This window comes from Christiangramia sp. (assembly GCF_029937855.1).
In the GTDB taxonomy this organism is placed as follows: Bacteria; Bacteroidota; Bacteroidia; order Flavobacteriales; family Flavobacteriaceae; genus Christiangramia.
Genome location: NZ_JAPYPC010000018.1, coordinates 1 through 57,671, shown reverse-complemented (window position 1 = coordinate 57,671; position 57,671 = coordinate 1). Strand labels below are relative to the sequence as shown.

The window sequence follows — 57,671 nt, the reverse complement described above, 5'->3', positions numbered from 1 at the left end:
CTTCCTATTCTGCGGTAATTGCAGCCATCATCCATACCATTACCAAACAAATGAGTGTACGTAATTCTAATCCGTCATTTCTATTGATGGAAGAAGCACCTACCTTACGATTACTGAATATGCACCGCATTCCGGCTACTTTAAGAAGTTATGATATTGCCACTGTATATGTGATGCAGGATAAGATCCAGAATGACATGATGTATGGGGATAAAGCCAGTAAGGCTATTCTAAGCAATCTATCTTACCAGTTCTTTGGGAAGGTAAATGATCCTGATACCGCGAAATATTATGAACGTTTCTTTGAGATAATAAAAGATCCGACTAAGAGTGTGAGTAGTGGCCATAACCTGAATTTCGATACACGAGTGATTACCGGGGAAAATGAAATTCCGAAAATTAGAGCAGATGTTTTCTTTCGATTGAAACAGGGAGAGTTTATCACATACGCTGATGGGAAGGATAAAAAAGTACAGTTTAAATTACAAAGGATTGTAAGAGAGCTCCCTGTAAAAGCTCAGGAGTTTTCTTCAACTGATTTGGAAAGGAATTTTGAAAGAATTTATCAGGAAGCTAAATCCATTTTTAAATAATTACAATAACAGTATATTTAGTCAAGTAAAAACCAGAAAAAACTTGACATAATTCAGTTTAAAGATTATCTTTGCTGTACTATGAATATTGCAGCATCCATCAAAAGTAAAATTAATAAGTTAGATTCAGGAGAGGTTTTTACCTATGATACCCTTGGAATTCCTCCAAATGAATTCCTTGCTGCTGCAAAGGCATTAAGCCGATTAGTTGAGGATGATGTAATCAGGAGATATAAAAATGGGGTATATTACAAACCTAAACAAACTGCTTTTGGGGAATTAAAGCCCAGAGAAACTACACTTCTTGACTTGTATCTCTTTGAAAAGGACAAACAGATTGCTTACGTTACCGGATTGAGACTATACAATGAACTGGGATTGACCACTCAAATCTCGAATGTGGTAAGGGTAGCAGGTAATAAAGAGATCAAAGCCAAAATAGGTAATCTTGTCATTAAACCTGCAAAAGCGTATGTGCCGGTTGAAGAAAACAATGTATCGTTACTTCAATTATTAGACGTTATAAAAGATTTTAAAAATATTCCGGATATGGATAAAAAAAGAGGAATCACCTTTTTAAGGAAAAAAATTCAGGAGCTTACTGATGTAGAGAAAAATAAACTGATTGCTATTGCCAAAGCATATCCTCCAAAGGTGAGAGCACTGTTAGGTGCCATCCTTGAAGCTCTTTCTTTAAATTCCCTCAGTACATCACTAAAAGACAGTATCAATTATCTGAGTACTTATAAATTTGGCTTATCCAAAAGCATCTTACCTACAATCTCAAACTGGAATATTTCTTAATGAAATTACATCACTATAAAGCCGCTTTTGAAGGTGCCATCGTGGCCACTGCCCAACATTTCGGAATTTCTGAAATCTATGTAGAAAAAGATTATTGGGTGACCTTTGCCCTTAAAATCATCTTTACGGATCCCAACTCCAAAGATATTACCGTTTTCAAGGGAGGAACTTCGCTATCTAAATGCTATGGTATCATTCAACGGTTTTCCGAGGATATTGATCTCGTTGTCATAAAAGAAAATGGAGAAACAGATAACTCTTTAAAAAGAAAACTTAAGAAGGTCACAAGTGTGTTGGAATCAGAAATGAAGCTTGTTCCTGATCACCCCCTGGAAAATAAAAAAGGCAAAATTAGAAAGTTGGTGTACGGTTATGATAAAGTAGGGGTAAAAGGTATATATGGGCAGGTTCGGGACCAGATTGTTTTGGAAGTTTCCAGCTTAGGCAGATCTTACCCGTCACAAAAAGTCAGCGTGCACTCAATGATCACACAGTTTATTGCGACCACAAACAATCAGGACCTTATAAAAGAATATCAACTTGAACCTTTTAATTTAACGGCAATAAGCATCGAACGAACCTTTTGCGAAAAAATCATTAGCCTGGTAAGATTTTCATATACGGAGAATCCTTTAGAGGATTTAAAAAATAAGATCCGACATACCTACGATTTACACCAGTTACTGCAGGAGTATAAAATTTCGTTATTCCTAAAATCAGATGATTTTGAAGTAATGCTTTTGCAGGTAGGGAAAGATGATGATAAAGCTATTCCCACAGATAAAGAATGGTTGTCCAAACACCCGTTAGAATCCTTGTTTTTTAAAAATACCGAGAAGGTTTGGGAAAGTTTAAGCCCAACTTATAATGGTCAATTCAGGGAATTACTAACCGGAGAACTACCAGACGAAAAAGAAGTATTGCAATCTTTGATGAATATCGGATCCAGACTAAAAGATATAAAGTGGTCTATCTTAAAACCTTGATTTCGGATAGTCAGTTGGTTTTCAATTGGGATTATTTATAAACCGATGAGAGATTTTTAAAACCACATCCCTTTCACCCTTTGCTTCGTTAAGCTCCAGTAATACCTGCCGGTCGTTACTCAGAGAAAACTTAGGAAATACATACACCATTCGAGCAGTGTGGCCTTCTTTAATTTTCATAGGAGCTTTATAGGCGAATACAGGGTCCTTTTTAAGGGATTGCATCGATTTTTTCTTTCCCTTTTGCCTGGTAGTCACAGATAGATTCAGAAAATTAACATCATAATCCAGGCTGGATTGGTTCTCAATCTGAATTACAAAATACAGTTCGTTCTGGTTAAAAACTATATTTTCAACACTTAATATGATGCCCTGGTTTCTTTTCTTTATCCTACCAATCCGCTCCTTTTTACGTAAGAGATAGGAACCAAAACTTTGATAATGAGTATCTCTATCGAACTGATTTCTTTTTGGTTCTACTTTCTTAGCAGGGCCTGGTCGATCAGGCTTTGCATTGCCTATACGTTCTGTACCCTGGATAAAATAGTTTAATCTGGAGAGGTCCTTCCTATACTTAAGGATATAAGAGTACACCGAACCTCCGGCATCTATTACCAGAAGATTACTCTCTTTACCTGGTTTGGCCTGTAATAAGCCGAAATATTGTTGTCTTTCCCTGTTATGGGTAAAAACAAAATGGCTGGCACCTGTAATACCCTGGCTGATAGGCTGCGGAAAAAATAAAGCCACGTTTTTGTGCTCATTGGCAAAAATCGTGTCCAATCGTTCTGCCTTTTGAGAATAAAGTTGGATGCCTGTTAAGAGCATCGCGGAAATAAGAAGATATGTTTTCATGACATAGAATTTAATTTACACCAGGTGTTTATAAGCCTGGTTTTAATATGAGTTTATAGTTATTGAGGACCGTAACTTTTACATTACGATTTTTGGTTTTTAGTAGTTTGCCTAAACCACTTACCTGTGGCACACTGGGAATATTGATCTCTCCTAATAGATCATCCAGGACTTCGGTAGTCGCTTCCTCACGAAAATTATTTTCCACATAAATACCTTCACTTCCATCCTGTAGATCAAAAGCTTTTAATGCGGTTGGTTGATGTTTTAAATTCTCTATTTCGATAAGCACCCGGTTAGGCTGAAAGCTTACAAAACCAAAAATGGTGGTATTCTTTGGGATCGGCTTATTGCCGATAGTAGCATCCTGGTATAGCCGTAAACGGAGCCGGGAATTAGACCTAACTACCTGGGTACCATCGACTACAGCTAAAATTTCCGAATCGGTAGTTTCAGAAGCAGCAATGTTGTTTGATTTAGGATTGGATGCAAAGAAAAGCTGGTGCTCCAGTCCCATCTCTTTAGCCTGGATCTTCACTTCCTCCCGAATTGCTGAAGTATCTGTCCTTTGAATTTTCCTGGGAATTGATTTTTTAGACCGGGCAGCCACCGCACTTACTTCCGCATACCTTCTTTCTCCCAAAAAATAAATACTATCGATAATGTGCTGTTTTTCCTTTTCGGGAAGTTCTGCATCGTAATAACCCAGAGAATCCATCAGTTTTTCATCATAAATACTCGGGACATTGGTCTCCCTTACCTCTTTTAAGTCGTTGATGGCATCCAGTTTCGAATCATAGGATGGTGGATCTTCCCGCAGCTCTGGAACCGACGTTTGTTTTAGGTTATTGTCTTCGTTTTGATCATCACCTGTGATCATGATCGTATAAGAGATCAAAAAAATGATGGTGATAGCGATGATACTCCCAACCACGATCTTATTCTTTTCTATTTTCATCATAATATGTTTTAAGATTCAGGAACGATTTTTCTCAGACTGTTTTCAAAGTAATCCGTAATCAGGAGGCCATGAGGATTATTTGGAAAATGCCGGTCTACCGTTATAAGTTTTCCCGTGGAAATAAGTTCATAAGTGTCCACAATAGAGCCTCGGTTGATTTCAAAAGTGGTAGTTGTTCTAAACCTATAATGATCATCCATTTCTTCGATGTCCGATTCGATACTGATGACCTTTTGTACCAATGAATATTGAAGCAGGCGATTATAAACACCATCGGCTTTTTTCTGGCGATATAGATCGGCAATAGAACCATTACCCAACCATAATGCCTTTTCAAGGTTTTTCTCATAATTGGTGGCGTCAATATTGTAGAAGTAAATGTGGAACAGGTCTAAATGTGCTAATGCTTCCACCTGGAAATTTTCTTTTTGGGTGACTAGTTTTAAAGGAATAATACTCCCGTCATTGTTAATGGCAAAAGCAGAGTTCAACGCTTTTTTATTCGTTGTGAAGGTGACCCAGAGGGCAAAAGCACTAAATATTTGTGCGCTTATAACAATTGCTAATACAATAAATCGGTTGAGTTTTAAGACGGTATAAATATCTTTATAAGGAGTTTTCATAGTTTTTGTGTTTAATGTTTTTACATCTGCTTATTCTGATCTATCTTTTCCATAACTGGCAAAGGTTTTAGCTGGTAAATAATCTCAGGGTAAAGGAGATGGCGCGGCGGTATAATTTGAATTTTAAAAAGACGATAAAACCAATCGATCCCAGTTCCACCACCGGAGCAAAGAAATTACTTCCGAAATCGGTTCCGAAAAGGTTCTGCCAGAAGTTGGTATTAATCTCCGTATAGAGCGCGTTAATAAATACATTGACCAGAAAAAAAGCAGGAACAAGCATATATACTCCCGCATATAATCTGAAAAAGCTATAGGCCATCGAACGGAATTTCTCAAATACCGAAAGACTAAGGATCAAAGGGAAGAAAGCCTGCATGATTCCCAGGATAAAATAGCGCTCCGCAAGAAAAAGGGGATAAATGAACAGATCCAGGATCCATAAAAACAGGCTGATCAGAAAGGCAAAAGTTTTAAAACCATATAATGGAGTGACCAGTGCTTCATATAATAAGGCCATGGCTTTGCGCATCGCGTCCAGTGCGGATACATCTTCTTCGATCGGGATCTCCTGCATCTGTAGGGGGAGGAGGGCAGGAGCAGTTTCACGGTATTGATTCTCTATGGCTACAAGGATCCCATCAAAAAATCCCAATATCTGAGTAGAGAAAATAACCAGCAATACCACGGCAAAATTCTTTGCCAGTTCACCTGGACTAAGACCCCAGGTATATCCATCCTTTTCCGCTACACCCTCATTATATTTCTTCAGAATGTTGACCAGGAAAAATAAAACAGCTAAGGTTTTCATTCCTACTATAGTGTATTGCGAGAACTCACTACTCTGAATCGTCTGGAATACAGTATCAATATATTCCAGACCTACTGCGGATATGATGGCACCAGCTGTCATTAAAAAGCAGTTTCCCGGTTATTGATCCTGTCCTGCATCTTCCGAAACGAGATGATGTCCTGGTAACGCCTGGTTTTCAAGCGCACATCATTCACCATTTCCTGGCTTTCCAGTTCTTTTTGTTTTAATACCTCGGCCCGCTCTGCGTCACTCATTTTTAAATGGTCACTGGATAAGATCTCATCGATAAAATCCATGGTTGCCAGAGAATTTTCCACTACGGCATCAAAGGATTCTGTGACCCTGGTTACTTCATCGGGTTCGATATACGGCGAATTAAGAATGTCTCGAAGGTCATTCTGCATGACGCTGATCAATCGCTGATTATTTCTTCCGATCTCCCGAACAGCCTTCAGATCCTGGATGACACTATTGACCTTTTCTATATTCTCCTTTTGAGCTTTTAGAAAATTAACCGTCTTTACCAGATTGGCTGTCTGTTTTGCTGATTCTACAAGGGATTTTACCAGACTGATAAAATTGGTATTATCATAAACGGGCATTCCCTGGCACGCAGCGCGTGCAGGCAATAATAAGGCTATAGCCATTACTACAATCAAAGTTAGAGTTTGCTTTTTCATAATTTCCTGTTTTTAGGATTAATAAATTCTGTAATTGCTTTTTCCATGGAGTTATGTTGGTCATACAGCGCCATGATGCTGTCATTTTCTGACCCGTCAGTCAGATATGCCGCATAAACTTCCATGGGTACTTCGAGACGGAATACATTGCTTTGTTTTCCAATCTTTATAAAGATCTCTGTGTATTTTCTGGATCCGGTAAGGTTGTTCTTAATAGATTTTAACTGGTTAAGATCATGTTTGGAGAGGTTTAAACGTCTTACCAGCTCTTCATATCCTTTTTCGTTATGGAGGCTGTAAATCACCTGTGTGTTCTCCAGAATACTCGCTGAAGTGGAATTATTGGGAAGCTGGTTGATCGATTGTAAAATGATTCCGATAGCACCGTTCTGTTTACGAATAGCCTGATAGTAAAATTCTACGCTCTCTAGTACGTTTTCAAATTTTAGCTGTTTGGCAAATTCATCAAAAAGGATAATTCCTTTTTCCGAACGATTCTTCCATATGGTTCTTTGTATAGCCGACTTGATCAGCTTCAACATCACCGAAAGGATTTCCTTGTTATCCCTTACTTCATCCAGTTCAAAAACGATCAGACGTTTATCCTCGATTTTATAGGTCTGATCTTCGCTGACTTCAAATAGAAAACTATATAGACCATCGCCAACATACTCCGACATGATATGTAAGAAGTTCGTAATGTTGAAGTAGTCGGGATGGATTTTGAGTTTGGTCAACAGCTCTTTTTGATTGCTTTCGATGAAGTGATAAAAGCTATCCAAAGAATGATTCCCAGGTGTGTTTATATAATAGTGGCGTAATATCTTTTTTATGGAAACCGACTGGGCTTTGGTTACTTTCAGATCAGAAGCAAATAATTCGAATAAGAATACCGACAAATCTTCCAGACGTTCCGGGCTTAGATCATTTTTATTATTGATGTAGAAAGGATTGATACCTAGACTCTTTCCACTCTCATAGCGAAGTACAGTATATTGTCCCGGATATAGTTTAGCAAATTTGGTGTAGGATCCTCCCAGATCTATAATGACCAAGCGTATCCCACTTTCAAAATATTGTCTCAAGATGTTGTTAGCCAAAAAGGATTTGCCTTCACCAGTGGGAGCAAAAATGGCAAAATTTCGAGCTTTGATCCGTTTCTTTTTCTCGTCCCAGACATCTTTAAGTACAGGGATATTATGTTCCCGGTCATTAAAGATGATACCTGTAGGATCAGACTTATAATTTGTATTATTAATAAACAGGCACAGGGCATGTTTTAGGTCTGTCACATATAGATCTTCATTGGAGAAATTGGAGGAAAAACAGCAATAACTGTTTAGTATATAATTTTTACGTTCTTCACCTCCGGGGTAGTAGGGTAGAATGTCCAGCTCTTTGAATTCGGTCTTTATTTTGGAAGCAATTCTATCCAAATTTTTAGCGTTCCGATCCCAATAGATGATGTTTAGATGACCGCGTATGATTCTGGAATTTTCATCCCCATTGATCCGATCCAGAGTATCCTGTATTTTTCCCAGTACTATTTTGTTTTGAGATCCGAAATTGGAACTCTTTTTTAATTCCTCCACTTTTTTATCCAGCAGCCTGCTCCATTTATGTTTGTCGTCCAGGTATATGATCTGGTTTATCATATGATTTTCATTCAGGGTGAGCCCTAAACCATCAATAAATCCCTGATGAAACACAAAATCGTCTGAAGTGAATTTTTCATTGGTCTTGCTACTTTGAACACTTTCGCCAAAACATAGTTCGCTGTTGATGGCCAGGGTGTCAAAATTATTTTCACCAATATTGACATTTTTCTTATCCAGTAAGATATCGGTGTCAAAGCCTTTATTGAAACCATTGAAATAGTTGTTAGTCAGGTGCTCTATACCTTTACCTTCCATCGCAACCAGTTCTATTTTACGACTGTTATTGATAAATGAAACCGAATCGCTCACTGCAGCTGTAAAGCTTTGTACAATATCATCTAATTCCCTAACAATTGCTTTTGAGATATTTCTAAACGGATTGACATATTTGGAATTATTAAGGGCTTTATTTTTGGGCAGTATAAAAAAGAGAAAACTGCGATGTTGCATATATCCTCTTCCTTTGAAATGATCATGGGTGGCTTTTTCTAAAAAGGATTCGCGTGGTAATTTCTCGCACGAATAGGCTGTCTTTAAATAAATATCCTGCTTATGGACAACAGTTCCTACCGGTAGTGATTTAAGTGCCTGAAACCATGCTCCATGTATATCTTCAAAATCTTTTTCAGATAGGGAATATATCTCTGGTAAGATCACTTCATAACACAAAACCACATTACCATTATTGGCAAAAATGATATTGTCTCGAATATCTACAATAGGATTATGGGCAGATAGGTTAATCTTTTTCATAGTCGAAGCCTGAATTTTTTTTATTACTGATGATTTTTGGGAATACTTTGGCCACATAAAATATTTGAGGATTATTCACTGACTTGGTTAATGTGATATACAAGACCGAATTGAAAAGGAATACACCACTAATAATCCCAAAACTGAAAGAAAAGATGATGACCAGAAGAGAAGCTATTATGGATACCATCATCAGTGCGAACAGGGATAAAGGCAATCCAAAAATGATTGCCTTCTTTCTCATATTTCTATAGATCTCAAATTTTTTCATAACGTTTAGTTCATTATTACTTCAGGATCTTATACTACAATGGTTATCAAATAGGAAAAAATACCTACGACAGCGCCGGCAATGAGAACAAAGACCAGTACCCTGGTGATTCCTTTTTTGAGATCAGAATTTTCTCCAAAGAAATGACCAGCATTAAAAAGAAATCCAATAAGGAAGATGACCCCCAGGATAATAGGGAAGATGCTCCTAATAGTATCAGAAACATCGTTAACGGAATTTTCAATTCCCCCAATTTGTGCAAAGAGTGATGTTGAAATTAGGGAAGCAAACGTGGCCAAAAAGATTGATTTTTTCATAACGGAAAAGTTTAGATTTTTGATGTTGTTTTCGTTAAAGAAAAATTACACATAAATAGTTTTAAATAATTGAAAATCAAGGATTTGTGAATAAAATATTATTTGGTTTTATTTCAATTCCGTTGCTATTATTTGGTATTAAATTCTATGAATATCAAGTTGTAAGTTGTTGATAACCTGAAAATTGAGAATTTAGAAAACACTCAAAAACGTCAGATTTCTGACGTTGCTCTTGAAAATGTGTTTCATTTTCTGGCAGGGATCTCAGAATCAAAAAATAATTATCATTGATCCAGGACACGACGGGAACGATTCAGTTGCCATTGGAATAAATGGTATTCAGGTACTGGATATAGTGATGGAAATTGCAAAGAAATTTCTTGAGCTAAATGAGAAGAAGGATGTACCATTAGTTATTTATTTCGGTGCATTGAAATGATTCGGATAATCCAAGGGTTTGGAAAGTAGGGGAGTGAAGTTTGCAAATTTTCAGGTGCTAATAAAATGGTTGGTTATTATCCTTCTGTACTTTCGGATTTAGGGTTTTTGAGTAATGAAGATGAAGCAATTTACTATCAGGAGCTTCAATCTTATCAAGCCTTGGGTTTAGCGACTTTAAAAAGTTTAATAAAGAATTTAGATGGCGATGCGAGATATAGGAATTGAAATACTCAAGGTAATTGAAGAGATAATTGTGGAACTATATAAATCACTTTTTCTCATAAAGAAATTACAGAATACCCCAAATCATCTGCTGTAAATTAAAAGACTCTTCTTCAATCCATTCTTCTTTATCTATAAGGGTTTTAATAAGTTTTAATTCTTTTTTAGAAAAATCTTCAAGTTTTAAACCAGATAATGATTTCGTCAAATCCCAATGACTATTATGATAATCAATATATGTGCTTATTCTTTTATGCGGTTCATTCGGGTACAATAGATGAATATTCTTGTTTCGGTTTTTAAGTTTAGTCTTTATTCTCGAATAAATTTGTAAGCCAGCTAAATCCCAATCACAAGAATAATAGATTGGCTTTGAAAAACCTTTTTCGTCTATGTCATCTATAATCGCGATGTTGTTTCCGCCAACGTACCATAATTTTGTTTGTGTTTCCTTAGCAATCCAAGGTTGTTTAAGAAAGGATTTATTTTCGCACATTATTACGGCTTTTGGTTGTGTGTTATCAACTACCAATCGCCATTGATTTTCTTTCTCGTCAAACGGAAATTGAGAGATATCCAAAATTTTAAAAACTGCTTTTCTTATACTCGTTCTATTCTTAAGATATTTTGAGGTACCAAAAAACTCATTTGAGAAGTCTTCAATATTTGTAGGGTTACTCTTTAATTCAGCTTTGTTTTCTGCAATTAGCATTAGGGTTTTTACGTCCTCAATGGTAAAGGCTTTGTTGGCTGTTGGCTTAATGCCATTTTCTATTAAAAACTTCTTAGCTTCTTCATAAGGTTTTTTAAATTCCTTTTCATAGAACGTTTCAAACCTATCAGTGGAAACTATAACTTTTATGTTGTCCGGCTTTAAATCCAGAATACCTATTTCGTGTATGAGATAGTTAATGTAAGGATGCCCTTGAATAACAGCTCTAGTTCTTTTATGCCGATACAAATCATCGAGAGCCTTTAACTCCTTCCATGCAATATTCTTATTCATCATTTAATAGAGATTGTATGTATTGGTCAATGTCTTCAGTCACTTCTTTAGAGAATATCCCTAGAGGTGGTACAAAGCTATCTACATTGGCCAAGTTGTTTTCGTTCATAATGTATATGAATTGACCGTTATCTGTTATTTCGCCTGCGGTCTCGATTGCCATCGTAATAATTTGATATTCTTCTTTTTTCGCGAGTTCGTGCAACATATCATAATTGCTTCCCAAACCTTCTGCTTCGTCTATTGGCATAATTTTTAATCCTTCTTTATCCTTTTCATCTATTAATGACAACCTAGCCAAGCACAATAAAGCATTTGCCGCATAGGTTTGGCCATTACTACCAGAATTGACCTCTTCATTTTCGAGTTTTAACTCAAAAACTAAATCAAAATAAGATTTTGGGTTCATTAGATCTTCAGGTTCAACTTTAGTACTACCACCAAGTTTTTGAAATGCTTTAACCATCATCTCATTAATATCAATTTCCTCACGTAGTTCACTAAACAAACCTGTATAGCTAAGTTGATTATGTAGCTGTTTCCTAAAAGTGGTAAGCCAATTCTCTGGGTAGTGGATTGATTTTTTTGAGGTTAATGACGCCTTGTTACCGCCAGTAATTCCTCTGTTTCCCTTTTTAAGATAGTTGTCAATCTCATTAATCTTGGTTAAGTATCCTGTATAAACTTTATAAACGTCATTAAATATACTTCCCAATATTTCCACTTTTCTAGAACCGATTTCCTGAATATCCTGAGTCAGTTTGTTCAACCTCTCAACAATATCGTTTTCAATCAAATCTTCATCGACTTTGGTAGTAGGGAATACAGTTGGCAATAGATAATTTGCCAATTGTCCAATAGAAGCCGTTTCATCATACGGAATATCTTTAGTTATTATCTTTAAATATTCGATATATGCGAGTTGCGTCTTATTTGCTTTGACTTGGAAAGAATTGTTTCCACCATCATCAGGATTTGTGGTTTCTTTAATATTTTCATCAAACTTAATCACCGATTTGAAAAGCTGCTTATTTAGTTGCTTGGTTTCCGTTATTTCATCTTGAGCTAATGTGATTTGCTTTTCTCTTTGACCGATTTCTATATCTAAATCCTTAATAGAACTTAAAAGTTGATATTTTAATTCGGAAAGATTCTTTTTATTAACGATGTTTTTGGTATGAGTATCAAAAAATAACTTTTCATTAAAGTCCTTTTCTTTCAGGCTTTCTTCTTGCTCTGCCAAATGTTGTTCCTTAGAAGCAATTATTTCCTCTATTAATTGAGCATCAATAGAAGTGTCATCCCCGAAAAGATCTGTCTGTAATTGTTTTATTCTTTTTTGGTGATTTTCTAGTTGGCTTTTTCGACTCGTAAATTCCTCATATTCCTTTTGCAAAGAGTTGTATCGTTTGAGGATTTTAGTTTTGTTCTTATATGCCAGCATATGAAGTTTAAAAGTATCTTCAGTTAGGCCTTCCAAGCTATCGTCAATTTTAAAATTAAGTAGCTCATCCTTTATTTTAAAAAGTCCAATATGTTTTTCAAGATTACTGTATTCAAACAGCGTATTTTTAAGGTGTTCTTCATTCTTCTTTTCAGCTATAAGCTTGGATAATTTTTTTTCAACACCTTCCTTAAGTTTAGATAAAGATTTTATAATATCACTTGGATTTTTGACATTGAGAACCTGATGTTCTGAATACGTTATAAACTCATATACACCTTCTAGATTGAGCCAAAATCCGTGTTCGCTTTCATCCTTGATATTTGAATCTATATTGTGAAAAAGTTGTTCCGGAAATGGGACGTATCTTTTAGAATTTACTTCTGAGGGCTTGACTTTTCCATATTTTTGAAAATAGATTAATACACTTTCAAGAATGTGTGATAGCGGAAATTCGAGATTATCTATAGCCCAATTTACCAAAGATTCAGAGTTGTTCAGGTCTGAGAATCTTGATACTGATTCTAGTTCTGCAATGACTTTCTCTAAATCGTCCATTTTTTTGGAGTGTTCCTTATTTTCTTCCTTGTAATCAGTTAGCCAATTGGATGCTTTAAAAGCATCTAAAATATTATTAGTAGAAAGATATTTTGTGAATTCTAGTAATACAGATTTATTATTATTCTTTAGTCGTTGAGAAGCAAACCATTTGTTTACTTTTTCAACATCATTATCGTGAGAAGTGAGCCATTTCTCTGCGACTTCGATTTGAATTTTGGACTGACCTATGTCTACAAATTGTTTTGCTATATCATTTTTATCTTCATCTTTATCAGTCAGTTGAACAATTTTTTTTCTTAGAATCCAACAACTCTTTGAAGTCCTCTATTTTTAATTTCAAAATTTCATTTTCGAGAAATTGTAGTTCGTTCTTTTTAAAATTTAGTTCCTCAACTGTTTTGAGCTTTTGAGTAGTTGTTTTCTTCTTGAAAGTATTCCAGTAGCTGAATTTTTTTATTAAATATTCCTTATAGGTGGTTTTGTAGTTCTTTTGTTTTTCCAGCACAGTTTTCAGTAAAACTTGCTTGTCATTTATAAGTTCTATTTCTTGAGAATACCTTTTGTGTTCGTGGAAGTCATTACTTATATTTTCAACTTCTTCATTGTACTTTTCTATTATGGCGTTTTTTTCATCATCGCCAAAAAGGAATTTTTTTAAATCCTCAGATTCAGTCTTAAAACCTTTACCTCTTGAAAAAGACCTTAGGATATGTGCATAAGTTTTGAGAGTTTCATCTTTAGTTAAATCTAAAGACAGAATTGCATTATCATATAGAATTTGATGGTAGTTCTTCCTTCTGAAAGATTTCATCCTTGCGAATTCAATATTTTCGCAAAGATTCTTAAGTGTGTCAATCTTGTTATCTATTAATAAATCCTTATTTAGGATAGGTTTGCTTAAAGTAGCTAGATTGTCCCAATCATATCCGTTTTGAATAATGAACATTTCAGCTGCATTACTGGTTCCCTCAATATAAGCCCCAATGACGTAGTATTTTTTTGGACTAACTTCAATATTCAGAAAAATATAACCTCTAGACGATGAATGTCCTTTTTTGTTAATTAGCATCCCTTTGACATCTCTTTGCTTATTGCCTTCGGTTGCAGATTTAAATTCACCTGAACCAACAAGAATCAATTGAATCATATCTGCTATCATACTTTTTCCGCTGCCACTCTCGCCACTGAAGTCTGTTCTGTAAGGATGGAAAAGATAATCAGCATTGAAATGTTGCTTCATGCCAATTGTTGATAGGCTGTATATACGAGGGTAATTATTCTGCATCTTTTACTTCCTTTATCAAATCATCAATTGTTTCGATTTGTGGTTGATAGTTAACACGCAAGCGTTCAAAGGATGGCATTATTTTAAATTTGTCCTTCTCATCTTCTTTTTCCCATTTTAACCAGCCTAAATCCCCGAATTTTTCGAAAGATTTGGCTATTACTGCTTCGAATCTTTGGTCGCTCAAATCTGTACTCTTATCGGAAGAATTATCGTTAATCAGCTTCCTTAGTGCGTTTTTCTGTTCTTCATATTCTTCATATAACAGAGAAGTGAATTCAGATACACTATCCAACTCGATGTTTCCGTCTAGCTTAAACATTTTTAAGAATAACATTCCTATAATAATATATTCGCTTTTTAAGTAATCCCGATTGTCAGTGGGCACATTGCCTTTACCGTCTTCATTAAAGTTTAAATAGTAGTAATTGTTGAAGTCTGTACCTTCTTTTATTAAATTTAAATTAAAAAAATCCTTATAATAATTTTTAAGCGATTCATAGTTTTCGGACTCATTCAAAAATCGATAAAGGTTCACGTTCAAAGGGTATTCCCTTTGAATATGAATGCCATTTCTGAGTGTGTAGTCAAGTTTTGCGAAAACGCTTTTCGCTTTCTTGTTGTTTAAAAAACTATACATTTCTATTTTTTCTGTATTGTCATCTGCCATAAGGATATCCCTTTTTTTGCAATGTCGTGCACTGGTTCTTTTTTAATATCTACATTGTATTTATTCCTGTATGTAGTGTTCTTTCTTATGATATTGTGGGCTGTTTTAACAGCGATTGTTAGTTGATCTTCTTCTAGAATTTTAAAGAAAAATGTTGTGAAATCAAGGGAATCTTGTACCTCCAATTCTTTAAATGCCAAATTGGTCCAATAACGGATTCTTTCTTTGTCCCGTTTCCATTTCAAGGTCTTTTCTAATAGTTCTTTTCTTTTATGAACATCGACCTTTCTCTTAGTTACCTCAATAGGTAGTTTTGGGCTTATTTCCCTAAGTGGTATAACATTGAATTTGAGGTTGAGAGTTCTGGACTTTATGAATAACGCTGAAAGGTTATCAGGAAGCTGGATTCTTTTTGAGCTCCCATCCCTAACCACTACTGACTCTTGTAGCAGATAATTAATGAATTTATTAGTTTTTCTCTCAAAGTTCTTTTTGTTGAAATCATAAATGAACTCTCTGATTCTTGGCTTTATTTTTTCGATTCTTTTACTAACCTGTTCTAACTGACTTCTAGAATTATCGTGAAAATTCTGAACCCTATGAATATTTGAGATATAATTTTGTCCTTTGTTCTCTTCGAGAAGACCTATTAAAAGGTCATCAATGTCATAGGAAATCTGAAATGCATTTCTAAGTTCAGATGCTTGTTCCTTAATTACTTCAAGACGTATTTCGATACCTTTAAGAACATCGAGTATGCCTTGGTCTTCAGAATTTATTCCTGTTTTAAATTCCTTTACGGATTCGTTTACCTGTTGGTCTAATATTTCTATTTGGGAAGTAAGTTCAGGAAGCCTAATTTCAAAATGGTCTGTAATCCATTCATTGAAGTCTCCATTTTCCTCAATGTTTTCAGTAAGGCTTTTATGAAGCTCAGCAAAGAATCGTTTGATTTTTGCTGGATTGTATTTTTCGATTAATCGTCTTTCTATATTCTGGCAAAGTTCTAATCCATATTTTTTGAATTGATAAGTTTTCTTAGAAGCATTTCGCCATAGAAAAGACTCTTGAAACCTAAGAATAATAGTATTATTCCTATTGTATTCAGTCCTTGAGCTTTCATTGCCCTGATCCTTGAAGACCCTGGAAATAGTTGATATAATATTCTCTTCTGTAAAGTCATTATCCTTGTATTTTGCATATAGAGATAAAAGAATTAATCCATCGTTTTTCTCAGGTATTAATTTCTCATATTGCTCCTTTGCTTCTCTGTATAAATTAAAACTGTCCATAGATAATTATAAAGCCAAGTTTTTTATAGTGCCTATAAAATAAAAAAGCCAATGAAGTTTCATTGGCTTATAAAATTTATTTTCTGCCCTATGCCTATAAATATATCAAAATATTAACACTAATTCTTACGGATTAATTATAGTTTTTATTTTTTGTCGTCACTTCCTCTTATCCCGGGCCCGCTCATCAAAAGCAATCAAATTAAACAATTCCCTCATCCTGCTGCGTACTCTATTTCCATAGCGCACTTCCAACTCCTCTGCATTTAAATTAGTAGTAGCATGGGTTTTCAGTTTGGTTTCAAGAAAAAGATCATAACGGGAGAGCAGGATTTCCCCGATCACGTTGCAATCTTTTCCATAATGCCGCCCCATGGGTTCTACACCCATATCATCAAAACAGAAAAAACTACTTTCTCCATAATCTTCTATGGTTTTATATCCTAAATGATTGAAGGCAAAAACAATATTCCGGCAGGGCATCACAACATATTTTCGTTGGTGGGGCACTAAGAAATATAGGAGTTTCATAAGACTTGTTTTACCACATCCTACGGGACCGGTAAGTAAGAGTCCCTTATCTAGGTCAATATCAAATTTTTTGCAATTTTCCTTATCCTTGATGAAGTAGGAGCATAGCTTTAATAAGATATCTTTATCCTTTTTGTAAATTTTAAACTTTTCTCCAAAGAGGAGCTTACCTTTCGCATTCAGATACACCAGGATTTTCGGAAAATCATACTGCACGGATTTTCCATCAAACCTGCCTAAAGAATATTCTACGCCGCCTTCGATTATTTTAGAGGGGTTGTGCATAATTCTTGGTTTTAATAGTCTTGAGGTTGTCCTGATTATGGGACGCTTCCTCTTTTATTTCCTTGTTATCTTCGTTGAATAATTCTGTTCTATCCATCCAGTGGATCGCTAAGGCTTGCCAGTCCCTTACCTCGTTTCCATCACTTGTTTTCCAATTATTGGAGTGGTAATGATCAAAGAATTTTTTTCCTTCATCAGCATTAAATCCTTTTTCTTCAAAAAAAATTAAAACGGCCTGCCTGCCCTTTGGCTGTTTATTAATGTTTATTTGTTTAGTATTGTTTATATAAGGTACTAATGCTTGTCCACTGGCGGGACGGTGTGGGTCCACAGCTTGTCCATTTCTGGGATGGTGCTGGTACACAACTGGTTCATCTTTGGGATAGTACTGTTCCGCAAGCTGTTCCAATATGGGATCGTAGTCGCCCATAACCGGTTCATCAGTAGTCCCGATAATGGCCATCTTAATTTTACTTCCCTTGTAAGGATTATTGGATGGAAAATACGAGAGGTAATTCCATGAATCAAGGTCTGTGATACAACGATGATAGGTAGATTTAGAGCCTATCTTAGCCACGCGCATCAGTTCCCTACGGTTTACAAAAAATACATCTGCAAACCGGCTACTATTCCATTCCTGAAATAAGGCCATATACAGGCTAATGTGGGTTGGGTTTAGGCGCTCGTCAAAAAAGAACTTTTCAAAAGCTGCGTTGAGTTGCTTAATATAATTCATCCTTTATAGGTCAAAATTGTGTTTTACTCTGTTTTCATCCATCACCCGTTGAATCTCCTGGACATCATAGTAAATAATCCCACCTACCTTGGTATATGGCAGGGTACCATTTATTCGAAGATTTTGTAAAGTACCCGGACTTATTTGAAGCAGATCCATAACCTCTGAGGATTTAAGATAGCGTTTCAGTGTCCCGGAATTTTGTTTGGTAAAGAGGGTTTTTAATTCTGCGAGCAATTCCATTTTGAATTCTCGAAGATCGTCTGTGGTAATAATACTTGTTGGCATAATAGAACATTTTTAATAGAAAGGGACTACCAAACGGTTAAAGCTTTTTAATTGATAGCCCCTATCATAGTTTGACTTTCGTTCTACTAAATTGGTACTGTTTGGTGGATATCTTTCCCTATGGGTTTCGTAGTTACGATAACATTTAACATTTAATATCTATTGCTATAGTATGGTCTTTTTTGGGGAAGTATTGCTTAGAATTATAAACCAAACTATTAGAAAATTGATTTTGTACGGCAGTTCTTGAACTTTTCGTAGTAACTCGTAACTACGAAAAGTTCATTTTTCATCATCCTGGTTCATCTTAGCTTCCAAACGCAGGATAAGATTATGAAGATATTTTGCTCTGGGACCTTTTCGGGACTTTATTTCAGAGTAGGTTTTGTAGATGTTCTCCAGTTTGATATTGAAGAAATCCTCAAAAGAAGAAGTGATTGTGCTGATATCTACAGTACCATGGTTAAGATCTCCATTGGCGTATAAGGCATAGATAAGTTCTACCAATGAAGTTTTTGAACCTGACCACAACATGACCTTATGTTTTTTATCCATCAAACCACTTTGTTTTCCTGGTCGTAGAGTTTCCATTGCTTCTCTAATGAAATGGATAAGCCGATACATAGCCTGGATCTTTGCCCATAGCATATCATGAGAGCTTGAAAACTCAGGATACTGGTAGTAATTGATCATGGGAGTGAAAGGATAGTTCTTACGATGGTTCCTGGTAAAAAGCTGGTGATCCAGGTATTCATGCCCTTGTTCCATATATTGGACAAAATCATTATTCTTATAAAAGAACTTATTGATCTTACGTAGTTCCTTCTCAAAAAATCGAAATTGAAAATTCTTACCTGCTTTAGGTTTACGAGTCTCACAGGATCGTACTTCTGAGAAATAGATGAGATAGCTCATAGGACAGGGTTTGATTTTTTTAAAGAATTCGATCTCGTCCGGGGTGTTTTCAAAATCCTCTTTTTCCACAATCTCTTTTAATTTAGAAAGGGTGTGATTTGAAATATCAATCCCTTTATCCGCTTTTTTTAAGGGATGAGGGATTGGTACCACCTTAGTGTTCAAACTATTGTGAAACTCATGTATTACGTCATCAAACATCTTATTATTACCTTGAATCATTAAAAAATAGTGTGGTAACGGGATCTTCAAATTGTTTGGTTTTATAAAGACTAGGTAAGGACCGCGATTACAATATCAATTATGAAATCTCATTTCTCATCATGTCCAATTGTTCTAACAGGAAATTATCGGAAGTTTGAATAAAAGCCTGTTTCTCAATTATGGTTGCACCAAATTTTCGTTTTTCAAAGGAGGCGCTAAAACCTAAATCTATTTTCTGAAAGTTTGAGTTCTTAGCCCTTTTTATGGTCTGATATAATAACTGACGATATACCTGATATTCCCTGGAATATTCATAATCCATTCCGATTAAATTGGGGACGTATATACCTCCTTTATTTTTGTAACAGAACATGACGCCGGCTATCTGCTTTTCCTTTTGAAGTTTTAATTCGATGAACTCCCAGTTTGAATCGGATGCCATATTTTGAAATACTTTCTTTGGATAGGTAAAAGTGTTTAATCCGAAATTTTTTGATTTCACATTTTTATAGAGTTCATGATAGATATCAATTTTTTCAGGAGTAGGGGAGTCTAAAATTGATATATGGAACTTATCTTCAAACGGCAGTACCTCTTTTCTGAAATGTTTTCGAGACCGGGAGCTTAATGTTTCCAGAAATTCTTCTTCACTGTTCCATTCTAAATTATTAATTACACAGGAATCTGGCATGGAGACGGGAATATAACCTTCCTTTTGGAAAACTTCTGCTAAGGCTGTAGATTTCTTAAAATCGCGCAGAACGCACATTCCAGTTCTTAGTCTTTCTCCCAGCGCTTCGATTCTTAATAAGAGTTCTTTGATAGCTTCCTCAGATTGTGAATGCTTGTGGTCTAAATACAAATGACTCCCTTCGGTAAAGAGACATCCCATAGACAGTACTTTAGTAGTCATCGCATAGGGATTGGATTCCCTGTCTTGCTCTATGGCTTTAGATACCGATTCCGGTGCAAGCATATCATTCTTCCATAAGCCGCTGGTTAAAAATGTAGCTAAAATTGGATCATCCTTCTGATCTGTAATTATAAAATAATGGAAGTTCCAGTTATGCTCTTTTTGATCGTTATGGGAAAAGCATTTTTCCAGAAATTGAAGTCCTTCTTTATTAAGCATATTATGATTTCCAAGTAATTTATTCCATAGATCTGTATCGATGTCTTCGATGCTTTCCGCATAAATCACCGATACATCTGAGTCTGATTTTTCTTTTATCGTAGTTGGGTTCACGCTTATATTAAAAGCTTTGCCAACCCTTTCCAAAGTATTATTAGTTGCCTTTAGCGCTTTTTCGTAATGATTCTCCAAGGCATCCACCAGGGCTTTAATATCTTCTAATTCATTGTGGCAGGAAATCGTAATTCTTACCCCGGTATTTTTCACAGGAACCGCTGGAAATAATCCCAGGTTTACAAAGAATCCTTCATCCAGCATTCGTTTCACAAAATCATAGCCGGTGGCGGGTAAGCCCGTACCAATATAAAAAACCGGGGAGTCGTTCTTTGAAATTAAGGGCAGGTTGGTTTTTGAAAGCAATTCATTAAAATAATTTATCCGCATCTGAAGAGCTTTTTGTAGTGAATAAATCTCCGAAGAAAGATGAATGTCTGCCGAAGCACTTGCCGCGGCAACAGCGCTGGGTTCCAGTTGGGCAGAGAAGGTGAGGGGGCCACCAAAATTTTTAATTTTTCTAAAGAGTTTTCGATCTGGACAGACCAAGACCGCACCCGAGGCTCCAAAGGTTTTGCTTAGGGTGCCAAATAATAAAATATTTTCAGGGAGTTCTTTTAGGACTTCCATTACATAGCCACCACCATTATGGCCCTTCCAGCTCATTCCATGCACATCATCAAAATACAAATGCAGCTGAGGATATTTTTCACAAAGGGAGATAAGATCTTCTATGGGGGCATAATCACCATACATGGAATAAACCCCATCTGCCATATACCATATTTTTTTAACCTTTCCTGATAATCTCTTTATTCGGTCTTCCAGCATGTCCAGCGAGTTATGACGTATCAAACTCACGGGAATACCTCTTATCTTAAGTAATTGGGCAGCGTTTTGAACACTCCAATGCACCTGGTGATCTAAAATTACCGCGTCCTCATCTCTAACTGCCGTCGGTAAAACTGCGATATGACCTAGCGTACTGTTCTTGGTTATAAGAATTGGATTGTTGTAGATCTCTTTTATTTTTTCTTCTAACCTCGCATACAATGGATGTGAGATATAAGTCTTTGAAAGTGGAAATTGAGTACCATATTTTTGAATGGCATCTATAGCAGCATTTTTAAGACGCTGGTCTTGTTCCAGACCCAGAGGTAGCCCGTGGTTCCGAAATGAAAGGATTCTATTCCATTAACTTTTATTTTCCTTCCATTCAATCCTGATCCCTCAGCATGCAAATGTAAAACTCCTGCTTTAGTTGCATTGGTAATTACTTCATCTACGGTATCCAGAAAATTGTTGTGTTTTATTTTTGCCATAACTATAGATTTGAAAATTCTCATATTAAACTATGACAAAAAATTATTATAAATCTAACCGTTATTGGTAAAAGTCTTTTCAGAACAGTCATACGGCTTTTCATCCAAATGCAGGTAAAATCTATGTTATAATTTTAAAACATGTTAAATGAAATCATTTAAGGTGTTCTGATAAGACTATTTATTATATATTAGTGATATCCAAAACTTTACGGGATGGTGGTGGATGGAACCTACGCGAAAATGTGGATCTCTGAGGGGATCTTATTCTTTGTCTATAAAGAAATTTATGAGATCAATAGGAGTATGGCCAGAGAGATCGTTAGTCAACGTTTGCAGCTGCAAAATGAAAATTCGTATCCTATATTTTGTGATCTAAGGGCCATTACCAATGCACAGAAGGAAGCCAGGGATTATCTCGCAATAGAAGGTGCCTTTATGACGACAGCTCTGGCTCTTCTGGTGAAAGATGATCATGCGATGGCTATTACTCAACTCTTTATAAAAACAAGCACCCCGGATTACCCTATCCGGGTATTTAAAGATAAAAAGAAGGCGCTTTTGTTTCTGCAGGACTATAAATAGTAATCTTTAATATAAGAATTATGGAATATGCATTCAACAATGAGGATAAAATGAGATTCAATTCTTTATATCAGCAAATCATAGAAATTGCCTGTGGTAACTTCATGTTTCGTCAGGAGCCTTCCGGCAGAAGAGATCCCATTGATACTGTTACCGTACTGCTGAATATGATGTCAGAGGAAATATATAATTTTTGTTTTGGAGCAAATCAGGAAATAAAGCAACCGGAAATACAATTTTCAATCTTTTTAGATAAGGATTTTTACATCACGTCATATTCTTCCAACACTCCTGAAATTTTGAAATGGAATCAGGACAAATTTGACTGCCCGGTTTCTGAAATTCTTTCAAAAAACTCGGAGAAAGCGCTGACGGACGAACTTGATTCAGCTACTGGAAAAATGTATCAGCAATTTATTCCTGTTGACTTCATTGTTGAAAATAAAGGATTACATAGATGTCCTTGCACTATTCAAAGGATGGTGGGAGTAGATCCCTCCTGTGCATATGTCATTACAGCTTTTCGTTTTACGAATGGTGAAGAACCTCTGAGAAAAGTAAGTAGTATAAGACATTCATTAAAATCAGGAAAAAAGGACAGCGCTGCAACAAAAATTTTACTGAAACAAGTACGGCTTTATATCCTTAAAAATCTTCATACCGATCTTCCATCTCTTAGAGAATTAGGTCTTATTCATCGTACTAATAAAACGAAACTCAAAGAAGGATTTAAAGAAATGTATGGCACTACCATCCATAGGTTTCATATGGAAAAAAGGCTTGACAAAGGAGCACTCTTGATTAGAACTACGGAATTACCAATTTCCATGATTACTCAAAAATGCGGTTTTAAGGATCATTCTCATTTTTCCAAGAATTTCCGCAAACAATTCGGGCAGACACCTTCTCAATATAGAAGGGATTATCAACGGTCGATTTTATAATAGAATAGTTTAACGGCTTTAGCAACCATTTTCTTTGACAGGATTTGGTGAAATTTACTATTGTAAAATGACAGAGTTATAAAAATTGAAATACTAAGATTTTTATTACTTCTTTACATTTCAGTATCATGCTGGCTTTTAGACCCAATGAAAGAAATTATAAAATCTTTTTGCGCAGAAAGTAGGAGAAGCCGAAAATCCTTGAAAGAGTAGGTGAATTTAAACTTTAATAATATGAAAAAGTTATTTTTAATTCCGATTATGGCGCTTCTGGTAGTATTAGGCATGTCCTTTACAAACTTGGGAAGCGAAATTGAAGAGCAACCTGAAGTTGTTGCCAATGACTATGTGAATGATAACGGTACCTGGAGAGCTGTTCCTGAACAAAACTGTACCGGCGGCAACGAAGTTTGTCGAGTTCAGTTTGGTGCCGGTGGACCGATCTATGATCTTTATGACGAGATGGATCTGTCTACCAAAAAGGAACAAAGTGATGGCACCATAATAATTCTTCAATAGAAATTGATAAAAAAGCCTATCGGTTAATTAGCCGGTAGGCTTTTATTTATTTTTCCCCTTTCTGGTTTATTCAGGCAATACAAGAAACTTCTGTAAATTATCTGTTTTAATATAGTTATTAATAGCCTTATTTGCATCTTCCTGGGTTACAAAATTTTCCAATATTCCAGTATATTGTAAAATGTACTCTTCATAATTCCTCCCTTGTTCCAGACTTTTTTTTAAAAATTGTGGCCAAAAATTGAAATATCCAAAAGAATTGATTCGGGATTTAAAAAGTTGACTCGCATGTTTGATATGAGCTTCCAACCACTCATTATCAATCCCGTCTTTCTTCAGTTTTTTGATTTCATTCATTGAATTTAAAAACATATTGTGTTCGTTACCAAGCTCACTATTGAATCTAATGTGAAAAGCATATAAACTATCGTTCAAATCGATCCATTGTCCGCCAGCCCCTGGTGCATAACAATCCTCATGCAGAACCTTTACCAGTCTTTCATAGAAGGCAGTATTAACAAGATTCAGTAACACTTGATTCTTTATGCTTGGCTCTATTTTTATGGGCAAGAATATTTCAGAAAATGATTGACCAATTCCGGGATATATTAAGGTGTCATTTATATTTTCACTCCTGTTACTCCATTCAGTAATTTTTTTTCCTTCTCTACGACCGGATACTGGAAACTCAGACAGATAGAGTGATATTTCTTTAACCAACTCCTTAGTTTTGAAATCTCCAGTAACGATAAAAGTATATTCGTTGAAATTAGAGAAATGATCTTTGTAAGCTTTCATTAAAGCTTTCTTATTAATATCATCGTAGGAGATCTTGTCAAGATTTGGATACAAAGGGTTCCAAATTGTTTCTATTCCTTCCTTGAAAAAATTAGACCCTCCTTTATTTGCATAGGGACTTTTTCGTTGAATCCTTTTCTTTTTCCAATATTGAAAAGCCTGGTCGTGATCCTCAGGGGATTGAATATACTGATATAATAGGTTGAAAAAATCGTGTAAGTTTTTTTTATAGAACTGAGCCTCTATGAGAAAATTAGCATGATCGAAACCAAAATTCAATTTCATATTATGATTACGCTTAAATTCTTCTATCTGAAAATGATTATGGTGATCGGTACCTGTGAATGTAGGATAATTATGTGCTAATAACTCGAGTTCATAATTAATTGAATCACCATCAAACCGTATAGGTTGAAAGCCCAAAAACTCAATCCGGTTCTTGAATTGTGAGTATTGTGGGGCTGTTGGTTTGAATAATACCTTAATATTATTTTTTAATTTTAGGGTAGTAATACCTATTACGTCTTCATTCAGACTAAGTTCGGATATCTCTTCTACCTTAATTACTTCCTTAATCTCATCTATCTTGTTAATTGGAGAATGATTTTCCGGTGTATTAGACTTATATACCTTTGAAATAATCCTTTCGATTTTTTTCTCTCCCGGAATGAAAGTCTCGGGAACATTAATAAAAATAAAATCCGTGTCTTTGAGTAAATTCTTTCGGTTTTCTGAAAAGTTCTGTAGCTCGGAAAGAGTCAATTCCTGTAGCAGTTTTTGCAGATTTTTAAGTCTGTTTTCAGAAGGTGCTGAATTCTGATAAACAAAATGATTTTCATATTGATTTGCTAAATTGATGGAACTTAAAGATTCGTCCTTCCATGCTGATATGAGCTTCTCCTTAGCTTCGTTCAATTCTTCCAGGGTAAAATTGGAATGAATGATTTTATCAGCTTCTACCGCATCAGCAATCTTAATTCCTATTTTTGAGGGTTCAGATCCCAGTTCAATATTCATTAACCCTATACTAACCTGACTACTGGCAGCTCCATTCCCGTGGTAACTAACTGCGTTACCCGAGAATTTTGGATTATATTGACTTAAATAATTTCTGTTTCTTTCTGTTATTATGAGTTCGTATAAATTTTGAATGACAGCTATATAAAAATCTTTCTCTGATTTAATTTTAAACTCATGGTTAGGTCTTTTGGAAATTATATTTAACCTCCAATTAGTGTTTAGGGTATCCTTTATGGATTCATATTGATTTTTTCCGGTTAACTGATAATTGAACTTTTTAATGGCTGACGAAGGATCCCTTTCGATCTTTGGCCCCGATAACCGTGAGAACTTATTACGGAAGACATTTTCTATGCTGTCCAGGTTGATAGGACCTACCACAATTGCCGCTTGTAGATTTGGTCTATACCAGTCTTTATAAAAATTTCTTAAGCGATTAATATTCAGCGTTTTTATACTTTCAATACTTTCCTTGCTATCTTTAAACGGAAATTCTATATTTTTAAGAATGATTTTTAATTTTTTATCATAAAGATTGCTCGCGTATGTATCATTAGGTCGCATTTCGCCAAGAATACTTCCTGCATGCATATCCAGCCGGGAGGAATCAATTACAATACCTTCTGCCCATTGTTCCAAAACATTCAGTCCAAGGTTGAGTTTCTCCTGATTATAGTTAGGTATTCGTAGGGTATAACCGGTAGAAAGTCGTCGCGTAAACGCTGTAAGATGAATACCATTTACAGTAAGGATTACATCCAGATCTTTGAACTTTTCAAGATCCTTTACTGCTACGTGTTCCAAAAGGTGCGCATATTCAATCTGGTCTTCGTCGGTATGGAAACTTCCGGATTTCACCAACATTTTTAAAACCACTTCGCCTTTAGGATTGTTATTATTCTTCAAATAGTATGTAAAACCATTATCTAGTACTCCAAATCTCACCGTACTATCCAGAGGTATAGCTTTTTCAGACAAACTTTGCTGAAAAATTTGAGAGTAGGAGAGGAAGGTGCTAAAACCAAAGAGTAGGATAAAAGCATAATGTTTTTTAATAGCCATCATTCTGAATTAAGTTTGGGTTCTTCGAAATTTCTTCGGCTGGAATTGGATAAAGTATATCTGTATTCTGCCAGGTTGGGTTATTCCCAAAAACATTTGTAGTTCGGTCGGTTCTTTTAAGATCAAACCAGCGATGTCCCCATTCTGTAAATAGTTCAAGCCTTCGCTGGCGAAATATCTTTTCCATTAATTCTTCCTCAGCTATACCTGGTGTAATCTCCGTTAAAGCAGGTAACCCCGCTCGCTTACGAATCACGTCAAGATCATTCAGTGCATCGTTGATCTTACCCAAATTTGCTCTTGCTTCTGCCCGAATTAGATATTGCTCAGCTAAACGTAAAACCATAGAATATTCCTTAATGGGAAATTCTGAACTGGCATCAATCTTATATTTATGACTGAAGAAAGCATCTTTTGATGAATTATATCCAACCCAATTCTGACGGCGAATATCACTTTCATTAAATTCAGGAATTATGGATGCATCTAATTTTAATGTGGCAAAAAAAGAAAAGAAAGGATCGATAATAAACATACTACCATCATTCGTATTAGAGGCTATTCCGCCACCCCCGATTGGAGAAATTTGCCATATGGCCTCCCGGCTATTTGCCAGAAAAACATCATCCAGGTTATCTAGTATTTCGTAAGTAGCAGTTTCATTAATTACCTGGCTGCTATAATCTTCAGCTTTCTGCCAATCTTCCTGATAGAGATATACCCTGGCCAGAAGAGCATTTGCCCCAAACTTATTCACGCTGGTTCTTTCGCCATTTCTGTATGAAGAACTCAGAGTTTCTGATGAAATCAGTAGGTCTTCTTCTATTAAATTGTATATTTCATCGACTTCTACTCTCGTTTTTAATGCGTTTTCCCGATAGTCGGTGTTCAGTATCAACGGTACATCTCCATAGAGATTTACCAATTGAAAATAACTGAAAGCCCGAACGAACCTTGCTTCTCCTTCAAGCTGCTGCTGCAGCTCTGCATCAATGGAAGAAGAATTTTCTAAACCTTCGATCAAAGAATTACATAAATAGATGATATTATAAGCACTGGTCCATAGTTGTAAGTTACCCGGATTGCTTGGATCGATTTCATGCTCCTGGAACTGCATCATATTGATATTTCCTGAATTGAGATACTGAACATTATCCGACGATAAACCTGCCAGTACGGTAACACTCGATCTTGAACCACTTGAGAAATCAGCCTGGAAAAGTTCATTATAGATACCGTCCATGGCGCTAATTGCTGTTTGATCGTTATTGAACACCACTTCTCTTACCAATTTATCGGTAGGAGAATCGATCTCTACCAGTTTCTCACAAGAGTAATTACTGGCCAAAAACAATAAAAAAAGAGTTCGGTTTATTAATGTTTTTATATTCATTACTATATAGTTTTAAAAGTTTACTTGAGCTCCTGCGGTAAGGCTTCGCAGGTTACCTATAAAATTACCGTCATAAGAATTTTCAGGATCCATACCCTTATAAGACGTGATTGTCCAGAGGTTTTGCCCGTTAAAAAACAACTGAAATTTGTTTATGCCTATACGCTGAAGAAATTGCTTTGGAAGATCATAGCTCAGAGAGAGGGTTTTTAAACGGAGAAAAGAACCGTCACTCGTAAAGAGTGAGCTGTTAATAGCATTTGAATAAGCCAGGGCTCCCTGATAAGACTGAGTTGGCTGTTGAAAGTCATCGGTATTATATCCTGAGAGGATATTTACCGGCCTTCCTGCGTTATAATATATCAGTTTTCCATTTTGCCTGACGAATTGCCATAAAAACTGCAAATGAAAATTTTGGTAGCTAAGGCTATTGTTTAAACCGCCAAAGAATTCGCTGGTTCGATCTTCTACAATGATTCTGTCCTGGTAATCCAGTCTGCTATCACCATTCACATCTTGGAAAGAATAATAACCACTTTCCGGATCTATCCCTGTATAGTTATAATTCAGCGAAATATTTAAAGGCTCACCAACGCGGTAAGTATTGGCGTATGAAGACTCCTCAATACCTGGATAACGCACGAGTTCATTTTTTGGAAAACTTATATTCAAAGAAGTCTGCCATTTGAAATTCAAATTATCAATATTAATACTACTAAATTCTATCTCAGTTCCCCGGTTCTCGACTGTTGCCGGTAAATTGGCCTGGACAGATCCGAAACCAGTGATTGCAGGAAGCGTATATCCTACCAGCTGATTGGAGGAACGGTTTTGATACCAGCTTCCTCCTAAATTGACCCGGTTATTCCAAAAAGCCAACTCCAGTCCCACTTCCAATTTTTTATTAATCTCCCAGGAATAATCGGGATTGGCCAATCCGGTAGGAAAAAGACCTCCTGGTCCTCTGGTAGCTCCATAAGCGTCGAGGTATCCATAATCACCAATTTGGTCATTCCCCGTGCTGCCGTAACTTGCGCGAAGTTTACCTAAGGAGAGAAAGTTGAGATGATCTTTCATAAAACTTTCTTCAGAGAAGATCCAGGCTGTCCCAATAGCTCCGAAATTGGCAAAGCGTTTATTAGGTCCGAACCTGCTGGATCCGTCCCTTCGGCCGGTTAGGTTGAGATAATATTTTTTATCCCAATTCAATCCCAATCGTGAGAATAGCGCAGCATATCTATACTCAACCGTGGAGTTTTGTGCATTCAATATACTCTCTGCGGCCGCCAGATTGCCAATAAGTGCCTCAGAAGCATAACCTATACCTTGCAGACTTTGACGTGAGTTGGTATTTTCCTGAATGGTACCGCCCAGTAGTAGATCCATATTTAACTTTCCAAAACGGACATTGTAAACCAACTGGGGTTCTACAATCCATGATTTCCTAACGGAGTTTAGATGTACTGATCGGTTTATGGGATTACCCGCCGGGTTATATGACCGTGCGGGCAACTTCCAGAATTCGTCACTGTCATACCGTGTGTATCCAAGACTCGATTTCAGAGTTAAGCCTTTTGCAATTTCATAAGAAATACCTGCATTCGTGATAAAATTATTTGTCTGGATGTCATTACTATTAAAAAAGCCTTCCAGAGGATTCTTTATACCGGCCTCAGCCCATTCGGTCCAGTTCAGGGAGTCATCATCATTCAATAAGGCCGGTGCGTTAGGAGGTAGAAAATTTAAGGCACCAACATTGAGATCTCCGGTAAGTTGGTTCTTATCAAGGCCATAATTCAGGGAAACCTGTAAATTTAATTTTTTGTTCTGGGAGGAGTGGTTTAGACTTAAATTACCGGTAAGCTTGCGATAATTATAATCACCGGGATATACGGTGCCCTGGCTAAACCAAGAGCCGCCTACTCTAAATGAGGTTAGGTCTTTTCCTCCAGTAAAGGCTAGGTTAGCATTAGTTACCTCTGCATTTTTACCAAATGCATATTCCTGCCAGTCCGTATAACGTTGCTGATCCCATACCAAAAGATCATAGGCATTGCTGGCATTAGGTTCAATACCGTCATTTTCATAAGCTGCTTTTCTTAATTCAAGATATCGCGGTGTTTCAAGCAAATCCATTTTTCCAGGTACATAAGATATGCCGGTATAGGCCCTCATCTCAAGTCCTTTACTAGACTTTAAACCTGTTTTTGTAGTGATAAGAACCACCCCGTTGGCTCCACGAGAACCGTAAATAGCTGTGGCATCGGCATCTTTAAGAACCTCAATACTTTCAATATTTGCAGGGTTTAGGTTATTTAAAGGGTCGAGACCCGAATTTCCTAGAAGAGAATTACTTTCTACGGGAATGGAACTAATTGGTACCCCATCAATAATATATAAAGGATAATTGCCTTCACTCCTTAGACTATTAACTCCCCTAATCTGTATGGTGGAAGCCGCTCCCGGATTGGTTCCTCCAGAGGTGATCTGTACACCCGCCATTCTTCCTTGTAAAGCCTGTAATGGACTTATCACTGGCTGTTTGTCTATTTCCTCAGCCGTGACACGGGAGATGTTACCGGTTCGTTCACGTCTTTTTACGGTATAGTACCCGGCATTGATAAGCACTTCGTTTAAGGAGGCAATATCTTCATTTAGGACAACATTTATGGTAGATTGATTACCAACTGCAACCTCCTGTGATTTAAAACCTATAAATGAGAATATCAGGGTGTCCCCTGGGCTAGCCTGGATAGCATAAGATCCGTCTGCTGCGGTAACCTCACCAACTCGTTTATTTTTAATAAAAACAGTTACGCCTTCTAATGGTTTCCCTTTGGGCTCGGAGACTTTGCCAGTAATTTCCTGTTGGTAAAAATAAATGGTAGGGGAGAGGGTAGCCGCTTTGGCTTGACCCATCGCTAACATGACCAATAAGGCCATGGCTAAGAGGAACATGATGATAAGCATGCCCCGCTTGTAAAAATTTTTCATAATTTTACATTAGTTAAATGAAACATTTGTTTTATTAAAGCTTAGGCCTTCCCTGTACGACTGCAATCTCAAGGGAAGGCTTTTTTGCTTTTACCCGTCAAAACGAGTGTTCACTTTTCTTTTTTCCATATGCATTTTTTATTGGCTAAACAAACTATTAAATTGGAGCAAAAAATCACCGTTCCCAAAGCCATCTCTACATGAGAATTGGCTTTTGCCCACCCAACTACTGTAATACAATAAACTGTTTACAGTATCCCACGGGATTATTAGCGGAATTTACCTCGTTCCCGTAAACAAGCTTGATAAAAACACTCCGTAGGGAATGCCGGCCGCTTTGACCTTTTTTTAAAATGTAGGGTTAATTGTAGCGACGTCTTTTTAGTGAAGAAACAAATGCTTGAGAAGAAAATTTTACGCAAAAAAATGGGCGTGAAACTTAACTTATCAAACAGAGGTACTGGTATACCATGCAACGATAAGAAAAAGCCCACGCCCCGGGTCGTGAGCATTCACACTTATCATCTCGTTGCTAAAAATTACCAGTTTTCTGTCTGAGACTCTAAGCGAATGCTTCTAATATTTTATTCTAAGAAGTTCGCAATATATTAATAATGACTCAAATATAATAAAAATTTGTTTTTGTGGTATTTAAATGCCACAATTTTTATGTTAAAAATCTTCAGATTGCTTTGAATAAGTAGTTTCCAATGGATGATCAACTATCAAAAGACGATTTTTTAATTTATTTCGGCAAAAAACTTAAAGAAATTAGGACTTCAAAAAACCTTACCTACCGGAAATTAGCGCAACGGTGTGATATTGATTATAGTCATATAAGCAAAATTGAAAAAGGAGAAAGAAATATTCAATTATCTACTGTTTTAGAATTGTCTAAAGGACTGGAAGTTTATCCTAAAGAGTTGTTTGATTTTAAAATTAGCTAAACACAATTATTTTTGAATTACGTTAATCATATTCACACTTATTTTTTCATGAAGTTCAATTTACTCCAAATTCATTACTCTTAACCTCATACTGAATTTCAGAGATCTTACAGGATTAAACCTGATAAAGTCTTTATACTTTATAATTATTATATTACTACTCCGCTTATAAAATCGATATATGGATAAAAGAAATTATTTAGAGCTTCACTTCTATTTAGAGAATCATGATCATACTTTGAATGCTAAGCTATTTAATTTAGCGGAAGCAGAATTTATAAAGATAGTAGAAGAAGTAGCCAAAATTTTAAAAATTGAGGTTAAAACTAATGTTCTGCCTAGAAAAGAAGGAGGACTTGAGACCTTTTATGAATTTGTAACCGCTCCTGAAAATGAAAGTATCAGGAATATTGCAGTTTATTTTGGTGGTTTGATCAGTAAAATTTTAGCAGATGTGGTAGCCAATAATATAAAAACAGATACTGAAACTGAGAAGCTAAAGAAACAAAAACTTGAATTAGAAATTGAGAAATTAAAGAAAGAGTTAGAAGAAATAGATTTAAAAAAAGAACATTCTCCTGAAGTAATTAATTTAAAAGATCGACTTGCCTTATATGCGGCGGAAACTAATAAAGTAAAAATTTCAAAATCGAATTTTTACAGATTCCTCAATAGTGAAGATAAAATTATCCGTTTTGCAACGAGGCAAGTAAACGCTGATCTTGAGCCATTGGAAAAAGAAAATGTTGTACCAAAAAAAGATTTCTCAAAATTCATTATTAATGAAGCCGATATCGAACCAGATTTCAAAAATAACGTAGAAATAGAAATAGTTTCTCCTGTACTTAAAAGAAGTAGAGCGAACTGGCGAGGAATTTATAATGATAAAGCTTTTAACTTCAAAATGAAAGACAAAAGATTTCAGCAAATGGTCATTCAGAAGAATCTTAATTTTTCCAGCGGTACATTACTCATTTGTGATTTGGAACTCAAACAAAAATTAGATAGTGAAGGTGAAGTTAAAATTAAAGGCCATGAGGTGTATAATGTTATCCAAATTGTCTATCCTGATGGTGAAGTAATAGATATCATATACGACGAAAACGAAGCTCCTTTCTAGCTAAAAATGGATAATGAACCAATTATTAACCATCTTTAGTACTATTTGGAGCGACCAATATCTGCGAGGTGTTAGCCGCTCCTTAACCGCTATCTTCAACTTGTATTCAAATATACCATTTTTAAGATTTTATATGAGTTTAGTAAAGCTTTAACAATAGATTTCTTTTTCATAAATTGCCACGGCTTCCCCACCCTACCTCGGAAGCATAAATTATTTACTACATACCCGAATCTGAATAATGGCCAAAAAGAAAACTACCAAAGAAAAATCTATTGAAGAAAGCCTGTGGGATGCTGCGAATAAATTGCGTGGCTCCATAGAACCTTCAGAATACAAACACGTGGTGCTCGGGCTTATCTTCCTGAAATTTGCCAGTGATAAATTTGAAGTGCGCCGTGAGGAACTTGTTGCCGAAGGCAAAGAAAAGTATCTTGAGATGAAAGACTTCTATAATATGAAGAACGTCTTTTTCTTGGCAGAAACTTCCCGATGGAACTATCTTATTAAAAATGCGAAGCAGGACGATATTGCACTAAAGATTGATACCGCGTTAAACCAGATCGAAAAGAACAACCCATCTCTAAAGGGTGCATTGCCGGACAATTATTTTTCCCGCTTAGGACTGGACCAAAGTAAATTATCCTCTCTTTTGGACACCATAAATAAAATAGATACTCAAAAAGACAAATCCCAGGATATCGTGGGGCGTGTATATGAATACTTTTTGTCCAAATTCGCATTGGCGGAAGGAAAAGGAAAGGGAGAATTCTATACACCAAAGAGTATTGTAAACCTTATTGCCGAAATGATAGAACCCTATAAAGGGATAATTTATGATCCGGCTTGTGGTTCAGGTGGAATGTTCGTGCAGTCTATTAAGTTTATTGAAAGCCACCACGGGAGCAAACGGGAAATTTCCATTTACGGACAGGAGTACACTAATACTACTTACAAACTGGCAAAAATGAACCTTGCCATTCGGGGGATATCTGCTAATCTGGGTGAAAAAGCGGCCGATACCTTTAGCAACGATCAGCATAAAGATCTGAAAGCAGATTATATTATGGCCAACCCGCCCTTTAATCAAAAGGACTGGCGTGGGCCGCAGGAATTAATTGATGATCCTCGATGGCAGGGTTATGAAGTGCCTCCAAAAAGCAACGCAAATTATGGTTGGATCCTAAATATGGTTTCCAAACTATCAGATGATGGGGTTGCCGGTTTTATTTTGGCTAACGGAGCTCTTTCCGGGGGTGGCGAAGAATATAAAATTAGGAAAAAGTTGGTGGAGAACAACCTGGTGGAAGCTATTATTATCCTGCCACAAAATATGTTTTACACCACCAATATAAGCGTAACCGTTTGGATCCTTAATAAAAATAAAACCGCACATACCCGTTCTATTGGCGATGAAGAAAGGCATTATCGGGACCGGCAGGAAGAAGTGCTGTTTATGGATTTACGGCAGATCGGGGAGCCGTTTGAGAAAAAATTTATCCAGTTTAGCCCAAAGCATATTCAGGATATTGCCAAAACCTACCACGATTGGCAACAGGAAAATACAGATTATAAAGATATTCCGGAATATTGCTACAGTGCCACCAAAGCAGATATTAAAAAGAAAGACTTCTCCCTGGTGCCCAGCAAATACATTGAATTTGTAAACCGGGATGAAAACATCGATTTTGACTCCAAAATGGCAGGTTTACGAAGCGAACTGACAGATTTGCTAAAAGAAGAAGAGCAGTCCAAAAAGGAATTATTAGATGTTTTTAAAGAGCTTGGGTATGCAATCAAACTATAAACCTATTGGAGATTACATACAAAAATTAAAAGTCCGAAATTCAGAAGATAGGTATTCTGAACTTTTAGGTATTAATATAGATAAGTTTTTTATGCCTTCAGTAGCCAATGTAGTAGGCACTAATCTATCAAGATATTTAATTGTAAGACCTGGGCAATTTGCCTGTAACCGAATGCACGTTGGCAGAGATTATAGAATACCAATTGCACTTTCAGAAAATGAAAAACCTTTTATAGTATCACCTGCATATGATGTCTTTGAAATAAAGGATACTTCTATTTTATTACCTGAATATTTGATGATGTGGTATAGTCGTGCTGAATTTGATAGAAATGCCTGGTTCTATACGGATGCTGACGTTAGGGGAGGTTTAGCCTGGGATGCTTTTTGCAGTATTGAACTACCTGTTCCTTCCATAGAAAAACAGCGCGAAATTGTCACCGAATACAATGTGGTGAAAAATCGCATCAAACTGAATGAACAACTTAATCAGAAACTGGAGGAAACTGCACAGGCTATCTATAAACGTTGGTTTGTCGATTTTGAATTTCCAAATGAAATTGGAAAACCTTACAAATCTTCTGGTGGAGCAATGGTTTATAATGAGGAGTTGGATAAGGAGGTTCCAAAGGGTTGGGAAGTTGTCCCTTTAGGAAATGTTGCTCATTATACAAAAGAACGAATAGAAGTTGAAAATTTAGATTTATTAAATTATGTCTCGACTGATAATATGCTTGCTAATAGGAAAGGGATTACTACGGCCTCTAAGCTTCCAACTTCAAAGACGCTTCCTAAGTTTATTAAAGGGGATATTTTGATTTCAAACATTCGTCCATATTTTAAAAAGATATGGAAAGCTGATTTTGATGGTGGTTGTTCTAACGATATTCTCTGTTTTAAATCTAAGAACAGTAATTATTCTTCTTACTTATATGCTATTCTGGAGCAAGATTTATTTTTTGAATATGTAATGTCTGGAAGTAAAGGAACGAAGATGCCCAGAGGAGACAAGGAGTGGATTATGAATTATTTAGTAGCAATTCCTCCAGATGAACTTTTAAGAAACTTTATAAGTTATGTAGAGAATATATCCCAGAAGATGAATATCAAAATTTCAGAAAATAAATTATTGTATGAAATAAAATCTTTTATACTTTCCAGAATGTCAAGAATAAAAAAAGAAAAATTAGTAACCAATTAAATATGATATACAAATACCAACTAATCATTCTGGGCACAACAGGAAAATTATCAGATAGGATAGTAGATCTTTTTTTCGAAAAATTAATTGAATTGAGGCAATTGAAAGATTCTTTTATTTTAATTGATGAAAATAATTTTACTAAAGAATATAAAGCTAATCAACCTGCGTTTGCCATTTATTTTGGAGATAAAAATCGTGATTTTAAAAATATTGAAATTATAGATAAGTTACTAAAAGATGCAACATTAATCTTGCCGATTTATTACGATTCTTTTAGTGCAGAAATTCCGAAAATTTTAGAGAATCAGAATGGACAGCTTTACGATGAAACTAAAGACAGTAAAATAACGAACTTGGCTTTAGAATCTTTCGGAAAACTAAGACATACACGCAAGGTGTTTATTAGTTATAAAAGAGATGAATCCTCTTCTGTTGCAATCCAATTATATGAGGCTATGGAAAAAAATAATTTTGATGTTTTTTTAGACACACATTCCATCAAACAAGGAGAGCCTTTTCAAGAAGAATTATGGCATCGTATGACCGATTGTGACGTCATTGTTTTGCTAAATACCCCAAAATTCTTAACAAGTAAGTGGTGTAAAGAGGAGCTAGCAGAGGCTAATGCCAAACAGATTGGAATTGTTCAGTTGATTTGGCCAAACAATAAAATTGACAGCGCTGCACACGTCTCATTTCCAAAACACTTAAAGGATTCGGACTTTATCGATAATTTATATAAAAACAAGGATGCCTCTAAATTAAAAGAAGATATTGTTAATGAAATAGTAAGTAGTGCAGAATCCGTTAGAGCCCGAAATTTAGCTTCCAGGCAAGATAATTTAATAACTGAATTTTCAAATATTGCGTTGAAATATGGAAAAAAAATTAACCTACAGCCTGAAAGAATTATAACAGAGGAATTGGGGAATAAAAAAAGAAGAATTTTTATACCAACTATCGGGATACCACAGTCTTTAGATTGTAATATGTCGGAAGAATTGGTAAAAGAAATAAATGAATATGAAGTGGAAAGCGTTTACTTAATTTTTGATGATATTAGGATTAGAGAAAAATGGTTAAAACATTTGGAATGGTTGAACAATTATTTAAAAATCAAAACACTGAAAAAGCAAAATTTCGATAAATGGTTTCAAAAGAATTAAAAAATATTTTCCTATCAGCAAGCATACCACTACCAGAGCGAGATCCAAAATATATAGATTCAGCCGATGTAATAGCCATACGAGATTCGGTTATTGCATTAGCCACTACTATTTTACCTCACTATAGATTAATTTGGGGTGGGCATCCCTCCATTACACCTTTAATTAATTATGTTTTACAGAAAATGAATTTGACAATCCAAGATCACGTGGTACTTTATCAATCTAGGTTTTTTGAAAATTTTTTTCCTAAAGATAATAACAAGTTTGAAAATGTGCGCTTAACTCCGGCTAACGATGACAGAGAAATTAGCTTAGGTTTAATGCGTGAATTAATGATTGGTACTAATGATTTTTATGCTGGTGTTTTTATAGGTGGAATGGAAGGAATTGAAATAGAGTATAAAATGTTCAGAGAGTTTCATCCGAAAGCAAAGGTAATCCCTTTAGGCAGCACTGGTGCGGGATCTAAAATGGTTTATGATAATTTTGATTTTGAGAAAAACGAAAGGTTTTTAGAGGATTATGCTTATATGTCACTCTTTCAAGATTTATTAATTAAAAACAAATAAAATGGCAAGAAATGTATTTACAAGTTTTCATTACAAACCAGATAATTGGAGAGCCTCGACAGTTCGAAGTATAGGGAAAATAGAAGGTAATTCGGTTGCCACTCCTAATAAATGGGAAACAGTAACCAATGGAGGAGATGCTGCAATTAAGAAATGGATAAATGATAATATGACAGGTAAAACCTGTGTCATAGTATTAGTAGGGGAAAATACTGCAAATAGAAAATGGATTAACTATGAAATTGAAAGAGCTTGGTCTGAAAAAAAAGGTATTGTTGGGATTCATATTCATAATTTAAAAAACGGAGATGGGGAAAAATCTAATAAAGGAGATAATCCCTTTGATTATTTTGATTTTGGCAGTAAGAAATTTTCTTCCGTCATCAAATGTTACAATCCACCTTATACAGATAGCCAAAAAGTGTACAATCACATAAGAGAAAACATTGAAGACTGGATTGAAGAGGCTATAGAAATTAGAAAAAATAATTAGATGAGCATAATAGATAAGTCCCAACTATTAGGCTTTAGAAATCAGACGCGAACCTTTTCTAAAGGTTTGAATGGAAGCTTAAACGAATTTAGTAACGAAAGTAGAGTAGGAAAAGTTACAATCTTTTTATCTCATAAACATAATGAAAGAACTGAGTTAGATGCTGCTATCCAATTCTTGAAAAGAATGAATGTGAATGTTTATGTGGACTGGCTTGATGGTGATATGCCTAAAAATACTTCTGGTAAAACAGCTTCAAGAATCAAAAGTAAGATAAAGGAGAATAGAAAATTTATATTCTTGGCCACTGAAGGTGCTATTAACTCCAAATGGTGTAATTGGGAACTAGGCATTGGAGATACACATAAGTATATAAATCACATAGCTTTAATGCCAGTGAAAGAAGATTATAAAGGCTATACAGGTAATGAATACCTTCAAATATATCCTACGATAGAGTTCATTAGAAGATTTACTGTTCAAAGAAAAATTGGTGGTTATTTTGACGAAGGTTATTATGTTGTCTCTCCAATTGAGATTGGTGAGGCCCGCTCATATACTAAGCTTGATAATTGGCTTTCTAATTAAAAAAATATGCCCGAAACCAATCGTATAGAAAATAAACGTGAACTTTCCGAAGGCCTGGAGAAGGAAGATTAGGAATAATATGAAAAAAGACAAGCATATAAAACCCAGTGATGAGCTCAGCGATTTTATTTTATACACCGCACCAAGTGGTGAGGTAAAAATAGAAATTTACGTTCAGAATGAAACGGTATGGCTTACCCAGCAAAAAATTGCAGAGTTATTTGGGGTGTCAAAATCTACGATTAGCGAACATTTGCGTAATATTTTTAAAAGTGGGGAATTAGAGAAAGAGACAACTGTTCGGAAATTCCGAACAGTTCAAACTGAAGGAGAAAGAGAGGTTGCACGCAATTTAGAGTATTACAATTTAGATGCTATTATTTCTGTGGGTTATAGGGTAAACTCCACCAAAGCCACTCAGTTTCGTATTTGGGCTACCAGGGTATTAAAAGAATACATTATTAAAGGTTTTGCTTTAGATGATGATCGTTTAAAGCAGGGTAAAACTTTTTTTGGAAAGGATTATTTCAGGGAGTTATTGGAACGGGTTCGTTCCATTCGTGCCAGCGAACGTAGAATCTATCAACAGGTTACTGATATATTTGCGGAATGTAGTATTGATTACGATCCGAAATCACCTATTACCAAAAAGTTTTATGCAACGGTTCAAAACAAATTTCATTTTGCCATAACAGGCAAAACTGCCGCTGAAATTATCTACTTAAAAGCAGATAGTTCCAAGCCTCAAATGGGCCTCGCCACTTTTAAAAATGCTCCTGAAGGTAGAATTCTTAAATCTGATACCACCATCGCCAAGAACTACCTTGAAGAAAAGGAAATCAAGCAACTGGAACGAACGGTAACAGGTTATTTTGATTACATAGAAGGCTTGATTGAAAGAGAAAATATCTTTACGATGGAGCAACTTGCGCTAAGCGTCAACAAGTTTTTAGAGTTTAATGAATATAAAGTTTTACAGGGTCTGGGGAAACGATCTAAAAAACAAGCCGAAAACAAAGCCTTTTCGGAATACGACAAGTTCAACAAAACCCAAAATATAGAATCTGATTTTGACAAAATGGTGAAAGGCTTAAAAAAGGGAAGAAGTAAAAATGATAGAAATTAACCTTATGAAACATACATTATAGGGAGACCCCGCAAGTCTCCCCCCAAGTTACCCCACAAGTCTCCCCCCAAGTACGGGATCTTCTTAATGTTTTTAAGGGCGAAGAAAGTAGAACCGAATTGCAAAAATCATTAGGGCTTGTGGACAGAAAAAATTTTAGAATCAATTACTTAAATCCCGCCATAGAAGAGGGTTTTGTAGAATTAACAACACCGGACAAACCCAAAAGCAGTAAACAGAAGTACAGGTTAACTGAGAAGGGAAGAAAAGCCAGACAGGAATGAAATTTACCGAAGCACAACTGGAAAGCGTTTTTGCCAACCAGCTTGAACAAGAAGATTATAAGCATCAACTGGGAGGCACAATCTCACGAAAGGAAGATGAAGTGCTCATTGAAAGTGATCTTCAGGAATTTCTATTGACAAGGTACCGGAAAAACGGGATTACTAAAAATGAAATAGATTCCATTATTCTTAGACTTAAAACTCTTCCGGCATCAGATCTTTATGAAAGCAACAAGGAGTTTATGCGAATGCTTTCTGATGGTTTCTCGCTAAAGCGGGAAGACCGTTCCCAAAAAGATATCTGGATCTATTTAATTGATTATTCAGAAGACAACCAAAATACTTATAAGTTCGTTAATCAGCTGGAAATTACCGGCACTCAAAAACGTATTCCTGACGGGATTCTTTATATTAATGGAATTCCGGTAGTTGTTTTCGAATTCAAAACGGCGATTCAGGAAAATACCACCATTTATGACGCCTATATTCAATTAACAGTGCGTTACCAAAGGGACATACCTGAACTTTTTAAGTACAATGCATTTTGTGTAATTAGTGATGGTGTAAATACCAAAGCAGGTTCATTTTTTGCGCCTTATGAATTTTTTTATGCATGGCGCAGGATCGCTGGATTGGCAAAAGAGGTTGACGGTATTGATAGTATGTTCACCCTTATCCAGGGAATGTTGCATCAAAACAGGCTGCGGGATATCATTAAAAACTTTATTTATTTACCGGACAGTTCCAAGAAAGACGAAAAGATCGTGTGCCGCTACCCCCAGTATTATGCGGCCAGGGCTCTATTTGAAAATATTCAGAAAGTCCAAAAACCTAACGGAAACGGAAAAGGAGGCACCTATTTTGGAGCAACTGGCTCCGGTAAAAGTTTTACCATGCTTTTCCTAACCCGGCTTTTAATGAAAAGTGATCACTTTGAAAGCCCCACCATTATTTTGATAACTGATCGAACCGATTTGGATGATCAGCTTGCAGGGCAATTTACCAATGCCAAAGCCTTTATTGGGGATGATGCTATCGCAAGTGCAGAAAGCCGTGCAGACCTACGCAAACGAATAAGAGGAAGGGAAAGTGGTGGAGTGTTCCTTACCACTATACATAAGTTTACAGAAGACACCGAGTTGCTTACGAATAGAAGCAATGTTATTTGTATATCTGATGAGGCTCACCGGAGCCAGACCAATCTTGACCAAAAAATAAAAATCACAGAAAAAGGGGTGCAGAAAACTTTTGGCTTTGCTAAATACCTTCACGATTCTTTGCCAAATGCTACTTTTGTAGGTTTTACCGGGACGCCAATCGATGCTACTTTAGATGTATTTGGGAAGGTGGTAGATGAATATACAATGACAGAATCTGTAATAGATGAAATTACAGTACGTATTGTATATGAAGGAAGGGCAGCGAAAGTGGCCCTTGAAAATAGGGAATTAAAGAAAATTGAGGAATATTACCGGGTAGCTGAGGAAGAAGGTGCGAATGAGTACCAGGTAGAAGAGAGTAAAAAGCAGTCGGCTAACATTAATGCCATTTTGAGTGATCCGGATCGTTTACAGGCCATAGCAGAAGATTTTGTCAATCATTATGAAAAAAGGCTAGAGGAAGGTGCTACCGTAAAAGGAAAAGCAATTTTCGTTTGTAGCAGTCGTGAAATAGCTTACGAGCTTTATAAGAACATCATCGAATTAAGACCGGAATGGGCAAAGGTTAGAAAGGCAGAAGAAGGTGCCGAATTAACCGAAAAAGACAAGAAGCAGCTCAAGCCTATTGAGCGGATAAAAATGATCATGACAAGGGGTATAGACGATCCTAAAGAAATGTATGATCTTTTAGGAACAAAAGAGTACCGGAAAGAGCTGGACCGTCAATTTAAAAATGAGAAATCGAATTTTAAAATTGCCATTGTCGTCGATATGTGGCTCACAGGTTTTGATGTGCCGTTTCTGGATAGTATCTATATCGATAAGCCCATCCAGCAACATAACCTTATCCAGACGATTTCCCGGGTAAACCGGAAGTTCCAGGGTAAAAACAAAGGACTGGTAGTAGATTATATTGGTATTAAGAAACAAATGAACTTAGCTCTTGCCAAATATAATAAGGGTGAGCGTCAGAATTTCGAAGATATTGAAAAGTCCCTGAAGATAGTTAGGGACCACCTGGATTTACTGGCCAGGATTTTTCACAAATTCGATAGTACCGATTATTTCCATGGAGATCCTTTAAGCCAGCTAAACAACCTGAACCAGGCCGTTGAATATGTACAGCAAACTAAGGAGCTGCAAACACGTTTTATGGATTTGGTGAAACGCCTTAAAGCCGCCTATGATATTTGTGCTGGAAGTGAGAAATTAACCCAACAAGAACGGGATTATACTCATTTTTACTTAGCTGTAAAGTCTATAGTCTTTAAGCTCACCAGGGGAAATGCACCGGATACCGCCCAGATGAACGCCAAAGTAAGAGAGATGATCAAAAATGCATTGGCAAGTGAAGGCGTGGAGGAGATCTTTAAAATGGGCGATCAGACCAACAGTCAGCAGGATATATTTGATGAGGATTATCTGGCAAAAATCGATAAGATCAAATTGCCCAATACTAAAATCAAACTTTTACAGCAATTACTGGCCAGGGCTATTGGAGAGATTAAAAAAGTGAACAAGGTAAAAGGAGTAGATTTTTCTAAAAAGATGGAAGGCCTAGTTTCCCGATACAATGAAAGAAAAGGTGATGTGTTACGCGGAGAGGTCTACGAAGAGATGGCAGAGCAGCTCACAGATCTTATTTGGCAGGTACAAAAAGAGTTTTCGGCCGGGGAAAAGTTGGGAATTGATTTTGAAGAAAAAGCCTTCTATGATATTTTAAAAGAGCTTTGTATCAAATATGATTTTCAATATCCCGAACATAAGCTCATCGAGCTCTCAAAGTCAATAAAAGATTTAGTGGACGAACAAGCGAAATTTCCAGACTGGAGCAAAAGAAATGACATTAAATCTGCCCTAAAGGTTGGACTTATTCTATTACTCGATGAACACGGTTATCCGCCGGTGGAACGGGATGAAGTTTATGAAGAAATATTTGAACAAGCGGAGAATTTTAAGAAAAATAGAGCGGTGTAAATGAGTTACTATGCTTTATAGCATTCCTTTAAATGATGACTCCTTTTAGACAATTATCCTAATAGCCTTAAAATAATAGCGCCAATTACTTGTAATTCAGCTTTCTTTAGAAAGCTTTTTTAGTCTTTTTTAAAAGTTATAAGTCAGTATCATAGGTTATGTTTTTACCTGAAATTTAATTTTACAGATGGATATTTATTCGCTATTTAAAAAATCGACTTTTTATTCTGTGTGATTTCGACATTTTATGGATCTAACGTTTCGCATTTCTTCACTGCTTTACTTTTAGGAATTTTTTAAAGCTGCATCTCTAAGGGATATATATGAGAACTTTTTACGATAGGGAAGAGGATGTATTTCATAGCTATCAGGTTTCAGGCATGCTGAGCTATTCCAGGGAAGTAATAGAGAGTGATTCAAGATTGGCGGTTAATTGCTAAAATTTTGAAACTTATTAACGTTAGAAAATTAATGGTTACTTTCTAGAGTTAATTTCCGGAATAAATATAAAATTCCGTTTCAATTGATATCAAACGGAGATTTTCCATATGGCTCTTATTTACTTATTAAAAAAAAATGAGATTCTGTACTTATTCTGTACTAAGTGAAAAAACAAAAGGCTCTCGATTTCTCGAAAGCCTTTATTTTACTAGTAGCGAGACCGAGATTTGAACTCGGGACCTCCGGGTTATGAAATATCATGGTGATATGTCATATGAGTGTTAAACGGTTTAAAATCAGTTAAATATGATAATTTTTATATTGCTTAATTTCATATAGTTTCATTTAAATACATGAAATGTTGTACCTATGTTGTACCCAATATTTTATTATCTTTAATTGAGATATTAATCTAAAAAAAATGTCGTCGGTAAGTGCAGTTCTAAGAAAAAAGATTAACAAATCAGGTTTGCAACCTATTGCTATTCGGATTATTAGAAATCGAAGATCAACTTATTTATACACTGGTCAATATATAGAAAAAAAAGATTGGGATGAAAAGAAAAAGAAGGTTAAAAGCTCACATCCTAATTCTTCCCGTTTAAATCATCTTTTGCTTATTAAACTTACTGAGGCTAATGAAAAGCTCCTCGAAAATGAGTCAACAGAAAGAAAATTATCAGTAGTCAAACTTAAAGAGTCTATACGCAGACAAAATTCATGCAATTTCAAACATACTGCAGATATATATTTGAATAATATACTTGCAAGAAGAAAATCGAATCAATACTTAACTGAAAAGAATAGAGTCAATCAATTTTTAAATTTTGCAGGTGCCAGTATAGAATTTCACGAAATAGACGTTCCATTACTCAAGAGGTTTGCGTCCTATCTGGAATTTAAAAAATACCGGGCAAAGCGCACAGTAGTAAATTATATGATATGCATTAGGGCTATATATAATTTAGGATTAGCTTTAAAAAATGCTGATCATAATGATTATCCATTTGGTAAGGGTAAATACCAGATTAAAATACCGGAAGCAAAAAAAATTGGATTGAATATTAGTGAATTAAAGAAATTAGAAAATGCCACCGATTTGAGCGAAGCAAATCAGCATACTTTGAATGTATGGTTATTAAGTTTTTATTTTGCTGGGGTTAGGATAACTGATATCATTCAATTAAAATGGACTGATCTAAAGGATGATAGATTATATTATCGTATGAAGAAAAATGACAAGTTAGTTTCGCTTCAAATCCCATTTAAAGCTCAAAAAATTTTAGATCAATACTTTCCTTTCAAAATTGATAATAGTGATTTAGTATTTCCAGAGTTGAGATATATTGATCTTGATGATGATATACAAGTTAGGACTAGAATAAAAACGGTAACCCGTAATTTTAATAGACAGTTAGGCCGAATTGCAAACCAATTAGGCATTAATAAAAAACTTACCATGCATATTGCTCGCCATAGCTTTGGAAATATTTCAGGAGATAAAATTCCTATTCAGATGTTGCAAAAATTATATCGCCATTCTTCTGTTACTACAACTATGATGTATCAATCCAATTTTATGAACCGTGAAACAGATAAAGCATTGAATAGCGTTGTAGATTTTTAAATTGACCTTAAAGAATTTATTGAACCGGAACCCTTGATTAAAGATGAAATTCAAATTATAGAGAAAAATCACTTTTTCGAAATTGGTGATATCAACGTATTTATTTTTTACATAAATTTATAAATTCCAATTACTTACGAAGCTCTTTATAATTGCTTAGTAAATTTTTTTTGTGGTCGTGATAAAATCTATTTTCACCCAAAGGATAGATTTGTAGTGTTTTGACGAATAGGCCGTTATTTATAAATAGTCTGTTAATTCGCCTTCCTTCATTTTTGTTATAGATTAATTTAGTGCTTTGATTTTCAATTGGGTGTCATGTTTAGTGCAATTAATTTTCCGGCTTATCGTCAGCTTGATCAAATGGATTGTGGGCCTACCTGCCTAAAAATCATTACAGAATTTTACGGCAGACATTTCAATATAGATTTTTTACGTGAAATCTCATCCCAACAAAAAGGAGGAGTATCCTTTCAGGGTCTTTCACAAGCAATGGAAAGAATTGGATTAGATTCTGTTGGCATTAAAGCTAACTTAAAGGAACTGATTGAAGATATTCCACTTCCTGCAATTGCTCACTGGGAACAGAATCATTTTTTGGTGATATATAAAACTGATAAACGAAATGTTTTTGTTTCCGACCCGGCCATAGGAAAAATAAAATATTCTCATAATGAATTTCAGGTGCGATGGTCAGGTAAGAATGAAAATGAGGGCGTATTACTCCTTGTCCAACCTAAAGAGGATTTTCTGGATAACGATAATGAAGAAGCTAAGCCGGAAGGAATAGGATTTTTACTCGAATATCTTAGTCCGTATAAAAAATATATAGGACAAATCACCTTGGGTTTATTCACTGCGATGTTAATTCAGTTAATCCTTCCTTTTCTAACTCAAAGCATTGTGGATTACGGGATCAATTATGAGAATCTTGATTTTATATACCTGATCGTTATAGCACAACTTTTTTTATTTCTAACTCGTTCCGTCACAGAGGTGATTCGGGATTGGCTCTTACTGCACATCAGCACCAAAGTTACCATAGCTATGGTGTCGGATTTTCTGGATAAACTTTTGAAGCTTCCAATTACTTTTTTTGACTCAAAAACCACCGGCGATTTTATGCAGAGGATTTACGATCATCAAAGAGTAGAGGAATTCCTGAGCGGCCAATCCCTGAGTATATTTTTTGACCTGCTTAGCATAATAGTTTTTGCTTTTGTTTTAGGAATTTTTGATAGTACGATATTTCTAATTTTCTTGATTGGAACTTCTTTGTTTTTAGGGTGGTCTCTTTTATTTATGAAAAAGAAAGAGGTTCTGGATCACCAGCAATTTGATTTGCATAGAAAGGAGCAATCCCATTTTCTTCAAATCATTATGGCAGTGATGGAAATCAAAATTAACAATTCTGAAGAAAGAAGAAAATCGGAGTGGGAGATGAATCAGTCCAGGCTTTTTGGATTGCAATCAACTATCCTGAAGGTTGATCATAGTCAAATTAAGGGCGGTAAATTTATTAATGAAATTATGGGCATCCTGATTGTTTTTTGGTCAGCAAAGGCAGTCATATCCGGTGAAATATCCTTAGGTACCATGTTGGCAATCCAATTCATTGTAGGAAGTCTTTACATACCAATTTCTAATACTATCGATTTCCTATTGGGCTATCAAAAAGCAAAACTTTCTTTAAAAAGATTGGCTGAAATTCACAATCAAAAATCTGAAGTATATCAGAATGAAAGATTTGGTTTAGAGTTGAAAAGCGATATAAAACTCGAAAATATCTCGTTTAATTATGGAGAACAGGGATCAAAAGCTGTTCTCAAGAATGTTTCTACCATTTTTCCACACGGAAAAGTTACTGCCATTGTAGGAGCTAGTGGATCTGGTAAGACGAGCCTTCTGAAAATATTATTGCAATTATATAAACCTTGTGAAGGCAGGATAAGTATTGGATACGAAAATTTCGAACATATTCAAGTAAACAACTGGAGAAGGATGTGTGGTGTGGTTTTACAGGATGGAATTTTGTTCAATGATACGATAGAACGAAATATCACAGAATCAAAATCTGATGAACCATTAAACCAAAAGCGATTAATAGAATCGGTCGAAATGGCCAATTTGACCGGTTTAATTAGTTCACTCCCTCTTGGGTATCAGACCAGGATTGGTGAACAAGGACAGCTATTAAGCGGGGGAGAGAAACAAAGACTTTTAATTGCAAGGGCGATATACAAAGATCCTAAATATTTATTTTTTGATGAAGCTACAAGCTCCTTAGATGCTGAAAACGAAAAAATAATAACAGAAAACCTGAATCATTTTTACCGGGATAAAACAGTAATTATCGTAGCCCATAGGCTATCCACGGTAAAAAATGCAGATCAAATACTGGTTATGGATAAGGGAAATATCGTGGAACAGGGGAATCACCAAGAGTTGCTTTCTCAGAGGGGTGTTTACTATACATTAATTAGAAATCAACTTTAAATTTAACCATTATCGAAAAATTCAAAAAATACAAAAAATACAAAAATGATAATATTCTTCAGCGTGAACCCGGTTGGATATTACGGAATGGCACTAAGTTGACATTTGCTTTCTTTGTATTATTACTAATTTTCGCTTCCAATTTTCCATTTAATGAAGTTATTCAAGGAAAGGTAATTGTCACCTCACAAAATCCACCGGTGCACATAAAAGCAAAATCTGGAGGTAAAATTTTTGCGATTAATTACCAACCCGGAGATTTAGTTTCAAAAGGGGATATTTTAGGTGAACTGGAAAATGATTCAAACACAAAAGATGTAGTAAATCTACGAGCTAATTTAGATACCGTTTTCAAAATTCAAACCCTCAAAGATTTAAATGAGATTTACCCTCCACATTTAATTTTAGGCAACGACCTTCAATTATATTACAATGCTTTTTTGAGCAATTATCATCATTTGATACTTGAAGCGTCCCTGAATGATCAATCTATTCATGATCATCAAATGAGGCAGGAATTATCAAATCAGCTTTATTCCATTGATAGTAAAAATGAAGAATTATCTATCGCTAAAAGAAATCTTGAAGTCTCGGAAACCAATTATAAGAGGTTCCAGGAATTATTTAATAAGGGGGTGGTTTCTCAGGTTGATCTTGAAAATATAGAAAAAGATTTCTTAATGCAGCAGCGCCAATTTCATTTTTTAAATCAACAGTATAATCAGTTAATATTAGAAAATAAAGGTATACTATCTAGGCTTCAACTTTTAAGTAATACGTCTTTAAAAACTAAGCGTAATCTAGAGGTTGATCTACTATTATCTCAACAGAATTTAATCAGTGCTATCCAAAAATGGGAAGATACCTACCTTTTGAAAAGCCCCATTGATGGCCGATTATCTTATTTTGAAGTTTGGGGAGAATACCAGAATGTAGAAAATGGAGAATCAGTATATAGTGTTGTTCCCGATATTCAGCAGAATCTGATAGGGAAATGCATAATCCCCATTCGGAATGCAGGGAAGTTGAAAAAAGGGCAGAAGGTAAATTTAAAACTAGATAACTATCCTTATCATGAATGGGGAATGGTAAGAGCCAAGGTAGGATCGATTTCACAAATACCCAAAGGAGGAGACAATCCTGGTTACATTGTTTACTTAACTATTAATGACCTGAAAACCTCTTACGGTAAAGAATTAGAGTTTCATCAGGAATTAAATGGAACAGCAGAGATATTACTGAAGGAGGTAACATTGATAGAACGGATTTTTTACCAATTCCGTCATTTATGGTCAAGTAGAGAATTTTAAATGGTTGAACATGATTTTTTCTTCTGTAATAAATCTTTCCCTGTGCCGCTCACTGTTGTTCGTGGCTTTGATTTTATTTATTTATAAGCCATTATTATTTGCCCAGGATAATATAAAACAGAGCACTACCATTTATTCAGTTAATTCATCTTTTCTAGAATTGCATGAACTTGAGGCGGCGGCTATGGCAGATTCTAAAATTGACGAACTAAATAAGATTGTAGAAGTCCATTCGCAGAAGGCTAAAAAAGAGAATGATCCCGTTGAACTAGCCAGAGCTTATTACTACAGAATTTTGACGGAGAAGCCTGAACGCGCAATTATTTATTCAGATTCCATGATCGAGATTACTGAAAACAGCGAACATCCAAACTACCCGACTCTTGGCTATATTCTCAAAGCAAATGTGCTTTATGATCAGGGTAAATTTCAACCTGCATTAGATAATTTTTTAAAAGCCTATAATCTGGCTTTGGAAAAGAATAATATGGAAGATCAGCGTGAAATTTCCCTTGCCATTGCTGCCATAAGGAATATTAACGGGCAACATTACGCCGCCGCCGATTTATATAAGCGATCCCTTAATCTTTTAAAACAGAAATCAAATTCAACCGAAGATTATTACGAGGATTATTCAACTCTGTTATATAACCTCTCACTTACCTACCTGAGATTGTCACAATTGGATACCTCAAAATATTATGTTCAGAAGGGAATTGATTTGTCAAGATTAGAGAACAAAAAAGAAGATTTTAAGGATTTTGTTTTGGTGGATGCTCAGATAAATTTTTATAAAAAGGATTTTAAAAGGGCCAAGGATACACTTCTAAAATATATTGACGATTTTGACGGTACCAGTAAGGCGATCAAGCTTTATTATTTGGGAAAAATTGAAAAAAATTATGGAAATGATAAGGTCGCGCTTAAATATTTTAAAACCATAGATTCCATCGTCTCCTCAACAGAGGATCCTTTTAACGAAGTAAAAGATGTTTATCAGCAATTAATAATCAATTCGGTTTTAGAAGACGAAGAAAAGGAACAAATTGGCTATATAGAAAAACTAATATATTATGATAGTGTTTTGTCCTCAGAGCATGAAAATATTGCAAATCAGGCAATAGTTGCTTATGATATCCCGGATCTGAAAAGACAAAAACTTAAAGCTGAAAATCAACTCAAAACAAAAAATTTATATGTGACATTGATTGCTATTCTGGCTGGTCTGGCTGTTCTTATTGGCTTATATTTTTTTATACGCTCCAGAAAAATGAATGCAAGGTTAAAACTTCTTATGGAAGAATCGGAAATGGAAGAGGGAAAATCTAAGGCCATTACAGAGCATCCTTCTTCCATTCCGGAGGAAATTAGAAAGGATATTTTAGAAAAACTGGCTGTATTTGAAAAATCAGATCGCTTTATGAGCAAAGATTTGGATATGTATGGCCTGGCCCAACAAATAGGTACCAATACTACCTATTTGTCCACTGTAATCAATCATTACAAAAAGATGAATTTTCCAACCTACGTCAAGGATTTGAAAATTAAAGCGGCAATAAATCAACTGAGTAAGAATCCTGATTTATTGAAATATAATTATCAAGGTTTAGCGGAAATTTTTGGTTTCAAAACAGGGGAATCATTTTCGAAAGCCTTTTACAAGAAAACTGGGGTATATCCATCTAAATTTTTAAATGAATTAAAATCACGCTAAACAACACGTCATTTATAAATGGAGGGTTAACCTTTTTGCAGCCTGTACCCAAATGTGATTATTTAGTACTGAAATTTATTAATCCATTAAATATTCTAATTATGAAAAAAGAACTAAAAGATTTTAAAGGAAGAGCCCTTAAAAATTTACACCAAATTAAAGGTGGGGGAGAAGATGGTCCAATTGACAGGGATAAGATCAAAACTCCGAAAGTTGGAAAACGAGATTGAAATTAAATCCGTAAAAAAATTCCCGGATCAAAATCCTGATTCGGGAATTTCAAAAAATGAAAAATGAAAAAATATATCAAATATTTTCTATTCTATTCTTTGTGTTTTTTCCTTTCGGTTTCTTTTGCCCAGGAAGGAAAGAGCAATCATTTGGTTTATCCCCAAATCCTCAAAAAACCAACTTCCGAAATACATTATGGAATAAAAGTCTTAGACGAGTATTCAAATTTAAATAAGCTAGAAGATAGTTCGGTGAAAAATTGGTTCAAAGCTCAGGATTCTCTGGCTGAAAAGTATTTTGCTACAAATGACTTAATGAAAGAATATTTAGAGAAATTTAAAAAATACCAAAATAATGCTCAATCCTCCTTGAGTATGGTTCGTATTAGTGAAAATGGAAATTATTTTTACTTAAAATATGATGATAGTTTGGGATATGAAAAATTGTTTTTTAGGGAGAATCTTGCTGATAAAGAAAAAGAATTATTCGATCCTTCCCAGTATAATTCTGGTAATCCGTCAATAACTTATCTAAACCCCTCATTTGACGGAAAAAAGATCGCAATTGGTTTTAATGACAATGGTAGTTTTTCAAGTACAATCTTAATTTATGATCTTGAAACGAATCAGATTTTAAGAGAAGTGATTACAAATATCAATCCCGATTTTGGGGGAATAGAATGGTTGCCGGATAATTCAGGATTTATCTATTTATTTTTTCCGGAAGTAGATAATTCCCAACCGGGTTATAAGAAGAACTCTTTTTCTGTTATTTATAAATTAGGTGAAAACCCCGAAGATAGAAAACCAATTTTCCAGTCTCATTATGACTTACATATTTCTGAAGATTTTTATCCTAAAGTAAAAATAGGATCGAGCCTGGATAATTATATCATTGGTTATATAGCCAGTTCTGATGATTATTATGACAGCTATATAGCTACCATTTCAGATGTCCTACAAGGAAAACCAGATTGGAAACCATTCTTCAAAAAAGAAGATGCGATATTCTACGATCAGGGAGAGGTTCGTGGTGATAAATTTATTTTCCGCCAAGGAAATTTAAACGGGAATCTATTGGGGAAAGTAAGTATCGAAAATCCTGATTTCACTAATCCGGCTGTTTTGGCAGAAGGCAGTAAAGAGAATCCTATTATTAAATTTGAAGTAACAAAGGATAATATTTATTTCGCACGGTCCTTATATGGAGCAAATGTTTCTTTATATGTTCTCAACTCTTCAAATAAGATCAGACAATTACAACCTCCTTTTGATCCCGGTTATGCTACCTTTTTTGGGGAGTCTGTAAAACACAATAATGTTGGGGTGGGTATGGATGGTTGGACTTCTGATTATACCCGCTATTTAATAAATGAAGATGGAAGTTTCTCAAGAGAAGCACTTTCACCTCTATTGGCTTATCCAGAGTTTGAAAATATTATAACGGAACAAATAATGGTTACCTCCCATGATGGGGTAGAAGTTCCTTTATCGCTGGTTTATAAGGAAGGTCTGGAAAAAAAATCAGCAAATGAAGTATTTATGTATGTATATGGTGCATACGGGGAAAGTTTGAGTCCATTTTTCTCTCCTATGTTTTTAGATTGGGCAGCCCAGGGTGGAATTTTGGCATTCCCTCATGTTAGGGGAGGCGGAGAAAAAGGGAAGGAATGGCACAAGCAGGGAATGAAGAATCTTAAATTTAATTCCTGGAAAGATCTTATTGCCTGTACCGAAGCTCTAATAAATTTGAATTTTACGGAACCAGGATTAATTTCACTTTATACCAGCAGTGCAGGAGGGATTACAGCCGGAATGGCTGTAAACGAACGTCCGGATCTTTTTTCTTCCTTTATAGCTGATGTTCCGCGACTAAATCCTTTTGGTCTGGAATCATCCAGCACGGCCAGCAGTACGAGTTACCTTGAGTATGGAACGGTCAAAGACAGTACAGAATTTTCGGGTCTTGTAAAAATGGATCCATACTTAAACATACGGTCTAAAATGGCTTATCCGGCAGTTCTTGTAATGCCGAGCTATAACGATGACCGTATTCCATTATGGGATAGTGGCAAATATATAGCTAAACTGCAAAATAGTAATCAGACAAATAATCCTGTTTTATTGGATATCGACTATCAAAACGGGCATGAAACAGCGGGTGATTATGATGAATCTGTCCGTCTATACAGTAAAATTTTCAGTTTCGCCAAATCCAATATGAAGCGTTAGTTATTTCATCCAGATTAATCAGAGTTTTCCTGTTTTTATTCCGATTGTTTATGAATGCAGCCCATTCATTTATAAAAGCAGATATCTAATATTATTTAAAGTGCAGGAATTACAGGATATTTAAGGTAGTATTTCTTAAATATCAATCTAATGGATTTTCTGATTACCGAGGATGAGCTTAAAAATGAGATTCAGGAAATTGAGCAAACTTTCCTAAATAAGAATGCTGCATACTTTGAAATAATTAACTACTGCCGTAAAGTATTAGAAACCTACCGAAAAGAGATTTATTTAAATGGCTTCCCGGATACTCCTTCAGAAATTCAGTTTTTTAAAAAACAGAAAACGATTCCTTTAACATATCAGATTTATTACGAAAACTTGCTATCCATCGAATTGGAAATTTCATCTATAGACGAATCCTCACAGTCGAAATTTATATCTAAAAAGATTCAAAAGATAAATAGTTTTCTTACTGGGCATAAAAATTTCCTTCGGTATATCGCCCTGGATCAGGAATACATGGATGAGATCTATTTCACCCGAAAATATTTTCATAAAGATCATATTGTTAATTATAGTCATTATGAAAGAGATCCCTTATTCAGCTGCTCCCACGATTTACTTTTGAGTGAATTGAATGCCCGTAATTTCTTGCTCAAATATCTAAATAATAAATTTCGGGTTAAAGAATCTGCTTCCATAGCTTATGAAGAACCTATAAAAATTAACTGGACTTCTTCTAAGGTGGCTCTAACCGAACTGATCTATGCCCTGCAGGTTAGTGGGAGCATAAATAATGGAAATACTACGCTGAAAGAACTGGTGGATATATTTGAGACATTAACAGGCTTAGATCTGGGAGACTACCATCATACTTTTTTAAGACTCAGGAGCCGCTCTGAACCTTTAAAATTTATCGATAAAATGAGAAATTCCATGCTTGAATATATGGAAGAGCTTGATGCGTGAACTTGAACATCCAAGCAGGAGCCAAGTTGGGTATTGGTTTCAATTGAAATAAATCATTTTAGCTTTATAAGCTTAACTATCATTTATATCCTATACTACCATTATTCTTCCTGAAAATCAATTTTGCCAAGTTGGTGATTGCTTGGCTAATTGTTCATTTGTTATCTACCAATTTTGTAATGAAAATCAATTCCAATCCCACTGCTTTAAAAATTATAACCTGCGGTGGGATTGTTTAAAAACAATTCATTATGCCAACGTCAATTATTACTACAGATGATTTAAGGGAGTTCAAAATAGAGCTCCTTGAAGAAATTCAGAAACTACTAGAAAAAGAATCCGGTAATATTTCTAAAAAATGGCTGAAATCCACCGAAGTCATGGAGATGCTAAAGATTAGTTCCGGAACTCTAAATGGTTTTAGAACAAAGGGGATACTACCATATAGTAAGATAGGAGGACTCATTTACTACGATTCAGCTATTATTCAAAAAATATTGACAGATAATCTAATCCAAAATGAATAAGCCATGAATTACATAAAACATTTAAACGCGGTGTTCAAGAGATTTTCTAAGGACTCTAGTCTGAATGCCACTCATATTAGTGTATATATGGCATTATTTCAATCCTGGAATATCCACCGTTTTAAAGAACTATTCTATATCCATAGGGATGAAATTATGGAAATGGCTAAAATTGGCTCCAATCCAACTTACCATAGATGCCTGAGAAAATTACACGATCAAAAATATATTCAATATCTGCCTTCCCATAATCCATATAAAGGGAGTAGGGTTAGGATGTTCATTTTCGATGCAAGCTCTAAACAAGTAGTGGGCAAGCATGAAACAAGTTCAGAACAAGTATTAACTCCTTCAATAAACTTAAATAAACAAAATAAAAACCTTAATAAACTTGAGCTCCCCCAAAGTGAAAATGAAGTATTAATTTTTTTTAAAAATAAAAATTGGCCGGAATTAGAAGGACGAAAATTTTACAATCACTACACTTCAATTGGCTGGTCGGTAAGAGGAAATATTAAAATCACTAATTGGCATGCAACTGCTGAGAGCTGGATGTTGAAAGCAAACGATTTTAGAAGTCAGTCATCAGTATTTCAAAATAGAGACAACCTTAAAACAACTAAATATAAAAATTATGGCGAACCCCTCTAGCATTGTAGAAGATGGAATTGAATATTCTCTTGGTAAATATGATGGAAAGAGAATAATTTACGATTTCCCTAAAATCCTGATTTTTCTTGAAGCCAAAGGTAAAATTCTTTTTGGGCAGCATTTTAAAATATTTGAAGAGGATAAAGATATTCTGTTTAAGCTCTCCAACTACTTTATTAAAGACTATATAAATTGTGAAAAGTTGCGGATTGATCCGGATAAAGGAATTTTGCTTACCGGTCCCGTGGGATGTGGTAAAACGAGCCTGATGAAGCTCATGCGTTATTTGGTGCCCCATCAAAGGAGCTACGTGGTTATGCCATGTAGGAATATTGTTTTTGCTTTTAATCACCTGGGATATAAAACTATTGAAGATTATGGAGATGAAGGTTTTTTCTGCTTTGATGATATGGGAATAGAGCCAATAGGAAGGCATTATGGTAGGGATTGTAATGTGATAGGGGAAATTCTGATATCTCGTTATGAACTTTTTCTTCAAACAAATTTAAAAACCCATGGCACCACAAATTTAAGTGCCATGGAAATTGAAGATATGTATGGCTCAAGAGTCAGGAGCCGAATGAAAAAGTTATTCAACCTTATTGATTTTGACTATAATACAAACGATAAACGAAAATGAAAATAGCAACCTTCAATGTTCAGAATTTATTCCATAGGGATAGAAGTTTTATGGAGAAATCTTATAAAGATTGCTCCGTGGATTGGTTTTATGAGATAGACTTTTTATTGGGGAAAACTAATAAATCGGATAAAGATAATGAGCGATTGAGAGAACTTTCATATATGGTAGGGATCGATAACTCATTGCAATTACCCTATGCGGTTATTAAAAGAAAATCAGGGTTTCTTTTTCTAAAAGGAATGAATTATTCTAAAGAATTGAAAGCAGGGGAACTTACTGACTGGAATGGATGGATAGCGTTGCAAAATGTACCATTGGAATCTTTAGCCATTGATAATAAAGCGAAGGTAATTGCAAGTGTGAATCCTGATATCCTAATTTTGCAGGAGATCGAAGATCGGGCTTCTTTAGAGGAGTTTAATACTGTTGTACTGCCCAAATTTGACTGTGAGCCATTTAAGGATTCATTTGTGGTGCAGGGAAATGATAAAAGAGGGCAGGAAATTGGAATTTTAACCAGGAAAGGATTTGAAATTCAATCTGTAAGAAGTCATATTTTTGATGTTAGCTTATCAGGAAGAAAAATTTTCAATAAAGATTTACTAGAGTACAAAATCCGAACAAAAGAGAAAAATACAATTTTTATTCTTGCCGCTCATTTTCAGGAAACCAGGAAAGATAATGATCTTTCAGGAATTTTTAGACGGGAACAGGCGGAAAATGTTGCTGAGATCTATAAGAAATTACTTGCTGAGGGTAAAGAAAATATTGCAATAGTGGGTACTCTTAATGCTGCATCTTTCTGCAATACCTTAATGCCCTTACTTCAGGAAACCAATTTGAGCGATATTACCAGGCATCACTCCTTTAATGTCGAATTTGATAAAGGAATAGATGCTGGATATTATAGCTTGGGCGCTTACCAGAAAGGAGTAAATATTAAACAAAAGGATTATTTGTTACTGTCTCCGGAGCTTTTCGCCAAATTGAAAAAATGTGGGCTAAATAGAAGAGGAGTTTGGCCCGAAAAAAGACCTATGTGGTCTATTTATCCAAATATTCAACGGAAAAACCAGGCCGCCAGTGAGCATCCTGCAGTTTGGGTGGAGTTGGATATTTAAATTAAATGTTTGAATTTTTTTGTAAACCTATTTCAAGAAATGACATATAGGTTACGGTTACGGTTCGTATGTTTAAGGAGTAAGGGACTCGGATTTGTTGTCTTAGTATTGGTTTATTGGTCAAGTTAATTATTTTCTTTCTACGGCTGCCGCTTATTGGCGATTAACCGTCTTTGTTGGGGCTAGTTATAATGTATGCGTCCGTCTAAGTGCATCTTTTCTGAACCCTTTGTAGATTATAATTT

Annotated in this window: 51 protein-coding genes (1 of these 51 running past the window's edge); 29 read left to right on the top strand and 22 right to left on the bottom strand. The window is 35.4% G+C overall.

What is annotated here, in order from left to right:
- The 3 genes from Q1K34_RS10715 to Q1K34_RS10705 form a co-directional block, all read left to right on the top strand.
- Nucleotides 1-593, top strand: the 3' end of a protein-coding gene (locus tag Q1K34_RS10715; protein WP_300438361.1) for a type IV secretion system DNA-binding domain-containing protein. It extends 988 nt beyond the left edge of the window; 593 of the gene's 1,581 nt are visible here — the last part of the coding sequence; the start codon falls outside the window, past its left edge; it ends in the stop codon at nucleotides 591-593.
- Between the two features lie 81 nt (nucleotides 594-674).
- Complete coding sequence (locus Q1K34_RS10710) at nucleotides 675-1,397, top strand: DUF6088 family protein (RefSeq protein WP_300438358.1); 723 nt, start codon at nucleotides 675-677, stop codon at nucleotides 1,395-1,397.
- Nucleotides 1,397-2,383, top strand: coding sequence for a nucleotidyl transferase AbiEii/AbiGii toxin family protein (locus Q1K34_RS10705; protein WP_300438355.1), 987 nt, complete (start codon nucleotides 1,397-1,399; stop codon nucleotides 2,381-2,383). Before Q1K34_RS10710 ends, Q1K34_RS10705 begins: the two co-directional genes overlap by 1 nt.
- Before the next feature lie 21 nt (nucleotides 2,384-2,404).
- Here the strand turns inward: Q1K34_RS10705 and Q1K34_RS10700 are convergent, their stop codons facing one another.
- The 8 genes from Q1K34_RS10700 to Q1K34_RS10665 all read right to left on the bottom strand — a co-directional run bounded on the left by Q1K34_RS10700 (nucleotide 2,405) and on the right by Q1K34_RS10665 (nucleotide 9,315).
- Nucleotides 2,405-3,238 (bottom strand): DUF4138 domain-containing protein, encoded by an 834-nt coding sequence (locus Q1K34_RS10700; RefSeq protein ID WP_300438352.1) that lies wholly within the window; start codon nucleotides 3,236-3,238, stop codon nucleotides 2,405-2,407.
- 28 nt (nucleotides 3,239-3,266) lie between these two features.
- The gene (gene traM / locus Q1K34_RS10695; protein WP_300438422.1) at nucleotides 3,267-4,196 is read right to left on the bottom strand and encodes a conjugative transposon protein TraM; all 930 of its coding nucleotides are present in this window, start codon (nucleotides 4,194-4,196) and stop codon (nucleotides 3,267-3,269) included.
- A gap of 11 nt (nucleotides 4,197-4,207) precedes the next feature.
- The gene (locus Q1K34_RS10690; RefSeq protein WP_300438349.1) at nucleotides 4,208-4,822 is read right to left on the bottom strand and encodes a conjugal transfer protein TraK; all 615 of its coding nucleotides are present in this window, start codon (nucleotides 4,820-4,822) and stop codon (nucleotides 4,208-4,210) included.
- A gap of 67 nt (nucleotides 4,823-4,889) precedes the next feature.
- Nucleotides 4,890-5,735 (bottom strand): hypothetical protein, encoded by an 846-nt coding sequence (locus tag Q1K34_RS10685; RefSeq protein WP_089663765.1) that lies wholly within the window; start codon nucleotides 5,733-5,735, stop codon nucleotides 4,890-4,892.
- Nucleotides 5,735-6,316 carry a conjugal transfer protein gene (locus Q1K34_RS10680; RefSeq protein WP_300438342.1) on the bottom strand — a complete coding sequence of 194 codons (582 nt, stop codon included), beginning with the start codon at nucleotides 6,314-6,316 and terminating at the stop codon, nucleotides 5,735-5,737. The genes Q1K34_RS10685 and Q1K34_RS10680 overlap by 1 nt, the downstream gene beginning before the upstream one ends.
- A complete protein-coding gene (locus Q1K34_RS10675; protein WP_300438339.1) occupies nucleotides 6,313-8,727 on the bottom strand; it encodes a TraG family conjugative transposon ATPase in 2,415 nt (804 codons plus the stop codon). The genes Q1K34_RS10680 and Q1K34_RS10675 overlap by 4 nt, the downstream gene beginning before the upstream one ends.
- On the bottom strand, nucleotides 8,714-8,920 hold the full coding sequence (locus Q1K34_RS10670) for a hypothetical protein (protein WP_300438419.1): 207 nt from the start codon (nucleotides 8,918-8,920) through the stop codon (nucleotides 8,714-8,716). Before Q1K34_RS10670 ends, Q1K34_RS10675 begins: the two co-directional genes overlap by 14 nt.
- Before the next feature lie 107 nt (nucleotides 8,921-9,027).
- Nucleotides 9,028-9,315: a hypothetical protein gene (locus tag Q1K34_RS10665; protein WP_026934533.1), complete on the bottom strand. Its 288-nt coding sequence runs from the start codon at nucleotides 9,313-9,315 to the stop codon at nucleotides 9,028-9,030.
- 238 nt (nucleotides 9,316-9,553) lie between these two features.
- Between Q1K34_RS10665 and Q1K34_RS10660 the strand changes: the two genes are divergently transcribed.
- Nucleotides 9,554-9,754 (top strand): hypothetical protein, encoded by a 201-nt coding sequence (locus tag Q1K34_RS10660; protein WP_300438333.1) that lies wholly within the window; start codon nucleotides 9,554-9,556, stop codon nucleotides 9,752-9,754.
- Nucleotides 9,755-10,045: 291 nt separating this feature from the next.
- Here the strand turns inward: Q1K34_RS10660 and Q1K34_RS10655 are convergent, their stop codons facing one another.
- From Q1K34_RS10655 to Q1K34_RS10605, 11 genes are all read right to left on the bottom strand, one after another.
- On the bottom strand, nucleotides 10,046-10,987 hold the full coding sequence (locus Q1K34_RS10655; RefSeq protein ID WP_300438330.1) for a hypothetical protein: 942 nt from the start codon (nucleotides 10,985-10,987) through the stop codon (nucleotides 10,046-10,048).
- Nucleotides 10,977-12,986, bottom strand: a complete 2,010-nt coding sequence (locus Q1K34_RS10650) for a hypothetical protein (protein WP_300438327.1) — start codon at nucleotides 12,984-12,986, stop codon at nucleotides 10,977-10,979. Before Q1K34_RS10650 ends, Q1K34_RS10655 begins: the two co-directional genes overlap by 11 nt.
- Nucleotides 12,987-13,260: 274 nt before the next feature.
- On the bottom strand, nucleotides 13,261-14,274 hold the full coding sequence (locus tag Q1K34_RS10645; RefSeq protein WP_300438324.1) for a hypothetical protein: 1,014 nt from the start codon (nucleotides 14,272-14,274) through the stop codon (nucleotides 13,261-13,263).
- On the bottom strand, nucleotides 14,264-14,944 hold the full coding sequence (locus Q1K34_RS10640) for a hypothetical protein (protein WP_300438321.1): 681 nt from the start codon (nucleotides 14,942-14,944) through the stop codon (nucleotides 14,264-14,266). The genes Q1K34_RS10645 and Q1K34_RS10640 overlap by 11 nt, the downstream gene beginning before the upstream one ends.
- On the bottom strand, nucleotides 14,917-16,236 hold the full coding sequence (locus Q1K34_RS10635; RefSeq protein ID WP_300438318.1) for a hypothetical protein: 1,320 nt from the start codon (nucleotides 16,234-16,236) through the stop codon (nucleotides 14,917-14,919). Before Q1K34_RS10635 ends, Q1K34_RS10640 begins: the two co-directional genes overlap by 28 nt.
- Nucleotides 16,237-16,395: 159 nt before the next feature.
- Entirely contained in the window at nucleotides 16,396-17,052 is a 657-nt protein-coding gene (locus Q1K34_RS10630) for an ABC transporter ATP-binding protein (RefSeq protein WP_300438316.1), read from the bottom strand.
- Complete coding sequence (locus tag Q1K34_RS10625) at nucleotides 17,036-17,788, bottom strand: hypothetical protein (protein ID WP_300438313.1); 753 nt, start codon at nucleotides 17,786-17,788, stop codon at nucleotides 17,036-17,038. The genes Q1K34_RS10630 and Q1K34_RS10625 overlap by 17 nt, the downstream gene beginning before the upstream one ends.
- A gap of 3 nt (nucleotides 17,789-17,791) precedes the next feature.
- The gene (locus tag Q1K34_RS10620; RefSeq protein WP_300438311.1) at nucleotides 17,792-18,076 is read right to left on the bottom strand and encodes a helix-turn-helix domain-containing protein; all 285 of its coding nucleotides are present in this window, start codon (nucleotides 18,074-18,076) and stop codon (nucleotides 17,792-17,794) included.
- 282 nt (nucleotides 18,077-18,358) lie between these two features.
- A complete protein-coding gene (locus Q1K34_RS10615) occupies nucleotides 18,359-19,213 on the bottom strand; it encodes an RteC domain-containing protein (RefSeq protein WP_231608392.1) in 855 nt (284 codons plus the stop codon).
- Nucleotides 19,214-19,292: 79 nt separating this feature from the next.
- Nucleotides 19,293-21,446: an aminotransferase class I/II-fold pyridoxal phosphate-dependent enzyme gene (locus Q1K34_RS10610; RefSeq protein ID WP_367183324.1), complete on the bottom strand. Its 2,154-nt coding sequence runs from the start codon at nucleotides 21,444-21,446 to the stop codon at nucleotides 19,293-19,295.
- Nucleotides 21,447-21,493: 47 nt separating this feature from the next.
- Nucleotides 21,494-21,703, bottom strand: coding sequence for a hypothetical protein (locus tag Q1K34_RS10605; RefSeq protein ID WP_300438302.1), 210 nt, complete (start codon nucleotides 21,701-21,703; stop codon nucleotides 21,494-21,496).
- A 216-nt stretch (nucleotides 21,704-21,919) separates the two neighbouring features.
- Here Q1K34_RS10605 and Q1K34_RS10600 point away from each other — a divergent pair, with 216 nt between their 5' ends.
- The 3 genes from Q1K34_RS10600 (at nucleotide 21,920) to Q1K34_RS10590 (ending at nucleotide 23,751) form a co-directional block, all read left to right on the top strand.
- A complete protein-coding gene (locus Q1K34_RS10600; protein WP_156282092.1) occupies nucleotides 21,920-22,288 on the top strand; it encodes a hypothetical protein in 369 nt (122 codons plus the stop codon).
- A 20-nt stretch (nucleotides 22,289-22,308) separates the two neighbouring features.
- Nucleotides 22,309-23,232, top strand: coding sequence for an AraC family transcriptional regulator (locus tag Q1K34_RS10595; RefSeq protein WP_300438299.1), 924 nt, complete (start codon nucleotides 22,309-22,311; stop codon nucleotides 23,230-23,232).
- 234 nt (nucleotides 23,233-23,466) lie between these two features.
- Nucleotides 23,467-23,751, top strand: a complete 285-nt coding sequence (locus Q1K34_RS10590) for a DUF6520 family protein (RefSeq protein ID WP_156282088.1) — start codon at nucleotides 23,467-23,469, stop codon at nucleotides 23,749-23,751.
- 66 nt (nucleotides 23,752-23,817) lie between these two features.
- On the opposite strand, the gene Q1K34_RS10585 is transcribed toward Q1K34_RS10590, so the two are convergent.
- From Q1K34_RS10585 to Q1K34_RS10575, 3 genes are read right to left on the bottom strand one after another with little or no spacing between them, the layout of a single operon-like run.
- Nucleotides 23,818-26,634, bottom strand: coding sequence for an insulinase family protein (locus Q1K34_RS10585; protein ID WP_300438294.1), 2,817 nt, complete (start codon nucleotides 26,632-26,634; stop codon nucleotides 23,818-23,820).
- On the bottom strand, nucleotides 26,621-28,024 hold the full coding sequence (locus Q1K34_RS10580) for a RagB/SusD family nutrient uptake outer membrane protein (RefSeq protein ID WP_300438291.1): 1,404 nt from the start codon (nucleotides 28,022-28,024) through the stop codon (nucleotides 26,621-26,623). The genes Q1K34_RS10585 and Q1K34_RS10580 overlap by 14 nt, the downstream gene beginning before the upstream one ends.
- Before the next feature lie 12 nt (nucleotides 28,025-28,036).
- The gene (locus tag Q1K34_RS10575) at nucleotides 28,037-31,018 is read right to left on the bottom strand and encodes a SusC/RagA family TonB-linked outer membrane protein (protein ID WP_300438288.1); all 2,982 of its coding nucleotides are present in this window, start codon (nucleotides 31,016-31,018) and stop codon (nucleotides 28,037-28,039) included.
- 710 nt (nucleotides 31,019-31,728) lie between these two features.
- Here Q1K34_RS10575 and Q1K34_RS10570 point away from each other — a divergent pair.
- The 22 genes from Q1K34_RS10570 to Q1K34_RS10465 all read left to right on the top strand — a co-directional run bounded on the left by Q1K34_RS10570 (nucleotide 31,729) and on the right by Q1K34_RS10465 (nucleotide 57,426).
- Entirely contained in the window at nucleotides 31,729-31,965 is a 237-nt protein-coding gene (locus Q1K34_RS10570) for a helix-turn-helix transcriptional regulator (RefSeq protein ID WP_300438285.1), read from the top strand.
- A 181-nt stretch (nucleotides 31,966-32,146) separates the two neighbouring features.
- Nucleotides 32,147-33,085, top strand: a complete 939-nt coding sequence (locus Q1K34_RS10565; RefSeq protein ID WP_300438283.1) for a hypothetical protein — start codon at nucleotides 32,147-32,149, stop codon at nucleotides 33,083-33,085.
- Between the two features lie 241 nt (nucleotides 33,086-33,326).
- Nucleotides 33,327-34,892 (top strand): class I SAM-dependent DNA methyltransferase, encoded by a 1,566-nt coding sequence (locus Q1K34_RS10560; protein WP_300438281.1) that lies wholly within the window; start codon nucleotides 33,327-33,329, stop codon nucleotides 34,890-34,892.
- Complete coding sequence (locus Q1K34_RS10555) at nucleotides 34,876-36,093, top strand: restriction endonuclease subunit S (protein WP_300438278.1); 1,218 nt, start codon at nucleotides 34,876-34,878, stop codon at nucleotides 36,091-36,093. Before Q1K34_RS10560 ends, Q1K34_RS10555 begins: the two co-directional genes overlap by 17 nt.
- 2 nt (nucleotides 36,094-36,095) lie before the next feature.
- On the top strand, nucleotides 36,096-37,262 hold the full coding sequence (locus tag Q1K34_RS10550; protein WP_300438275.1) for a toll/interleukin-1 receptor domain-containing protein: 1,167 nt from the start codon (nucleotides 36,096-36,098) through the stop codon (nucleotides 37,260-37,262).
- A complete protein-coding gene (locus Q1K34_RS10545) occupies nucleotides 37,244-37,834 on the top strand; it encodes a hypothetical protein (protein ID WP_300438273.1) in 591 nt (196 codons plus the stop codon). The genes Q1K34_RS10550 and Q1K34_RS10545 overlap by 19 nt, the downstream gene beginning before the upstream one ends.
- A 1-nt stretch (nucleotide 37,835) precedes the next feature.
- Complete coding sequence (locus Q1K34_RS10540; protein ID WP_300438270.1) at nucleotides 37,836-38,327, top strand: TIR domain-containing protein; 492 nt, start codon at nucleotides 37,836-37,838, stop codon at nucleotides 38,325-38,327.
- On the top strand, nucleotides 38,328-38,915 hold the full coding sequence (locus tag Q1K34_RS10535) for a toll/interleukin-1 receptor domain-containing protein (RefSeq protein WP_300438268.1): 588 nt from the start codon (nucleotides 38,328-38,330) through the stop codon (nucleotides 38,913-38,915).
- Between the two features lie 79 nt (nucleotides 38,916-38,994).
- A complete protein-coding gene (gene rhuM / locus Q1K34_RS10530) occupies nucleotides 38,995-40,041 on the top strand; it encodes a RhuM family protein (protein ID WP_300438265.1) in 1,047 nt (348 codons plus the stop codon).
- An 11-nt stretch (nucleotides 40,042-40,052) separates the two neighbouring features.
- Nucleotides 40,053-40,325: a Fic family protein gene (locus Q1K34_RS18030; protein WP_367183323.1), complete on the top strand. Its 273-nt coding sequence runs from the start codon at nucleotides 40,053-40,055 to the stop codon at nucleotides 40,323-40,325.
- Nucleotides 40,322-43,462 (top strand): type I restriction endonuclease subunit R, encoded by a 3,141-nt coding sequence (locus Q1K34_RS10520; RefSeq protein ID WP_300438260.1) that lies wholly within the window; start codon nucleotides 40,322-40,324, stop codon nucleotides 43,460-43,462. Before Q1K34_RS18030 ends, Q1K34_RS10520 begins: the two co-directional genes overlap by 4 nt.
- A gap of 862 nt (nucleotides 43,463-44,324) precedes the next feature.
- Entirely contained in the window at nucleotides 44,325-45,530 is a 1,206-nt protein-coding gene (locus tag Q1K34_RS10515; RefSeq protein ID WP_300438258.1) for a tyrosine-type recombinase/integrase, read from the top strand.
- Nucleotides 45,531-45,848: 318 nt separating this feature from the next.
- Nucleotides 45,849-48,026 (top strand): peptidase domain-containing ABC transporter, encoded by a 2,178-nt coding sequence (locus Q1K34_RS10510; RefSeq protein WP_300438256.1) that lies wholly within the window; start codon nucleotides 45,849-45,851, stop codon nucleotides 48,024-48,026.
- Between the two features lie 200 nt (nucleotides 48,027-48,226).
- Nucleotides 48,227-49,336, top strand: a complete 1,110-nt coding sequence (locus Q1K34_RS10505; RefSeq protein ID WP_300438254.1) for an HlyD family efflux transporter periplasmic adaptor subunit — start codon at nucleotides 48,227-48,229, stop codon at nucleotides 49,334-49,336.
- 10 nt (nucleotides 49,337-49,346) lie between these two features.
- Nucleotides 49,347-51,050 carry an AraC family transcriptional regulator gene (locus tag Q1K34_RS10500; protein ID WP_300438252.1) on the top strand — a complete coding sequence of 568 codons (1,704 nt, stop codon included), beginning with the start codon at nucleotides 49,347-49,349 and terminating at the stop codon, nucleotides 51,048-51,050.
- A gap of 101 nt (nucleotides 51,051-51,151) precedes the next feature.
- Nucleotides 51,152-51,280 carry a hypothetical protein gene (locus Q1K34_RS10495; RefSeq protein WP_279347017.1) on the top strand — a complete coding sequence of 43 codons (129 nt, stop codon included), beginning with the start codon at nucleotides 51,152-51,154 and terminating at the stop codon, nucleotides 51,278-51,280.
- Nucleotides 51,281-51,343: 63 nt separating this feature from the next.
- The gene (locus Q1K34_RS10490) at nucleotides 51,344-53,512 is read left to right on the top strand and encodes a prolyl oligopeptidase family serine peptidase (protein WP_251740828.1); all 2,169 of its coding nucleotides are present in this window, start codon (nucleotides 51,344-51,346) and stop codon (nucleotides 53,510-53,512) included.
- A 150-nt stretch (nucleotides 53,513-53,662) separates the two neighbouring features.
- Complete coding sequence (locus tag Q1K34_RS10485) at nucleotides 53,663-54,484, top strand: RteC domain-containing protein (RefSeq protein ID WP_251740829.1); 822 nt, start codon at nucleotides 53,663-53,665, stop codon at nucleotides 54,482-54,484.
- A gap of 251 nt (nucleotides 54,485-54,735) precedes the next feature.
- Nucleotides 54,736-55,011 carry a helix-turn-helix domain-containing protein gene (locus Q1K34_RS10480; protein ID WP_251740830.1) on the top strand — a complete coding sequence of 92 codons (276 nt, stop codon included), beginning with the start codon at nucleotides 54,736-54,738 and terminating at the stop codon, nucleotides 55,009-55,011.
- 156 nt (nucleotides 55,012-55,167) lie between these two features.
- A complete protein-coding gene (locus Q1K34_RS10475; RefSeq protein ID WP_300438239.1) occupies nucleotides 55,168-55,662 on the top strand; it encodes a hypothetical protein in 495 nt (164 codons plus the stop codon).
- Entirely contained in the window at nucleotides 55,646-56,302 is a 657-nt protein-coding gene (locus Q1K34_RS10470; protein WP_300438236.1) for an ATPase, read from the top strand. The genes Q1K34_RS10475 and Q1K34_RS10470 overlap by 17 nt, the downstream gene beginning before the upstream one ends.
- Nucleotides 56,299-57,426, top strand: a complete 1,128-nt coding sequence (locus Q1K34_RS10465; protein WP_251740833.1) for a hypothetical protein — start codon at nucleotides 56,299-56,301, stop codon at nucleotides 57,424-57,426. Before Q1K34_RS10470 ends, Q1K34_RS10465 begins: the two co-directional genes overlap by 4 nt.
- Nucleotides 57,427-57,671: the final 245 nt, after the last annotated feature.

Coding starts and splice junctions, on each gene's coding strand:
- Q1K34_RS10710 (WP_300438358.1), top strand. CDS start 675: ATGAATATTGCAGCATCCATCAAAAGTAAAATTAATAAGTTAGATTCA.
- Q1K34_RS10705 (WP_300438355.1), top strand. CDS start 1,397: ATGAAATTACATCACTATAAAGCCGCTTTTGAAGGTGCCATCGTGGCC.
- Q1K34_RS10700 (WP_300438352.1), bottom strand. CDS start 3,238: ATGAAAACATATCTTCTTATTTCCGCGATGCTCTTAACAGGCATCCAA.
- traM (WP_300438422.1), bottom strand. CDS start 4,196: ATGAAAATAGAAAAGAATAAGATCGTGGTTGGGAGTATCATCGCTATC.
- Q1K34_RS10690 (WP_300438349.1), bottom strand. CDS start 4,822: ATGAAAACTCCTTATAAAGATATTTATACCGTCTTAAAACTCAACCGA.
- Q1K34_RS10685 (WP_089663765.1), bottom strand. CDS start 5,735: ATGACAGCTGGTGCCATCATATCCGCAGTAGGTCTGGAATATATTGAT.
- Q1K34_RS10680 (WP_300438342.1), bottom strand. CDS start 6,316: ATGAAAAAGCAAACTCTAACTTTGATTGTAGTAATGGCTATAGCCTTA.
- Q1K34_RS10675 (WP_300438339.1), bottom strand. CDS start 8,727: ATGAAAAAGATTAACCTATCTGCCCATAATCCTATTGTAGATATTCGA.
- Q1K34_RS10670 (WP_300438419.1), bottom strand. CDS start 8,920: ATGATGGTATCCATAATAGCTTCTCTTCTGGTCATCATCTTTTCTTTC.
- Q1K34_RS10665 (WP_026934533.1), bottom strand. CDS start 9,315: ATGAAAAAATCAATCTTTTTGGCCACGTTTGCTTCCCTAATTTCAACA.
- Q1K34_RS10660 (WP_300438333.1), top strand. CDS start 9,554: ATGTGTTTCATTTTCTGGCAGGGATCTCAGAATCAAAAAATAATTATC.
- Q1K34_RS10655 (WP_300438330.1), bottom strand. CDS start 10,987: ATGATGAATAAGAATATTGCATGGAAGGAGTTAAAGGCTCTCGATGAT.
- Q1K34_RS10650 (WP_300438327.1), bottom strand. CDS start 12,986: ATGGACGATTTAGAGAAAGTCATTGCAGAACTAGAATCAGTATCAAGA.
- Q1K34_RS10645 (WP_300438324.1), bottom strand. CDS start 14,274: ATGCAGAATAATTACCCTCGTATATACAGCCTATCAACAATTGGCATG.
- Q1K34_RS10640 (WP_300438321.1), bottom strand. CDS start 14,944: ATGGCAGATGACAATACAGAAAAAATAGAAATGTATAGTTTTTTAAAC.
- Q1K34_RS10635 (WP_300438318.1), bottom strand. CDS start 16,236: ATGGACAGTTTTAATTTATACAGAGAAGCAAAGGAGCAATATGAGAAA.
- Q1K34_RS10630 (WP_300438316.1), bottom strand. CDS start 17,052: ATGCACAACCCCTCTAAAATAATCGAAGGCGGCGTAGAATATTCTTTA.
- Q1K34_RS10625 (WP_300438313.1), bottom strand. CDS start 17,788: ATGAATTATATTAAGCAACTCAACGCAGCTTTTGAAAAGTTCTTTTTT.
- Q1K34_RS10620 (WP_300438311.1), bottom strand. CDS start 18,076: ATGCCAACAAGTATTATTACCACAGACGATCTTCGAGAATTCAAAATG.
- Q1K34_RS10615 (WP_231608392.1), bottom strand. CDS start 19,213: ATGATTCAAGGTAATAATAAGATGTTTGATGACGTAATACATGAGTTT.
- Q1K34_RS10605 (WP_300438302.1), bottom strand. CDS start 21,703: ATGGCAAAAATAAAACACAACAATTTTCTGGATACCGTAGATGAAGTA.
- Q1K34_RS10600 (WP_156282092.1), top strand. CDS start 21,920: ATGGTGGTGGATGGAACCTACGCGAAAATGTGGATCTCTGAGGGGATC.
- Q1K34_RS10595 (WP_300438299.1), top strand. CDS start 22,309: ATGGAATATGCATTCAACAATGAGGATAAAATGAGATTCAATTCTTTA.
- Q1K34_RS10590 (WP_156282088.1), top strand. CDS start 23,467: ATGAAAAAGTTATTTTTAATTCCGATTATGGCGCTTCTGGTAGTATTA.
- Q1K34_RS10585 (WP_300438294.1), bottom strand. CDS start 26,634: ATGATGGCTATTAAAAAACATTATGCTTTTATCCTACTCTTTGGTTTT.
- Q1K34_RS10580 (WP_300438291.1), bottom strand. CDS start 28,024: ATGAATATAAAAACATTAATAAACCGAACTCTTTTTTTATTGTTTTTG.
- Q1K34_RS10575 (WP_300438288.1), bottom strand. CDS start 31,018: ATGAAAAATTTTTACAAGCGGGGCATGCTTATCATCATGTTCCTCTTA.
- Q1K34_RS10570 (WP_300438285.1), top strand. CDS start 31,729: ATGGATGATCAACTATCAAAAGACGATTTTTTAATTTATTTCGGCAAA.
- Q1K34_RS10565 (WP_300438283.1), top strand. CDS start 32,147: ATGGATAAAAGAAATTATTTAGAGCTTCACTTCTATTTAGAGAATCAT.
- Q1K34_RS10560 (WP_300438281.1), top strand. CDS start 33,327: ATGGCCAAAAAGAAAACTACCAAAGAAAAATCTATTGAAGAAAGCCTG.
- Q1K34_RS10555 (WP_300438278.1), top strand. CDS start 34,876: ATGCAATCAAACTATAAACCTATTGGAGATTACATACAAAAATTAAAA.
- Q1K34_RS10550 (WP_300438275.1), top strand. CDS start 36,096: ATGATATACAAATACCAACTAATCATTCTGGGCACAACAGGAAAATTA.
- Q1K34_RS10545 (WP_300438273.1), top strand. CDS start 37,244: ATGGTTTCAAAAGAATTAAAAAATATTTTCCTATCAGCAAGCATACCA.
- Q1K34_RS10540 (WP_300438270.1), top strand. CDS start 37,836: ATGGCAAGAAATGTATTTACAAGTTTTCATTACAAACCAGATAATTGG.
- Q1K34_RS10535 (WP_300438268.1), top strand. CDS start 38,328: ATGAGCATAATAGATAAGTCCCAACTATTAGGCTTTAGAAATCAGACG.
- rhuM (WP_300438265.1), top strand. CDS start 38,995: ATGAAAAAAGACAAGCATATAAAACCCAGTGATGAGCTCAGCGATTTT.
- Q1K34_RS10520 (WP_300438260.1), top strand. CDS start 40,322: ATGAAATTTACCGAAGCACAACTGGAAAGCGTTTTTGCCAACCAGCTT.
- Q1K34_RS10515 (WP_300438258.1), top strand. CDS start 44,325: ATGTCGTCGGTAAGTGCAGTTCTAAGAAAAAAGATTAACAAATCAGGT.
- Q1K34_RS10510 (WP_300438256.1), top strand. CDS start 45,849: ATGTTTAGTGCAATTAATTTTCCGGCTTATCGTCAGCTTGATCAAATG.
- Q1K34_RS10500 (WP_300438252.1), top strand. CDS start 49,347: ATGATTTTTTCTTCTGTAATAAATCTTTCCCTGTGCCGCTCACTGTTG.
- Q1K34_RS10495 (WP_279347017.1), top strand. CDS start 51,152: ATGAAAAAAGAACTAAAAGATTTTAAAGGAAGAGCCCTTAAAAATTTA.
- Q1K34_RS10490 (WP_251740828.1), top strand. CDS start 51,344: ATGAAAAAATATATCAAATATTTTCTATTCTATTCTTTGTGTTTTTTC.
- Q1K34_RS10485 (WP_251740829.1), top strand. CDS start 53,663: ATGGATTTTCTGATTACCGAGGATGAGCTTAAAAATGAGATTCAGGAA.
- Q1K34_RS10480 (WP_251740830.1), top strand. CDS start 54,736: ATGCCAACGTCAATTATTACTACAGATGATTTAAGGGAGTTCAAAATA.
- Q1K34_RS10475 (WP_300438239.1), top strand. CDS start 55,168: ATGGAAATGGCTAAAATTGGCTCCAATCCAACTTACCATAGATGCCTG.
- Q1K34_RS10470 (WP_300438236.1), top strand. CDS start 55,646: ATGGCGAACCCCTCTAGCATTGTAGAAGATGGAATTGAATATTCTCTT.
- Q1K34_RS10465 (WP_251740833.1), top strand. CDS start 56,299: ATGAAAATAGCAACCTTCAATGTTCAGAATTTATTCCATAGGGATAGA.